Origin of the sequence: Aquimarina sp. BL5, assembly GCF_003443675.1 — a bacterium.
Lineage (GTDB): Bacteria > Bacteroidota > Bacteroidia > Flavobacteriales > Flavobacteriaceae > Aquimarina.
This window is the reverse complement of sequence record NZ_CP031963.1, coordinates 3211344-3269014: the sequence shown is the minus strand read 5'-3', so window position 1 is coordinate 3269014 and position 57671 is coordinate 3211344. Positions and strand designations below refer to the sequence as shown.

Here is a 57671-nt window from a genome sequence, read left to right as displayed (position 1 = left end):
GTTATTCAGGCAAGTAAACGTATTAAAAACGAAACTGAGATTTCTAGCGGTGCTACATCTGTTAGTTTTGCAGCAGTACAATATATTCTAGCAAGAGTACCTTATGTCACTGACAAGAACATATTGCTTTTTGGTACAGGAAAAATCGGTAGAAATACTTGTGAGAACCTCGTAAAGCATACCAAGAATGATCATATTGTTTTAATTAATAGGACAAGAGATAAAGCGGAGAAAGTAGCCGGAAAGTTTAACCTTGTCGTTAAGGATTTTGAAACACTTAAAGAAGAGGTAAACCATTCTGATGTGTTAATTGTGGCAACGGGAGCGCAAAAACCAACAATTTACAAAGACTTAATCAATACAGATAAACCTTTACTTATTTTGGATTTATCCGTACCGAAGAATGTAGATACAAATGTTTCAGAATTACCAAATGTTACTTTAGTACATATGGATCATTTATCCAAGATGACTGATGATACCTTACAAAGGAGAAGAGTACATATCCCAAAAGCAGAAGCTATAATAGATGAGGTTAGATCGGAATTCGATAGCTGGATGGAAACCAGAAAATTTGCACCAACAATAAAGGCACTAAAAAATAAACTGGTTTCTTTTAAAGAAGCAGAAATCAATCTACAACGAAAAAAGATTTCTGATTTTAATGAAGAACAGGCTACAATTATTAGTGATCGCATTATACAAAAAATTACAAATCACTTCGCTAGTCATCTTAAAGATGAAAATACTTCTTCTTCAGAAAGTATAGAACTGATTCAGAAAGTATTCCAAATACAAGATAAATAGTGGAAAATAAAACAATCCGCATTGGTACCCGTGATAGTGAGTTGGCACTTTGGCAAGCTCATACAGTGCAGAATAAATTAGAAGATCTTGGCTTTACTACAATCTTAGTTCCTGTAAAATCTACTGGAGACATTGTTTTGGACAAACCATTATATGAATTAGGAATTACAGGAATTTTTACCAAAACACTTGATGTAGCAATGCTTAATAATGATATTGACATTGCAGTGCATTCTATGAAAGATGTTCCGACGGCTTTACCAAAAGGTATCGTAGAAGCAGCAGTTTTAGAGCGTGCGAATGTACAGGATATTCTTTTGCATAAAGGATTAGATTTCTTAGATAGAGAAGGAACTATTGCTACAGGTAGTTTAAGAAGACAAGCACAATGGTTACATAAATTTCCCAATCATAAAGTTGTTGATTTAAGAGGTAATGTAAATACCCGAATGCAAAAACTAAACGATAGTGATTGGAATGGAGCTATTTTTGCAGCTGCAGGATTAGAAAGAATCAAACTTAAACCGAAAGAATATTTGGACCTGAGTTGGATGACTCCAGCTCCGGCACAAGGAGCTATGCTAGTCGTTGCTAAAGAAAATGACGCTTATTGTTTGAATGCGCTTTCGAATCTTGATCATACAGATTCTAAAATATGCGTGCATATAGAAAGAGAATTTCTTAGAGAGTTAGAAGGTGGTTGTACTGCACCAATAGGAGCTTTAGCAAAAATCAAAGGAGATCAAATTCATTTTACTGGAGTTTTATTCAGTCTAGATGGAAAAGATAAAATAGAGGTTAACAAAATGATAAAGCTTGAGGATAGACAAAACTTTGGGATACAATGTGCTCAGGAAGTTTTAAATAATGGAGGGAAAGAATTGATGAAGAGGATTAAAGCAAGTTTAAAATAATTGAGCTCTAATTCCTCCATATTATCCACAAAAAAACTCTCTACAACTCAAAAAGAGCTGCTACTAAATTCTGGAATCGGATTTGTGGAATATAATGTAATAGAAATTGAATTACTGGATGTTGATTTTAATCAAAATATAGAGAATGCAATTTTTACCAGTAAGAATGCCGTAAAAGCACTTCAGAATTTAGAATTCGAAATTCAGAATTGTTTTTGTGTAGGGGAGAACACCAAAAAACTATTGGAAGGAAATGGACTAAAAGTTTCTGAAATCGCTCAGAATGCTTCTGATTTGGGTGAAATTATCTCAAAAAACTATAAAAAGGAACAATTTTTCTTTTTTTGTGGAAACCTGAGAAGAGATGAATTGCCATCCATTTTGAAAGAAAACAATGTTAAGCTGGATGAAATAGTAGTCTATAGAACACATAAAAAATCTAAAAAATTCGATCGTACATTTAATGGAATATTGTTTTTCAGCCCATCAGCTGTACAAAGCTATGTTTCTAATAATATCATCGATAATAGCATGGTTTTTTGTATTGGAAATACTACTGCTTCTGAAGCCAAAAAATATACAAACAATATTATTGTTGCTAACAAACCAACTGTAGAGAATGTGATCGTTCAGGCAGTTAAATACTTTGATAAACGGATATGATAAAAAACGATTTATTTCTAAGAGCTTTAAAAGGAGAAACTGTTGATCGCCCACCAGTATGGATGATGCGTCAGGCAGGAAGGTATTTGTCAGAATTCATGGCATTAAAGAAAAAGTACGATTTCTTTACCAGATGTAGAACACCTGAGTTAGCATCAGAAATTACAGTGCAACCTATTGATATTATTGGTCCCGATGCTGCTATATTATTCAGCGATATTTTGGTTATTCCACAAGCTATGAATATAGAGGTAGAAATGAAAGATGGGATTGGACCTTGGTTACCAAACCCAATTCGATCACAAGCAGATGTAGATCAGGTTATTATTCCGGATATTGATGAAGAATTAGGATATGTGATGGATGCAATCAAGATGACTAAAGAAAAACTTGACAACAGAGTTCCTTTAATTGGTTTTGCAGGATCGCCTTGGACCATATTATGTTATGCAGTACAAGGACAAGGTTCTAAGAATTTTGATATGGCAAAGGGATTATGTTTTTCGCAACCGCTAGTCGCTCATCAATTATTACAAAAAATAACAGATACCACTATTGCATATTTGAAAAAGAAAGTAGCTGCAGGGGTAAATGCTGTTCAAGTATTCGATAGTTGGGGAGGCATGCTTTCTCCAGTTGATTATCAGGAGTTTTCTTGGAAATACATCCAGCAAATTGTGGATGCATTAAAGGATGAAACTGAGATTATCGTATTTGGTAAAGGATGTTGGTTTGCGCTAAACGAAATGGCAAACTCAGGTGCAGCTGCATTAGGAGTAGATTGGACATGTTCTGCTAGGAATGCTCGATACCTTACTGGAGGAAATATCACATTACAAGGTAATTTTGACCCATCTAGATTGTTATCACCTCCATCGGATATTAAAAAGATGGTAAAACAGATGATTGATGAATTTGGTAAAGATCGATATATAGCTAATTTAGGGCACGGAATTCTGCCAAATATACCTGTCGAGAACGCTAGAGCTTTTGTAGATGCTGTAAAGGAATACAAGGTGTAAGAATGAAGATTAGGAATATTATTAAGCGGTTTAGCATCAGACAGCTATTTAGATTGTCGGGACTATTGCTTCAGAATCCGTGGTATATTATTCCTACTCTAAGAGCTACAAAAAAAACAATGATGATCTGTGATTCTTTATACGGAAAAACACATCATAATAATGGAAAGCCTAATGCATTTAGACATGCTTTATGGAATGTATTGATCTGTCAGAAAACCTATATTCATTCTAAAAGTGAAGAGAAATCCATGGTTTGGGCTCAGAAAATTACTGATTTACACGAAAAATTAGCCCCTAATAAAGCGATAGCAGAGGCGATGGATTTGCATAATAATAGATTGGGAAGATTGTATTTTAAGGACCTGAACAACGCCACAGAAGAAGAAACAGTTGCTTTTTTAAAAGAAAAAGCAATGAATGCTAGTTTGGTAAAAGATATAAAAGGAATAAGGGAGTTTACCAATGATATGGTCTATCTTTTTGATGAAAATAACTAATATTTGGGTAAATTTTGAAACAAAATTCTTAAAAACACTACTTATAAGAAGTTAACCAATTCATAAGATTATGATCAAGAACATCATTAATGGTATTAAAGCATATTTTGGAGGTTTCGCTTTAATTTCTAAACTAGGGTTATGGAAGTATTTTGCGGTTCCGATTCTAATTAGTTTTTTAACCGGAATTCTATTTATGGCTTCGGCCTGGTTTTTATCAGACCCATTAGGAACTATTATAGCCAAAGCGTGGGTTTGGGATTGGGGATCAGAAACATTTGCTGTTATTAGTAAGTATTTTAGTATTCTATTGATACTAGCAATAGGATTAGTGCTGTATAAGCATATTATAATGGCGCTGTCGGCTCCATTTATGAGTCCGGTTTCAGAAAAAGTAGAGGTACATCTTTTGGGAGACCAGCATCAAGATCATCAACATCGCAATACTTCATTTAGAGAACAATTAATGCGTGGTATTCGTATAAACGTAAGAAACCTTTTCAGAGAATTACTTTTTATCATTCCTTTGTTAATTTTAAGCCTTATACCGATAGTTGGAATTATTGCTACTATATTGATATTTGCTATACAAGCATATTATGTAGGTTTTGGGAATATGGATTATACTATGGAACGTCATTTTAAGTATAAAGAAAGTGTTCAGTTTGTAAGAAAGCATAGAGGAACTGCTATTGGTAATGGAATTGTATTTATGTTAGTTTTATTAATTCCTATTATTGGGTTTATTATAGTACTTCCAATATCTGTAGTTGCAGCTTCTACAGAAACGGTTAGAATTCTGAATGAAAAAGGATTGATCGAAGTAAAAGGTTCTGATACGATTTCTAAAATCGAAGCATAAGACATGAAAGAAAAATTTTATCAATACATACAAGATTTACAAGACACGATTACCTCAGGACTGGAAGAGATCGATGGTCAAGCCAAATTTAAAGAAGACATCTGGAAACGCCCTGAAGGTGGTGGTGGCCGCACACGAGTCATCGAAAATGGAGCGGTTTTCGAAAAAGGAGGCGTTAATATCTCTGGGGTTCATGGTAAATTACCAAAGGCGATGCAGAGTTATTTTAATGTAGGAGATGTGGATTTTTTTGCCTGTGGATTATCACTAGTGTTGCATCCTAAAAGCCCAATGGTGCCAACAGTACACGCCAATTGGAGATATTTTGAGATGTATGATAAAGAAGGTGCGGTTGTGGATAGTTGGTTTGGTGGTGGACAGGATCTCACGCCTTACTATTTGTTTGATGAGGATGCGCGACACTTTCATGAAGTATGTAAAGCATCTTGTGATAGACATAATGCTGATTTTTATCCTTTGTATAAAAAGAAATGTGATGAATATTTTTATAATGCCCATCGAGGAGAAGGTCGTGGAGTAGGAGGTTTGTTTTTTGACTATTGTAAGAAAACGGAGGCGATGACTATGCAAAATTGGTATGATTTTGTAACAGAAGTGGGGAATAGTTTTTTACAGGCGTATGTTCCTATTGTAGAGCGAAGAAAAGACAGTAAGTATACTGATATACAAAAAGATTGGCAAGAAATTCGTCGTGGTAGGTATGTAGAGTTTAATTTGGTGCACGATAAAGGAACATTGTTTGGATTAAAAACAAACGGAAGAATTGAGAGTATTCTAATGAGTTTACCGCCACAAGTACAATGGCGCTATGATCATCATCCAGCATCAGGATCTGAAGAAGAACGATTACTAGAAATTTTAAAGAACCCGAAAGAGTGGGTGTAATCCTACCGAAAAACAGATAAAAACCGGGTTATATTCAAATTCAATCGGATTAAATGCATAAAAATCAGGACAAAAGGTTGTTTGTGTGGTTTTTTTTATTAACTTGCGCACACTTATGGGGCTTATTGAATAAATTTTTAACCAATTAACACCCAGAACCCTATGAAAAAAATTTTACTATTGTTAACTGTAATCCTTCTGACTGGATGTCAATACTTCACAGATGGAAAGCAGAAATCCAAGTTTACAAATTTCTCTAAGAAGAACACAATCGAGTTTCGTAAGAATACGATAATGCTTACCAAGGGGTATGAAAAAACAAGTCCTGATCAATTTAAGGTTCGTTTAGATTCTCTAACCGATAGCCCTAAGTTTAAAAAGATTGCTTTAGAGGAATTGAAAAAAATTGAAGATAAAAATGTTGATTTTCAGTTGTTCGTTGATGAGAAAAATGTAGAAAATTATGTATTTATTTATGCATGCGACTTCTATCAATTAGATGAACACAGAGCGGCTACAGTTGTAGAAGCATTAAGTAGACAACTAAAAGATGAAGCAAATACTCAGGAAGTACGTTATAAAAGAATCCACGGAAGATTTTTCTTTACCCCGACTTCTAAAATTGTGAAGTTAAAATACCTTAAAGGGTATAAAATGGAAAAGAAATATCAGGCAGAGTACATTGTTGCCTCTAAAACAGGTGGTATTGGACTACTGATAAGTAATCTTGAGAATGTAGATTTTGAAAATTCTATCAAAAGATTGGCTGTGAAATAATACAGTGTACCAATTATGTTAATTGGGTTTTATATGAAATTGTAAAGGTATTGGTTATATAATCAATACCTTTTTCTTATTCCATAAGGGCTTCACCATTCTATTCTACCTAGATGAGTGGAAATAACAAGAAAAACTACTATTTAGATAACATCTTCGAACTCCTAAGACTATCTCACCAATCGTTATCACGATCTCATTTAGGGATAAGTAACTCTTTTGGATTGTATAAATTCAAAAAAACTAGTTATTAGTGGGTAACATTTTACTAAAATTGACACTAATACATGTACTATAGATTGTTAATGACTAGTTGTAAGGAGAGTTTTCTTACGTAAATAACATTCAATCAGTAATTTGAAGGCTAGTAAAATTGTATAACAGAGGGTGAACTATAAATTACTGATACGAAAAGTGGTTATTTGACGAGAGTTGCTGTCTTTTTGTCGAAAACATACTGTTTATCAGGGGATAATGCCTCTTTTGGACTTGTTTAGAGTGTAATATAAATGTATGTTTGCAGTCCTTTTCAAAAACAATTTTTGTTTTTTTTAAGAAAGAGTTAACTAAATTACCCTCAAAATAAACCTATTTATGGCATTACAAACCACCACACAAATTTTCATTGATGGAAATCAAATTCCCTCCTATGTAAGTTTACAGCTCGATCAGCAAATCGATGCTCATCACGCCCTTAGATTAGTTTGTAGAACCGATGTGATAGAATCATTATCAGATGAATTAGTTGGTGAAAGTAAAGACTATTTAGGTTGTGTTATAACCATCAAGATTAATGCCGCTCACGGATACAATGAGTATAAAGAGTTAGAATTTAAGGGGGTAGTTACCGGACTAGAAGCCATAAAAGCTTTTCATCAGTCTAAAGGAGATTTAATTACGATCCATGCCAATAGCACTAGTATTCTGGCAGAAGATGGCAACCATTATGCATCTTTCTGCGATAAGAGTCTTTCTGAAATTTTGGATAACACCTTTAACGGGTATGACAGATCCAAGTTGGAGCTTACTATCGATCCAACCTATACGGAAAACATACACTATGCTGTGCAACATAATCAGAGTGCGTTTAGTTTTGCCAGTCGATTGGCAGCATACTATAATCAATGGTTCTATGATGATGGAAAAGGACTAGTGTTTGGTAGTCCAGGAGATGAAGAAATTGAGTTACAATACGGTACCGACTTACAGGAGCTTTCGGTATTTATGAAACCTGTAGCTAATGTTTATAACCATAGTACGCGTGATTATCTAACCGATGAACACCACGAGAAAAAAAGTAGTGATATTGATCTCTCTGCAGAGGGATACCATGGTTTTATGAATGGTAAGTCTCAGGAATTGTTTAGTAATGAACGAGAATTAGTACATGCGCCCTTTAATGATTCCGCGCTTAAGGCCAGATTCGATCAGCAAGTAACCGATCACACTCAGGCTAGGGCTTCTAAGCAAGTAGTTGCAAGAGGAATTAGCGATAATCCAGGAGTTAATTTGGGAGAAATCATCAAAGTAGCAGGATTCGGGTCGTATCGTATTATTAAAATTACCCATACCAATACCGAGGGAGGACGTTATAAAAATACATTTGAGGCTATAGATGCCAGTTTACAGGTATATCCTAATGCAGATATGACCAGATACCCTAAAAGTGATATCCAGCTAGCCGTAGTTACCGAAAATGTAGATGAAGAAGGGTTAAGCAGAGTGCGTGTAGAATTTCCATGGCAAAAACCACTTGGTGAGACAACGCCCTGGTTACGCATGATGACGCCCCATGGAGGACAGGATAAAGGATTTCATTTTATCCCTGAGATAGGAGAAGAAGTTATCGTAAATTTTGAAGGAGGTAATGCGGAACGTCCATTTGTGATGGGAACCCTATATCACGGTAACGCCAAACCCGAAGAGTGGAAAACAGACAACAATGATATTAAGGCCATTCGCACGCGTAGCGGTCATACGATAGAGCTTAATGATACCGATGGCGAAGAGAAGATCAATATCTATGATAATGAGGGCAGTATCATTACGTTTGATACACAAGAGAAATCATTAACGATCAACGCTACAGAGACTATAGACATCACTGCAAAAAATATTAATATCACTGCAGAAGAAAATATCAATATCGGAGCTCAAGAAAATGTAGAAATTGCAGCGCAATCAGATCTCTCCGCGTTAGCAGAAGGTAATGTAGTGATTCAATCTACAGGAGACACTAGTGTAAAAAGTAGGGGAGCTGTAGCTGTAGAAGCAACTACAGATGCTACTGTAAAAGGGTTAAACACCATTGTAGAAGGACAAGTAGGAGCAGAAGTTAATGGGACACAGACCAAAGTGACTGGTAAGGCGATTACAGAAGTATCCGGAGCATTATTAAAACTTAATTAATACGATATGCCAGGACCAGCAGCAACTATAGGAAGTATGCATGTGTGCCCGATGGTTAATCCGGGGACACCGCCACCGCCACATGTAGGAGGACCTATATCAGGACCCGGAGTACCTACGGTGTTAATAGGTAATAAACCAGCCGCAGTCATGGGTGATATGTGCATTTGTGCAGGACCGCCTGATACCATTGCACAAGGAGAAGCTACTGTACTTATTGGAGGAAAACCAGCGGCTACTGTAGGCAGTATGACAGCTCACGGTGGATCGATCACGGTAGGAGAACCCACAGTACTTATAGGCACAGGACCAGCAGCTCCTACAGCTGTAATGCCATTACAGGAAATTCCATTTCCTAAGATCAGTCCTATGCTTAAAGTATTGGCATCTGTATCCGGGAGATCTTTAAAAGAAGCACAAGCCAATCAGGAAGAACTTAAGAAAAAGAGCGAAGAACAAAACGGCTATCTATCTGAATTTAATGTGAGTTTTTAATCAAAAATTGCTATGAAGATTACATTTCCCGCAGACTTTCTAGAAGAAAAAAAATTTGATTTCAATAATCAATTTGGCAACTTCTTAATTGGTGATAACAATACTTGGCATGGTGGTATTCATATAGAAGGAAAGGATACTCCCATTAAAGCTATTGCAGATGGAAGAATTATAGCATATCGATTTGAAGAAAAGTATAAAGAACTTGTAAAAAACGAAGGGACAGACACCCAGAGTGTATGTAAGTACTCAAATTGTTTTATGATTATTCAACACGATTTTGAACTCGTAAAACATGTGGTAAACAATAAAGGAAAAGAAAATGAGACTACAGAAAAGAAAACAGAAAATGTAACATTTTATAGTCTCTATAATCATTTATTGCCTATTAATGCCTATAAGCAAAAAAATACACCCAAAAATGTTAAGCTTCCGCCTTTTCTAGCAAAAAAGGAATACCAAACAGGTAAAGACCAAAAAGTAAAAGGTTTAGGAGTCTATCAATTTGAACAGAATGAACAAACTAAAAAATTCAAAAAACTAAAAGATACCGAAGTAGTATTGCCCGTTAATACGGAATTTATTTTGGATGATGACTCCAAGAAAGAAAATACGATTGTCATAAGTTACAAACGTAATGGGAAAACCAAAACAAGTACCTATAAAAAACTAGCCCCATTTAAAGATTTAAATGGGGAGAATTGTACCGATTATTACGCCAATGTAAATAGTGGTATCAGTACAAAACTCACTAAAACAAACTATAAAGCCACTTTCAAAAAAGATACTTCTAAAATCGAGGGGATTCCGGTATATAACAATCCATCTCCCAATGCGCCAATTATAAAAGTATTGGAAAGTAACCAACCCCTGCAAACAGAAGGTACAGAAAAAAATGGATTTATTGCTATCAAAGGGACCAATGAATTTGTAAATCTCAAGCACTTAACTACGGTACATACACTTGATGAGTCTAAATTTAAAAAGAATAAAATTGTAGCTTGTGATATCCCTGTAAAAGCAACACAGCTATTAGGACATACCGGTTTAAAACAAAAAAAAGCTGAAGAAGACTATTATGTGTGCCATCATGAAATATTTATGGCGCCTGATAATGAAGATACGATCAAAAAATTTCTAAACAATACCTTCGATATATATTCCGAAGAAGAAAAACCCCTGGAAAAAAAGCAATACTACAAATTACCAGAAGATGTTACCATTTATAAAGCGCTAAAAGCCCCTAATAACCCAACTATAAAAGCAAAAACTCCTGTAAAAGTAATTGCTAGAAACGATAAGTTCTGTAAAGTAAAAATGCTAGCGACCGTAGAACGTACTGTAGAGAAGGGCGCGCTGTCTGTAAATAAAGAAAAATCAAAAGGGAAAAAAATAGTCTATGACATTGTAAATTTTGACTATATCTCTAAAATATTCGATGGTACTATTTCCAAAAAAGATACGCTTATCTATATGGAAGATGTAAAAAATACGCTGGTAAAAGTTCGGTACGAATCAAAAGAAAAACCGTGGGAGTATGATTTTTGGATTCCGTTTTCGGACTTATCTAAGAATTATGAGTTTACAGTGGAGAGCAATCCCACAAAAGTATATAAGAGTGTTAGAAAAGAAGAAAGTGTTACTAGTTATGTCATCAACGCTATAAAACTTGTTGAAGCTGACAATACCAGAGTTAGTGTATCGAATTTTATTCCCAATGATGAGGTCGATCAGCCTAAGAATGAGATCAAAGAAGTAGGAAGAAAAAATGTTACCAAAAAAACATACCAGGCAGAAAAGGAAAAAGAACTACTTAAGTTTGTTCCGCATCAATTACTAGTAGATGTTGGCGCTACCTATGTTAAAAGTGCCAACTCAAATCAAAAGAAAAGAGGTATCAATACAGGGTATTATCCTGTTACAGCATCTAAGGTAGATAGCTTTACTAAATTGAATACGATCTTCGAAGGAAAATTAAATAAAGCAGCAATGTCTCCTTTATTTTATACACAACCGGGGTTAAAGTGCAATGCCGAAGGAAAATCAGGTACTACCCACAGAAGAGTAACCCACGTCTACAAAGAAACTACAGAAAAAAATATTGTACCCAATATCATACACGAGAATGAACACGTAATACAAGCCATCCTGCCAGTAGAGGTCTATAAAAAATTTGAAATTAGTGAAACCAATTATAAAATCTTGCCAGTTGACAATACAGGAAAAGACCCTAAAGTACATGAGGATGTAGATACGCTGTTTGCTTTTTTTAAAAATAAACTGCCTAATGTATCGGGTTTTGAACTAAAATGGAAAGGTGCCTGTAATGAAAAAGGAGATAAGATAAAAGCTACCAATAAAGATGCTACCCATAGAATCGTAGAATTCAATATAGCAGAGTTTAACGAAAAACAAGAAGTACAAAATCATATATTAGACAGAGGGTATACCCCTAAAGTTAATGACGAAGTTGGTCTGATAAAAGATGTAACAGACATCTGGATGTCAAGGCCAGATAATAAAAAAGATGTAGATTTTACGCTACAAAAACCTACAGTAGTAAAGTTAACTAAAGAAAAAGACATTATTATAGGCGAAGAGCACGGAGACTTTCATTATAGACAAGTAGAGACCCATAACTTGTATCTGGGGAACGACAATGAAAACGCACAAACGGGTTGGGTAAAGATTGAGGAGTTTGAAGATGAGAAATTCTTTAGCCCTTACAATTGGGAGCAATTCGGCTTTAATATCTTAGACGGAGGAGACGAATATATTTACGAAATAAAAGACACGCTAGATTATACAAAAACGAAAAGCGAGTTTATTAAAAAAATATGGGAAAACTTTAATATAGACAACGACCATCTGATCAATGCTGACGAAGTTAGGTTTGCTATGGGAGTTAATGAGGTGCTTTATGAAATGAGTAGAGTGGTTGCTAAACATAAAAGTGAGTGGAGTTATGATTACAATCAAATAAAAGGTGATGTAGAAACGTTTTATAATGCACAAATTAACTTTGCCAAACAAAATAAGCGTGAGCAAGAAGTAATTGATGAAATGGAAAACCAAAAACAAACGTATCTTAGTAGCTTGCAGACACAAGTAACAGATTTAATGTTTTGGAATGATACTGCTGGTAAACCATATCAACCGGACGCTCCCGAACCCAAAAAAGAAAAGAAAAACAACAGAAATATGATGGGGGATGTTTCTGAAGATGATTTAAAAGAATTGGGGATTCCGGTAGCAGTAACTACGGATACTACGGCTACCCTACCTAAACCGGTAGAGACCAAACCAGCAGAAACTAAAAACGATACACCTACGAAACCAGAACGTATTTTTCCTGCATCACCAGAGGTATTTCACTTTCATCCTATGGCTTTTATCAATCAGATGAAGTTGATGTTTGAGCAACATAAGGGGGAGTGTTATTGCAATAGAGATTTTACTACTGAGGAATTTAAAAATATATTTACCAGAATTCGAAAAAGTGAAAAGTTTGGTAATGATATCTTAGATCATAATAATTGTACTATTTCTAGTGAAGACAAAACTTTTGAAAGGTTAACGGAAGAATTAAATAAGACTACAAATAAATACGGAATTAATCAGTGTGTGCAAAAAATGCATTTTATAGCTCAATTGTATTGGGAATCTGCTCGATTTACTACTGGATTAGAGTTTGCATCAGGATCAGGCTATAACCCAGGTCAGCATGGAGATGCCGAAAACATGGGAAACACATTAATTGGTGATGGTCCAAAGTATAAGGGTCGTGGTTTTATGCAATTGACTTGGCGAAATTCTCAAATCAAATATTTAAAATATGCTGCTAAAAATACTGAGGGAGACTTAAAAGGAAAGACTGATATTCAATTAGAATTACGAAGTAATAATTATGAGGAATATATTTCTGATGATCTGGGATATGCGATGGATTCAGCTGGATGGTTCTGGTCTAATTATAAGAAAGCAGGGAATAAACATTCTGAGATAAAAAAGAAGTCATTAAATGAAATAGCACTTTTTGGCGATAAATATATCAATTACATTTCAACTTTAGTGAATGGAGGAGGAAACGGAAAATCGGAACGTAGAAAATACTATAGTCTTTTAAGAAATATTTTCAAGTACGATTTTGTATGTATCAATAATGAAAACAGACAAGATATAGAATCCAGCGATTTGGCCCCTTGGGTTAAGTTTGCTTATCAAGAGTTTGTAGAATATCAAGGTTTAAATGAAACAGAATCACCTTTAAAAGAAAAGATAGTACAATATCACAAACCAGGCAGAAAAAGTGGTGATCATTCAATTTCGTGGTGTGCGTCTTTCGTGAATTGGTGTTTTGTGCAGGCTGGATACCTAAATATAAATTCTGGATCTAATTGGTATGCTTTCGATTGGGCTCCAGAAGGAAACACTAAAGCTTCCGATAAAGAGGTAACAGGACTTACAGGATGGAAAGAAGGCGAAGAATGTGAAGCATTTGTAGGTGCAATAGTAGTATTGAATTATTCACATTGTGCAATTATTGTAGGAAAAAATACTTCTTTAGGAAAATACGTATATATAGGAGGAAATCAAGGTAATGGAACTGTTTCGGGGGAACAACAAATCAAATACGGTACCGTTACAATAGGAAATGAATACGCGATTATGAAACCGATAAAATACAATCCTAAATCTTATGAACTACCCGAAATGAATCAAAATGCAGATGGTAGTTATGCATCAACACATTAATTTTACGATATGAATAAAAGAATCATTAATACAATTTTGTTATTATCCTTATTGTTTGTTAATACAAGCTGTAAAAATCAGGAAACAGACCAATTAAAAAGCTCTTTCGATAAAAAAGAAACGAATAAAGATACTACTAGTAATCCTAATTGTTTCACTAAAAATGATATTGTAAAGCTGAATAATCACTACGGAGAAATAGAAAAGATTTTAAAGCAAGGTGGAAGTTTTGATTTAGGAAACTCTATAGTTTTTTATACGAAAAAGCATAGTGGGCTAATTTTAAGAAAATTGAAAGAGAGTACATGTTCAGCAAGACCTATTGAATTTTCTGGAAAATGTTTAGAAAACATAAGTTTTTATATCGATTATAAAGAAGTTTTTGAAACGGATGATGGTGAGCATCTATCGGAAGAAACATATGAAATAATATTGTCCAAAAAAAATAATAAGTTTTTTTCCAAAGCCTCTTTATAGCTGTGTATTATGAAGTTTAGAACTATATCCTATTTCTTTTTATCTTTTGTTTTTTTGCTTTCTTGTAAATCGCAAACAAAAGAAACAATAAATAGTAATAATCTATATCCAAAGGAAATTCTATTAGAAGAAGGTGAAATTTTTGTTTTTTTAGAAAATAAGATACTTTTGAAATTTAATTGCCCTATGTTTTTAGATAGTAAGTTTAAATATTCTTATAATCTAGATAGTTTGAAAATTCGCGAATATGATTCTCATTATGGAAATTCCATAGATTGGAATTACATTTATAAGGATAGCACTTTATTTTTAACAAATGTGAAGGCTTTCTTTCCATTTAAACAAGACACATTGGGTCGTAATAAATATTGTACTATGGAAAATTTGAATAGGGATATACAAGGTATTGATAGTGATCAGTTATTTGATGAGTTCAATTCAGATAAGTATTGTGAGTTAAGGAAAGACAAATAAAAAAAACGATACCCTGATCCTAATTTAACAGGATGGGAAGAAGGAGAAGAGTGTGAAGCATTTGTTAGTTCCGTTATTGTGCTGAATTATTCACATTGTGCAATTATTGTAGAAAAAAATACTTCTTTAAAAAAATACGTATATATAGGAGAAAATCAAGGTAATGGAACTGTTTCGGGGGGATAACAAATCAAATACGGTACCGTTACAATAGGAAATGAATATGCGATTATGAAACCGATAAAATACAATCCTAAATCTTATGAACTACCCGAAATGAATCAAAGTGCAGATGTTAGTTATGCATCAACACATTAAGCATAAAAAAATAATATTACCCTTATTAGTAATATATTTTTTATTTGGTTGCAAACAACCTAAAAAAGATGTAGTCATAGATGTTTCATCTAACATAAATGATTCTATTCCTAAAAAAACTCAAGTAAAAGATAACAACCCTAAATGTTTTTCAACAAATGATATAGAGAAAATTAGTAATCATTATAAAAAACTAGAGGAAGTAATTAAATCTGGAGTTGAGTATGATTTTACCAACTCTCCCGTTGAATATTCAGATAAAGATATATTATGGTTGAAAAGAACTTTAAAGAGAAGTATTTGCAAAGGGGAAATAAAAAGAGTAAAGGATGATGATGATTCTTGTCCTAAAAGTATTTTATATAATATTGATTGTAGTGAAACTATAGTTATTGATGGTGAAGAGAATTTTTCTGAACAAGATTATTGGGATATACTTGTTAAAAAAAATGGAAAAGTAATTATTTCTAAATCTGGAGGTGCAGGTTAAACAAATTTGAGATGAGATATATACTAATAATTTTCGTATTCCTTTTTCTATCTTGTAAAAATGATAAGTCAGCGGAAAATACTTCTGAAAAAGTAAGCTTATTAATTCAAAAAGAAAAAGTAGAAGATATAGCCTTTAATGAAGATGAATTCAATTTTATTGTTTCATTATCAAATAATACAAGTTATAAGTTTGAAGCCTTAGAGATGCTATTTGATTCATCAACTAGTTTTAAGAAGATAGATTCAGATTCTTTTGAATTCGGTAATGGTGATCATTATGGAAATCATATTGTAATGTTTTTTGATTTTGATATAAACAACAAGACGCTATATTTGAAAAAACTTAAAGCTTTTTTTCCATTTAAACAAGATACATTAGGACGTAATAAATACTGTACAATGGAAAATTTAAATAGGGATATACGTACTATTGATAATGAGAAATTATTTGATGAGTTTAACACAGATAAGTATTGTGAATTAAGGAAAGACAAATAAAAAACGATACCCTGATCCTAATTTAACAGGGTGGGAGGAAGGAGAAGAGTGTGAAGCATTTGTTAGTGCCGTTATTGTGCTGAATTATTCACATTGTGCAATTATCGTAGAAAAAAATACTTCTTTTAAAACAACCCTCATGGTCATATTGCTATGTATAATGGTGAAAATTGGGTATCTCATTTTGTTCAAAAAACTCCTATAGAAAAGCAAAACCAAACTATAAAATATACAGATGGGAGTAAATAGAATATTTAAATTTTTAATCGTATCTATCTTTATAACTTCTTTTTTTTGCTGCAGAGGAGAAGCTAAAAATACTAAAGATGTTATCGTAGATACCACTTCAGTCATTGATGTTAGAAAAGAGAATAATTTCTCGCTTAATAACAGTCAAGTTAATTTAAAACCTAAAGATTTTATTTTTGAGTTTTATACTAAGTATATTAAATATTTAGAAGACCCTTTAAATGAGGAATCAGTAAATTTGAAAATATATCTTACAGAGGATTTAATAAATAAGATAGGAAAAGTTAAGGGGTATAATTATATAATAAATGCCCAAGATTCAACTATAGAATGGTTGAAAACCTTAAAAGTAGAAGATACTGAGAAAAATAGTGTTTACAGTGTTTCTTATGAAAAAGGTTACTATGATAGTGATGATAATATACTTTATGTTACTATTATAGAGAAAGAAAAATTAAAAATATCAAAGATAAGTAGCTTTTTAGATGATCAACTTGTATCTTCAAAAGATAATGACAATGATCAAGATGAAGAATTTACTTATTACGCTTTTGATTACAAAATAAACCCTGGAGATCGCATCAATGAAACAAGTTATATAATAGAATATTTAGAAGAAGAATATATTGTTTTTATAATGATGGGCTATGAAGGAAATTTTGATTTTAAATGTAGACAGGTAAGAACAAATGAAGGAGTGTCACTTTATTATAAAGAATCTATGGATGGAGGAGAAGAATATACAGGAGATAAAAGTAAACCTATAGTTAAAATATATAAGAGGGTTAATAATTTCTATGCTAAAAGCTCACTTATAGAAAACGGAAAAGAAATTAAGTTAAAACAAGTAGAGAGTAGATATTAAAAGCCTTGCCACTCTCAGTATGGATATAACTAGTTTGTTCCTTATATCAGTAAGTATCTATTATAAAAACCCCAAACCTGGGATAACAAAACGTTTGGGATATTGTGTGTTTTCCCCTCTTAGTTCCGATTATGGCTACGAATAGCTTGTGGATAGTTGGATTTAGGGTTGGAGCTATATCTTTTTTGCGTGAAGGATTGTAGTGAAAATCCCGCAGCCTGATCCGCCTGGCGGAGAAGCGTGAGGAATTGTAGCGGAAAGCCTGACCCTCGCGGTCACGCCCAAATCTTTCTTTTGGTGAGGATCATAAAGTCAAACAAAGAATTAGATAAACATTAATGAGTATATTTAATAAAAAAAATGAGAAATTTTTTAGTAGTTCTAATACTCATTTTCATTACTAGCTGCGCACGTAATGTAGAGCCTACTGTGGAGAATATTAATAAGATATTCGCTTCTCAGGATTTTACTTTCGAATTTCATCCAATCGGTGCAACTAAGAAATCCATAAGCTTCAGGGATGATTACCTGGTGTATAAAAGTGATGATCCCACCTTAAGGAGAGAGATTACCTATGATGAGGTACTGTTAATTAATGATTTTATCCAGAAGATTGTTAATGTACATCAGGATGATAAGGATACGGAATCTTCATCCTTCTACGTAGTTAAGAATACCGCTTATAAAACTACTATTATTCCAAAGCAAGAAGGGTATTATTTTGAGGCTTTACTAAGAACGTTGAAGTTAAACAACTAACCTTAGAAGAGAATTAATGTATGGATCTTCAGCAAACAGCTATAACTAGTCTTCCTATTCTTCTATATCTTCCTCAATGGCTTTAAACTGTTTGATTGCAGTATTAGGTTCTATAATGTTATAGCCTTTCCAGAAATCGGGATTGTATTTTGACAAATACGTAGATTCTACATTTTTATTTTCTTTACTACTATTATATTCTGCTTCGGTGATATTTTTAACATCAAAGACGATCACTTCATACTTGTTTTTAGCATAACTAATAACATCTAGGTTAAGGGATAATTGATTTTGTTTGTTTCTTCCCTTAACGTATTTGTTTTTCTCTATAATACTTAATGGACGATCTACACCAAATTTGTTTTCAGTTACTTTTTCGATAAACTTCACCCCATATTTACCATCAGATCCTTTCTGAAAAATAGTAGTTCCGCTATAACCATTTTCTTCAAAACTGACACCTAACAGGTTAAAACTGCGCAGGCGTTTTACATTTTGATAATCTACACGTATCACTGCAAAATCTTCTGTATTTACGTATAAAGTACCTTTAAAATCACCTCTTCTTTTGGGTGTGAATTTGATCACATATACTCCGACATCATCCAATATGGTGTAATCTACCCGTTCAAAAATATATCTGCCTGAATTTTTAATCACATTCAATTTAGTATCTGACTGATACAACATTTCATTAAACAGGTTTTTGAGATTCATTTTTCTCGACTTAAAGAAGAAATTTTCTTTAGGGTTATCAATTCCATCTGCAATATCTTTGGCGTCTTGATTTGCATTAAGAATAGAATCTACCTGTACTTTTTGACTAAAAAGCCCTGATCTTATTTTTAAATAGGAATTAGGTTTTACATTATCTTTAAAGATTTTCTCCATTTTCTTGAAGACTCCTTCTATAGATCCATTATTGTTTTTATCATACAGACGAGCTCCTTTGATTACATTTAGTTTCTGTTTATCCGTATTTCCATAAAAATCACATAAAGCCTCCGCATAAAAAACTGAATTTCTAGGGATTACTCTGGATATACTATCTACCAGTTTTTTGTCAATCTCCTTTATCGTTGATTTCTTAAAATCAATATCCATTTTCTTAATGAAATTAGTATTGGTTTCTCTAAAAAACAACCTGTTTTTAGCAAGGTCAGATCTATAATTATCTTCCATGTTATCATCTACATTATCGATAATATCATCGATATCAAGATTTTTGTTAGAGATAAAAACACTTTTTAATTCTATAGCTTTGGGTTCTATATAGATAATACTATCTGTAATACTTGTTACAGCAACGCCCACCGTAGAATAACCCATAGAGGAAATGTAGATGGAATCTATTTTGGATTTTATATCATCTAGCGTAATGCTAAAACTTCCTTCTTCGTTAGTTACCACCCCTTGATTCTCTCCAATCTGTATGGTAGCATAAGGTATAGGTTGATTAGTTTTTCTATCAACAACCTTAGAGCTAATTTTTTGAGCTTTTATAGAAGAAGATACCATCCCTATACTAAGGATTAGTAACATAATTTTATTCATTTTCATAGCATCAGTAGATTCATAAAATTACACAATAAAAGTATAGATTCCATTATATCTATTACATAGTTACAACGAAAAAGAATACAATTATGGTAATATATTCTTAAAATAAGACGAGATGTTTACTGATTTATAACAAATACATTGAATAAAATCCCTTTTGAACCAAATGATTTGATGACTTTGACTATGTTTTGATAGATTCAGCAGAATTAGCAAAATCCAATTTATATTTTATAATCCTCCTTCAATCGCCGTAAACTGTTTAATCGCGGTATTCGGTTCTATGATGTTATATCCTTTCCAGAAGTCAGGGTCGTATTTAGAGAGGTACTGCGGTTTGATGGTTTTGTTTTCTTTACTACTTTCATACTGACTTTCTGTAATAGGTTTAGAATCGAAAACAACGACTTCATATTTACTGATTTCACCTGCACCAATATCCAGTCCTAACGATAACTCATTTTGTTTACGCCTTCCTTTTACAAACTTGTTTTTCTCGATAATTTTAAGCGGACGATCAAGCCCAAAAACGTTTCCTGTTGTCTTTTCTATATAACGCACACTGTATTTACCATCCGCACCTTTGGCAAAGATCGTTTTACCTTTATACATTGTGTCGTGATAACTAACGCCAAGTAAACCAAAATTCTTAAGGTTTTTTACATTCTTATAATCAACTCTCATAATGGCAAAATCCTGCGTGTTTACATAGATTGTTCCCTTAAAATCGGCCCCTCTTTTAGGTTCGAAATTGATAATATAAACACTACTATCATCTATGGTCGTATAATCTATTAGTTCGAACTTATATCGACTAGATTTTTCCATAAAATTGAGTTTAGAATCTTCCTGAAAAAACATACTAGATAGTAAATCTTGTAGCGATGATTTTCTGTATTTAAGAAAATAGTTTTCTTCATTTTTATTAGGCTTCTCTACTTCGCTTTTTACCTCTGCAGCTTCTTCATTGGCATCAAAAATAGAGTCCATTTGTACTTTAGTACCAAGAATCCAACCTGATTTTATCTTTAGATATGAGTTTGGCTTTACGTTCTTTTTTAAAATTTCTTCCAACTTGTCGGATAGTGCCTCCATAGAACCATCATTACTTTTGTCATAGAGTTCTGCACCTTTAATGATATTTAGTTTTTGCTTGTCAAAATTACCATAGAGATCACATAACGCTTCTGTATAGTAAGCAGATTTTCTTGGGATAATGGATAGCACACTATCTATAAACTTCTTGTTAAACTCTTTGATGGTAGATTTTTTGAATTTTATATTCATTTTATGCAGATCACTAAAGTCTGATTGTCTATAAAAAAGCTTTTTATGTGACAAATCTTTACTGTAGTTTTGATCTACATTCTCTTTTACATTATCAATAATCTCATCGATGCTCAGATTTTTATTAGAGATAAACACACCACTGAGTTCTATAGCTTTTGGTTCTATATAGATAATATTATCGGTAATGGAGTTTAATGTAATACCAACTTTTTCATACCCCATAGAAGAGATGTAGATAGAGTCTATTTTTATAGATCGTTGATCTAATGTAAAACTAAACATCCCTTCTTCATTTGTAATTACACCTCCATTTTCTGCATATTGAATGGTCGCGTAAGGGATAGGTTCGTTTGTTTTTTTATCGACTACTTTAGAACTTATGGTTTGTGCAGATATAGATATGCTTGATAAAAAAGCAATAGATACTACTGTAAGTTTTTTGATATTCATAATTTGATGATTTCGTTTTTTGATATCCGATAGTTATTCATATAGACGTAAATAGATCTATAAAGGTTGCCTGAGTTATATACTATTTAATTTTAATAGAATAGAGGCACTGTACGGAGAAGACGGATGTGAAGGGGAAATGTTACAAAAGGAGAAAACCTTATAATAAACAAATAGTATTCAGGTTTTTAATGTGTTAGATAAAACTTCTATTCAACAATAATGTTATAATATTCATAAAAATCCAATATTTGTGGTAACAGATTACTTCTTTATAACACTAATTTATAGATTGTTATACTTAATAAGATACATATCATTTGTAACTTTGGTTTAAACGTTAGTATTCTATATGCCTATGAAATCAAAAATAATTTTTTTACTCATTTGCACATTATTTATAAGTGGATTCATATCCGCTCAATACGAGATTACTATAGACGCTTATGTCTTGGATCGAGATACTCAGAAAGCTATTCCTTTTGTAAATGTTGGTTTTTTAGACGAAGGTATCGGTACGGTTAGTGATCAGAATGGTCATATCTTTTTACAATATGACGAACAGGAAATAAATAGAAGCAGTGTCTTTCAGCTATCGAGTTTAGGATATAAAACAATGCAATTATCTGTTAAGGAATTGTTCCAACTATTGACAAATAATAATACCATTTTAATGGAGCCGGCTATCTATGAATTAGAAGCGGCTACAGTAACGGCAGAAAAAAGAATGAAAAAGACAGTTGGTAGATCAAGTGTCTCTAATGGTTTTATGGGGTATTGGAAAGATGCCAAGGCGCTAGGTGGTGAGATTGGCACTAGAATTAGAATCAGCCATAAGAATTCTAAACTACTACGACTTAAGTTTAATATAAACGAGAATATTACAGATAGCTTATTAGTACGTGTGAATGTGTATGAACACAAAAGAAGGACTCCGGGTAGAAACATGTTAACCAGTAATATCTATCATACTATTACCAAAGAAAAAGGCGAAGAAGTTATAGACTTAATGGATTATAATATCGTGGTGCATGATGATATTATTGTTAGTTTAGAGTTAGTAAAAGTATATGGAGAAGATATTGAGTTTTCTATTGGAGGATCAGAAGAAGGTATATCTTATCTACGATATATAAGTCAAGGTCATTGGGATGTACACTGGGATATAGGAATGGCATTTAGTTTAGATATATCCTATCCAGCAGAAGAAACACAATTAAGAAAAAGAGAAAATCCAGATGACATTGTGCTTTATTGGGATACTTCTTTTTCTGCAGCAAATCATGATCCGGAATATACATACCAATTTTTAAAAGCGTATTTAAAAAAAATAGAAAACACTACCGTAACACTGATACCTTTTTCTAATACAATTCATAAGCAACAAAAGTTTGTTATAAGAAATGGTAAAAGCAATGAACTTATAGCATCACTTAAGAATATGACTTATAATGGAGCTACTAATTTTTCGTCTCTTTTTAAGGAAGAAAACAAACCTGATCAGTATATGGTAGTTAGTGATGGTCGATCGACTTTTGGGGTATTTCCACAAGTTTATGATGTTCCGGTTTTTTATATGAATCACATGCCCAATTCCGATGATTTGTTACTGCACAAAGCTGCGGTACAAAGTGAAGGATACTATCTTAATCTTACCAAGATCTCTGTGGATCAGGCCTTGTCTAATATAGTATATGAGCTAGAGGATAATACCATATATCAGACCGATAAAACCAAGGAATTGGTGCAAGGTTTGGTCACTTCTGGAGGGAAACCTGTACAAGGGTGTAAAGTTTCTGTAAAAGGGACGTTGATCCAAAGAATTACAGATGCTAATGGATCGTTTTCTATAGATGCTAGTATGGAAGATGTGTTAACATTTGATTTTTTTGGGATGGAATCCAAGGAAATTACGTTGGACGCAACAAAAAATATTAAGGTAGATCTTGTTTCTAATTACACAACTCTAGACGAAGTGATAGTAGAGACTAAAGAAAATAAGGAACAAGATGAAATAGTAAAAGATGTATATGGTAATAATGTGAAGAAGAAATCACTTGGGGTTGCTATGTACACATTAGGAGAAGAAGATTTTCTGCAGTCTGCTATATATTTGTCGGATTTGATAAGAGGTCAATTTCCAGGAGTCCAGGTGTTTGGTTGGGGAGATGAGGCAGTTTATGAAATACGAACAAAGCTTTCGCTTGCTGCTGACAATAGCACACCGCCTTTATTTGTAGTAGATGGTCTACAATTTAACGAGCCACCAACTTTTCTATTCCCTACACAGATAAAATCAATATCTGTACTAACTGGCTTATCAGCGTCTGCTAGGTTTGGTCAAGCCGCAAGAAATGGAGTTTTTATTATCACCACTAAATATGGTGATATCTCAAATAATAAAGAAGAGAAACCAGTTGATCACTTATTGGTGAAAGGAAATGATTATACGACTTCAACTTTTTTACTAGATGTTAACAACAACAGACCTTCTTATTTGGATGGATTGTGGAATAGTACAAGTTATAAAGAGGCAAAAGATATATATTATAGTCTTAGAGAGAAATATCCTATAAACATACCTTTTTATAGTTATAGTGCCTCTTATTTTAGAAGATGGAACACTGAATTTGCTGATCAAGTCTTATCTAATATTTCTGAAATAGGATTCGATAATCCACAAGTGTTATTGGTCTTAGCTTTTAAGTTAGAAGCTATAGAAGAATACCATAACGCAGCGTTTTTATATGAGCGTATACTTGACTTAGCTCCCGATGCGGCGCAATCTCATTTAGATCTTGCACGAATCTACGTTTCGATAGGAAAATATAAACCAGCCTTTGAACTTTATAAAAAAATATTAAGAAATAAGGAATCTGCAATAGACTTTGAAGAAATTGCAGAACAAGCGGAGTCAGAAATTAGGAGATTATTAAACTTTCATAGATCGGAGCTTACTTACAATGATGTGCCTGATGAATTTTTAGCTGTAAAAGGAGTGCCGGTTCGTCTTGTTTTTCAATGGAGTGATCCTCAATCAGAATTTGAACTTCAGTTCGTAAGTCCAGAAAAGAAGTTTTCTAAATGGAAACATGTGTTTAAAGAAAACAAAGAAGAATTATTATCCAGAGTTCAATCTGGTGTTTCATCTAAAGAGTTTATAATTGATAATGCAATGCCTGGTGAATGGATTATAAATGTTCAATCATTCGGTGATGCTTCAGCTTTAAGCCCTGCGTTTATGAAATATACAGTGTATACCAATTATGGTCTGCCTAATGAAACAAAAAAAGTACAATGTATTAACCTCTCTAATCAAAAAGAAAAAGTAACGTTAGATAAAATAATTTTATAAGACTTCAGGTGAAAACATTGTGTTCTAATCATAATTTTGAAATCAAAGATTCTAGAAAATATTTTATGCAGGCCTAAGGTTCCTCAAGAGATGGAGAACTCTGCAGTGTCTTTAGGTTTTAGTGTAGTACGTAATTTATAGAAATACATTCTATTAATAGAATCAGAAACCACAGCTTTTAGTGGAACACCATTAAAAGTCTGAAATAATAAGCCAATTAAGATATTTACAAACGCTAATACTACCGCAACACCTAATAAAGAAATAACCTTAGAGAAGTACAAACTTCCGTTGTTGATAGGTAATGCATCATAAAACACAAAGGTTTTGCTTTTTGAATATTTTGTTATCCAAAGTACTTGATAGTTCTTGTGGATTTCCTTGTGCAAGGATTCTGCCTTCATTAAAAACAGCCATATGCTCGCAAAGATTTGTTACATCATCTACGATATGAGTAGATAAAATTACTACAGCATTTTCGCCTAATTCGCTTAATAGATTATGAAAACGATTACGTTCTAATGGATCTAAACCAGCGGTAGGTTCATCTACGATAATAAGTTTTGGATTTCCTAATAGTGCTTGAGCAATTCCAAAACGCTGTCGCATTCCTCCAGAAAAATCACCTAGATTACGGCTTCTAAACTTATATAAATTTACTTTATTTAATAAATCAGCTACATACCCTTTTCGTTCAGAAGCATTAGTAATCCCTTTTACTTTAGCAATATGATTGAGCATCATCTCTGCAGAAACTTTTGGGTATACCCCAAAATCTTGAGGTAAATATCCTAACACTTTTCGCAGCTCTTCAGGTTGTTTAAAAACGTTAATACCATCAAAATGGATAGACCCTGTATCTGCTAATTGTAGCGTGGCAATAGTTCTCATTAAGGTAGATTTACCAGCCCCGTTAGGACCTAACAAACCAAACATTCCTTTTTCTAAAGTAAGATTGACATTGTCTAATGCCTGTGTTCCGTTAGGATACGTTTTATTGAGATTTTTTATTGTCAGCATATAAAATAAGGTTTAGCAATTTTTATCTTTTAAACCCGATTTATGTAATAGAACTTCGTTAAGAAGCTTTGAGATACCAGAAATACTAGCTTTTTCTTGATTTTAGCATAGCACCGCTACGGTGAAATCAAAAAAAGTAGCGAAGCGATAGTATTTGCAGTAGCTCACAGATGCAATAGATTTTCTATTACATAAAGCGGGTTAAATAGTTAGTAGGTTATGTTAGGCGTTTGTTACATAATTGGTTTAATTTTGTGAAAATGATCCACCCGAAATTACGTTATAAGTTGGTATATTTACGTTTCTTATAAACTACTAGCAAATTAATGCATCAACTACGCAGAAATAGAAGATTACGAACTACAGAATCAATTCGATCTTTAGTCAGAGAACATACAATCACCCCTAATGATTTTTTAGTACCACTCTTTGTTATAGAAGGTAATAATATAAAGCAAGAAATCGCTTCGATGCCTGGATATTACAGATATAGCTTAGACTTATTAAAAGACGAAGTAAAAGAGTTGTGGATGATGGGGTTAAAGGCGGTATTGCTTTTTGTTAAAGTTCCTGATAATCTTAAAGATAATAAAGGGACCGAAGCCTTAAATCCTGATGGATTGATGCAGCGAGCCATAAAAACTGTAAAAAATGTAGCACCAGAAATGTTGGTGATGACTGATGTGGCATTGGATCCATATTCTTCATATGGACACGATGGTATTGTGGAGGATGGATATATTGTTAACGATCCTACTTGCGAGGTTTTAGCAAAGATGTCGTTATCTCACGCTAAAGCGGGAGCAGATTTTGTAGCGCCTAGTGATATGATGGATGGTAGAATTTTGGCAATTAGAGAGCTTCTAGAAACAGAAAACTATAAGAATACAGGTATTATGAGTTATAGTGCCAAGTATGCATCGGCGTTTTATGGACCGTTTAGAGATGCCTTGGATTCTGCACCTGGTTTTGGAGATAAAAAGACCTATCAGATGGATTTTGCTAATCGAGATGAAGCTGTTAAAGAAACACTGAATGATATAGAGGAAGGAGCCGATATTGTTATGGTCAAACCAGGATTAGCTTATCTGGATATTTTGCGCGATATTAGGGAGGCTGTTGATGTTCCTGTAGCGGTGTATCAAGTAAGTGGTGAGTATGCAATGCTTAAAGCAGCAGCAGAAAAAGGATGGTTAGATCATGATACGATTATGATGGAACAACTAATAGCGTTTAAAAGGGCAGGAGCACACATAATTGCTAGCTATTTTGCTAAAGACGTAGTGAAGCTTTTGGGGTAATTAAATGAACTTTTATGGTAAGCAGAGATCGATTATATCAGACTTTTGGAGAATTATTGTATGTTATCGCTATGAGTGATGGTGTTATTAAGAAAGAAGAAGTAAAAACGTTGGAAGAAATTCTAAAGGCGCATCCAAAAGGACAAGAAATTAAATGGTCTTTTGATTATGAAAATGACAATCAAAATGATATTGAAACCTTATATAAAAAGGTCATAGAAGTTTTTTCGGATAATGGACCAGATGAAGAGTATGATTTTATGATTTATGCGTTAACCAAAATAGCCGAAGCAAGTGATGGTATAGGTTCTAAAGAAGAAAAAGTAATTAGTAGTTTTTCTAAAGATCTTTTAGAAAGATTCAAAAAAGACATTGATAATTTATTTAATTGATAAGATCACACACAATGAAAAATATTTTTTTAATACTCTTAAGCATAACATTTATAGCCACTAGTTGTCAATCAGAAAAGAAACCCGAAAAAGAAAAAATTGTAATTGGCTCGAAGAAAAAGTCGTCTCCTGAATTTGATTTAGGAAAAGAATTATTTAAAGGCAAAGGAAACTGTTATTCTTGTCATCGAATGGATAAGAAATCCATAGGTCCAAGTGTTACTGAGATTATGAAAATTTACAAAGAAAAAAATGGTGATATCATAGGTTTTTTAAGACAAAAAAAAGATCCTATTGTTGATCCTGATAACTATGCAGTAATGAAAACCAATTTTGCGCGCTTAGAAAAATTTACCAACGAAGAATTGAAAGCAATAGAATTATATATGAATGAAGCGACTGCTAAGTAATGAAACAAATATTCTTCCTTCTTTTTCTTATTTCATATCCTATAATGTCTCAACAAGTAACCCCTAAATCCGCTTTTTTAGAAAAGTGGATGAATTCTAAAGAGTATTTGCTGGAAATAGCTGAATCTATGCCAGAAAACAAGTATTCATATGCTCCTACAGAACGTGAAATGGATTTTAGAAACCAATTGCTTCATATCTGTGGAAATATGCTATGGCTTAGTACAATTTACTTTTCTGAAGAAATCTTTGATCGTAAAAAACTTTCGGAAAATGCTCCTGATTCTAAGATCGAGGTTATTAAATTACTCGAAAAATCATTTGATCTTGTTTATGAACGTGTGCAGAACGCAAAAGATGAGTCACTAAAAACCGAAGTAGATTTTTTTGCCGGTCCAAAATCCAAACTTCAGATTTTGAATCTGCTTCAGGATCACGTAACGCATCATAGAGGACAACTAATCGTGTATTTAAATCTTAATGAAATCAAACCACCGAAGTATGTGGGTTGGTAGGTAATATTCTTTTCTAAAATCACTACATATTAAGACTATTTTTTTATTATGCGTGAATACTAATTTTGATTATTTATAGTTAAGGTAGTTAAAATGTATTATTCTCAACTAAGCTTATTCTTAATCTAAACATTCACATAATTTTCTTTTAACCTAATACTACTAACTAATGACTAAAAATTTACAATTACTACTAAGTGTAGTAACGATAGTAACATGCTTTCACTTTAACTACGCTCAATGCAATGATGTTACATTAGAATCTATAACGAATCCAGGACTCTATGATGTAGAAACTCTAACAGAATCTGACGGTTTGCCAGATAGTTCGGATTATCGAGAAGTAACAGTCTACTATCCGACAAATGGAACACCACCATATCCTAGTATCGCAATCGTGCCTGGGTTTACGGCAGGTCCGGGGTCGGTAAGAGCCTGGGGGCCTTATTATGCTTCTCACGGGATCATAGCAATAGTCATAGGGACTAATAATAGAAATGCATTTCCGGATGCGAGAGCAACAGCCCTTATAGCAGCGCTTAAGACTTTAGAAAATGAGAATACACGGACTTCTTCCCCGCTTAACGGACAGGTTGATATTGATAAATTTGCGGTAAGTGGTCATTCTATGGGTGGAGGAGGAGCCCAACGAGCGGCTGTTATGAATGCTAACATAAAAGCTGTAGTTGCTTTGTGTCCTTGGTTACCAACATTTAATAGACCATCTCTTGATCATTCGGCTCCGGTACTAATTTTCAGTGGTCAAAATGATTCTACTGCACAACCATCTCAGCATGCAGATGTTCATTATAACACAACTCCAGAGGAAACAGATAAATTATTATATGAAATAAAAAACGGAAATCATTCTGTGGCAAACACTCCAGGAGGAGCACAGGGAAATGTAGGGAAACTAGCTATTTCTTGGCTAAGGTCAAAACTAAATAATAACAGTTGTTATTGCTCTTTAATCAATGATGAATTACTAGATAATCCAGCAACAGCGTCTACATTTGAAACAAATGTTTCTTGCCAAACATTATCAGTTGATGAAATAGACACCAATGCTCAATTAACCACCAGCATATATCCGAATCCTACGAATTCTTATGTTACTATAGAAAGTGATTTTGCTATTTCTAAGAGTTATGAAATATTTTCTCTTTTGGGTGAACATCTAGTGAGTGGAAGGATTACTGCTAAAAAAGAACAAATTGACCTATCAAACCTAAAACCAAATATATATTTATTAAATATTGATAATCAGGTTTTTAAAATATTGAAGACAGAATAAGTTTAAAAGCCAGAATATTATTTAATCCCATAAAACGGAATAAATATTTCTCTAGATTTTGTGGGATTAAATAGTATATAATACATTTTGGAGTTCTTTTTAGATAAAGAATTCTTATCTAGATTAATTCTTTCTTATAATATCTGCATTTTTGATTCTTAGGGTCTACTAATCGTATTCCTACTGAAATTATTTATTACTTTAGCAGAACTAATCTAATATCATGGCATTACTTATTGTATACGGAGTTGTATCCATTTTCTTTTCGTTTTTATGTTCAATTCTGGAAGCAGTTTTACTGAGTATTACTCCTACATTTCTTAACGTTAAGAAAAAAGAAGGAAAAGCATATGCAACCACTTTAGAAAAGCTAAAGAAGGATGTAGACCGACCACTAATTGCTATATTAACGCTTAATACGATTGCACATACAGTAGGAGCTATATTAGTAGGTGTGCAGGCAAAAGTAGCCTATGCGGAAATGTATGGATCTGAAACTCGTACAATTCTCGGGATAGAGATTACCGAAGACCTTATGGTAGGAATTGTATCTTCTATTATGACTATTTTGATATTAGTAGCTTCAGAGATTATTCCTAAAACTATTGGAGCAACCTATTGGAAACAGTTGTCTAATTTTACTTCCAAAGCATTAAATGTTTTGATTTGGCCGCTAAAATGGACAGGTATTCTCTGGATATTACAATTAACGACTAAGTTAATAGGTGGCAAAGGACATCACGGATCTGTGTTAAGTAGGGAAGATTTCACTGCTATGGCTGATATTGCCGAAGAAGAAGGTGTTTTTGAAGAGTCAGAATCTACAGTGATCAGGAATCTATTAAACTTTAAAAAGATTTTCACAAAAGATGTAATGACTCCTAGAACGGTTATTAAGACTGCTTCAGAAGACACTACTATAGAAGAGTTTTTTAATGAGAATCAAAACCTTCGTTTTTCTAGAATACCGGTTTATAAAGATAAAGCGGATAATATAACAGGTCAGGTACTTAAAGATGAAATTTATAAAGAAATGGCTAATCAAAATGGCCACAAGCTTCTTGGAGAAATAAAAAGACCTATCATATTCACTAACAGAAACTTGCCTATTCCGGATTTATTTAATGAATTGATTCAAACTAAAAATCATATTGCACTGGTTGTAGATGAATACGGTTCTGTAAGTGGGTTAGTAACTATGGAAGATGTAATTGAGACCTTATTAGGTTTGGAGATTGTTGACGAAAGTGATACAGAAACAGATATGCAGATTCTAGCTCGTAAAAACTGGGAAGCTAGAGCAAGAAGATTAGGAATTCTAGACGATAAAAAAGAAGAATGATCGAAACCACTTTCATAAAAACTCCTTTAGGTATTGCTTCTATATCAGGAGATGAAAATGGTATTACAAAAATTTCTATCACCGAAGACACAGAAAAAGTTCCTTCTAAAGAGATTCCAGAAATACTTAAGGAGGCAGTAATTCAGTTACAGGACTATTTTAAGGGGGACAGAAGCACTTTTAGCATTAAAATGAATCCATCTGGTACTGATTTTCAGAAAAAGGTATGGCATGAACTTTCTAAAATTCCTTTTGGAAAAACTGTTAGCTACTTAGATATTGCTAAGCAATTAGGAGATCCTAAATGTATACGAGCAGCGGCATCTGCTAATGGTAAAAATCCATTATGGGTTGTAGTGCCTTGCCATCGTGTAATCGGTAGTGATGGTTCACTTACTGGGTATGCAGGAGGTTTATGGCGGAAAAAATGGTTACTAGCACATGAAAATCCAGTAAAACAACAATCCCTTTTTTAATGACTTTTTTTAGATTTTTCTTAATTTGGATTAGTGTTCTTTTTTTTGGGTGCTTTACTGCTACATCTCAGAAAGCACTGGATAAAGAATTAAATAGACCTATAGTATTACAAAAGGAATCTCTTCAAAAACTATTGCGTACAGGGGATAGTTTATTTAAAGCAAAAGATATTGCAAATGCAATAAAAGAATATGATAATGCTTTTGAGTTAATTCAAAATAACTCTGATATTGATAGTGTAAAAGCGATGGCCTATAAAATTGAACGTTTTTTCACAGACTCGACCAGAGAATATCTTAGGGCAATGAATGTGCTTAATTTTTTAAGTGAACATTGTACAAATCGGAATGATCAGAAATGTTTGATGTATGTAAAAAACAGATTAGGAGTATTACATAATAGAATAGGAGAATATATAAAAGCCATGGAGTATTTCGGGGACGCATTAGATTTGGCTTCTAAAGGGAATAATTCGGACTACCAATGGGAAGTCTTATTAAATAGAGGTGTTTTATTCTTAGACATTGGTGATCAAGATCAAGCCAAAATTGATTTCAAAAAAGCCTTAACATACATTGATCCAAAAGATACCAAGAAACGAAAGGGAGCCACCTATTTAAATATATCGGCCTCTTTTAATGATAGACAAGCCGATTCTATACTGTATTATTCCAGATTAGCAGCTGTAGGTTGTGAAAAGAATTCATTGTCGACCAGACACTGTATTATGGTATATAATAATATCGCCTGGGCTTATTATTTAAAAAAGATGCCCAAAGAAGCTTTAGAGGTAATACGAACTAACATAGAATGGGATAATGATAATTTGACCTATAAGGATGGAGATGATTTATATCCGGGGTTAATGCATACGATGGGTGCAATACAATATGAGTTAGGAAACTATAATAAGGCGCTCGAATATTTTTTGATTTCACAAAATAACTTTGAAAAGAAAAATGATATTTCTGATTTAATTACAGTAAAAGAAGATTTGTCAAAGTTGTATGAGACAACAGGAGATTTAAAAGCAAGTGTTAAGGCTTTACGGGATATAAGATTACTCGAATCTAGACAGCTAAAGGTTAAGGTGAGTAAAGAATTAGCCAAAAGTGAAAGTAAAAATTTACTATTGGCAAAAGAAGAAGTTATTTCTGGATTAGAAGAGAAAAATCTAAAAATAGAAAAAGAAGTTAGTAAGACGAAATGGCAAAACTATTTTCTTGGACTATTATTAGTGGTAGCTGTAGTAGTATTGGTATATAGAGGGCATATAAGTCGTATTAAATATTATCAAATAAACGAAAAATTAACCCACTCACGGTTAACTTCATTAAGATCTTCAATGAATCCTCATTTTTTATTCAACAGCTTTAATACCTTACAGAATTATATTTTAAAAAACGATAATATTAGAGCTAACGAATATATGACAGAGCTTTCAGTACTGATTCGAAATGTCTTGAATAGTTCTGATAGTATCTATATTAGTTTTAAAAAAGAATTAGAGATTATTCAGTCATATGTGAATTTGCAAAGAGGAAGATTTCAGGAGGAATTTGAAGCCAGTTTCGATGTAGATCCGTTTCTTTTAGACAGTAATCCAAGAATACCTTCTATGATTTTACAACCGTTTATAGAGAATGCCATAATACATGGTTTTTCACATTCTTCAATTGCAGGACAGTTAAATATAACATTGCAAAAGAAACAAGACATGGTTGTTTGTAAAGTTGTAGACAATGGAATTGGTAGAGAAGCATCCGAACAGCTTAAGAAGAAAGGTACTGAAGTATCGCATTTGTCTATTGCAACAGAAAACACGAATGAAAGATTAGATATTTTAAATAAAATAGTTAATGGACAATCAAATATTGCTATTAATGATTTATACGATACTACTGGTAAATCATTAGGAACAGAAGTAATTATTACATTGCCTATAGTTAAAGAGATCAAGAAATAATGGATCAAACGTTAAAATGTTTTATCATTGATGATGAAAAAAAGGCTAGAGAAAATATTAGCCTTTTACTTAGTACATATTGCCCTCAAGTAGAAATTATAGGTGAGGCAGGTGATAAAAAATCTATACTTGAAGGTTTATCCAGTCTAAATCCTGATGTTGTTTTTCTCGATGTTCAATTAGGGTCTATTACGATTTTTGACATATTAGATGAACTGGAAGAAATTGATTTCAAAATTATTTTTGTTTCAGCCTTTAATCAGTATGCTGTAGATGGATATAAATATAATGCTTTAGGTTATTTACTAAAACCTATTGATCCTAAGCTATTAGTAGAGGTAATAGATAAGGCAAGTCCGTTACAAGAAAAGAATGAGGATAAAGAAGATCCGATAGCAAGTTTTAATCAGCTGTATGCAAAAATTCATGAAGTACCTAAAATCTCTATAACGGATTCTAAAGGCACACATGTTATAAAAATTCCAAGTGTTCTTTATTGTATTAGCAATGGCAACTACACTACTTTTATCAGGAAGAATGAGAAGGAAATTGTTATATCTAAGAACCTAAAATATATTGAATCCAAGTTACAACCTTTTGGTTTTTTTAGGATTCATAGATCATATTTAATCAATTTGGACCACGTAAATACTCTGGTTAAAGAGCAAGGAGGATACGTAGTTATGTCTAATGAGAAATCACTACCAATAGCAAGAGATTCTAAAAAAGAATTATATCAGAAATTGAATGTTATTTAATTTTTTTTAGAATGTTATTTTTTGAACACGATCTATAAATTGTCGGTTCATACATTAAAATCTGCATTTTATACATTCATTCATACCAAAAAAATATTCCTGAAAAGGATTGAGATAAATAACAGCTAAATTTGGAATAGCGATTAATAGTCTTTAGTTTACTTGGATTAGCTTTTAGTGAGACTTTATTTTGTAATACATGCCCTAATTATAGACTTCTGTTTTTAGATGTAACTTATAAAAAAAAGATGTGAAATATTAAACTGATATTTCAGATAAAAAAAACACAAACTCAACAAGCATTCTTATAAGTTATATAGCTACACTATTATAACCTAATCGAATTAAATTATCGTCATAATAATTGTTTATCTTTATTAAAATGCCCGTTTTATCGGGCATTTTTTTTGTTCTAAACAGAGATTTTATTTTCATATCTTAGGGGATTAAAATTCCCAATACTGATGAAAATTATCAAAAAGCTTTTTAAAGGTCTTATAGCTATCCTACTACTTTGTGTGATTTTGCTATATGTTTTTGATTACGATTATATTCTAAAAGGAGTTCGGGTCGTATATATGACTGGACATAAAACTGCATATATAGATGATTACACATATTTTGATAATCATATAGTAGAAAAAGGAGATCAACCAATCCCGTGGGAATTACATACCAATTATAATACTGCTAAACCTACAGAAAGATTGAAAGCTACTAACGATGCAATGGGAACGGTTGCTTTTATGATTATTAAAAATGACAGTATTTGGTATGAGAACTATGCTGAAGGTTATGGTGTAGCATCTAAAACCAACTCTTTTTCTATGGCAAAAAGTATCACAACTGCCTTATTAGGAAAAGCAATTATGGATGGATATATCAAAAGCTTGGATCAACCAATAGGAGATTTTCTACCTAAATTTTCAGAAGGATTAGCAGCTAAAGTCACTGTAGGAGATCTATCATCAATGTCATCTGGATTAAATTGGACAGAACATTATACAAGTCCATTTTCAATCACAGCAAGAGCTTACTATGATCCCGAATTAAGAGAAGTGATGAATAAATTAGAAATTGTGGATGAACCAGGAAAAGAATTTAGATATTTAAGTGGTAATACACAGTTATTGGGCATGGTAGTTGAAAAAGCAACCGGCAAAAGTTTATCGGAATATCTAAGTGAGAGTTTCTGGAAACCCATGGGCATGGAACAGGACGCATTGTGGCAAGTGGATAGTGAAGATAGCGGAATGGAGAAATCGTATTGTTGTATTGCCAGTAATGCTAGAGATTTTGCTCGTTTCGGAGTGCTTTTTAAAAATGACGGAAAGTTTGGCGGGAAACAAATATTGCCAAAAGAATTTACAAAACTAGCTACTCAAAAACGCTTTGAGAATGATGATATGTATGGTTATGGATTTTGGTTATCCGATCACCTTGATAAGGATATATTTGTGATGCGAGGTATTTTAGGGCAATATGTAATTAGTATTCCTCAAGATAATGTGATTATTGTTCGTTTAGGGCATCATCGTGGAGGACCGCAGGGGTCTTTTAGTACAGATTTCTTTATTTATGTAGAGGAGGCTTATAAAATGTTAGAGAATGCTTCATAAGATTAACTTAGAACACATTTTGTTTCTGGACATCGAAACAGTTCCGGAGCAAGAAAGCTTTGACGCCCTAACAGATGAAATGAAATATCTATGGGCTGATAAAACTAAATTTCAGCGTAAGGAAGAGTTTTCTCCAGAAGAATTCTATGAGCGAGCTGGTATTTGGGCAGAGTTTGGAAAGATCGTCTGTATTTCAGTTGGGTATTTTGCTTTTAAAGGAGAAACAAGATCTTTTAGAACTACTTCTTTTTTTGGAGATGAGAAACAATTGCTTATAGATTTCAAAAGCTTGTTAGAAACACATTTTAATAATCCACATCACTTGCTTTGTGCACATAATGGTAAAGAATTTGATTTTCCTTATATCGCAAGAAGAATGATTATTCACAATATTAGTTTGCCTTTTAAATTAAACTTATTTGGCAAAAAACCTTGGGAGGTTCCACATTTAGACACTTTGGATTTATGGAAATTTGGAGATTATAAACACTATACCTCTCTTAAGCTTTTGACGAATATTTTAGGAATCCCTTCTCCAAAAGATGACATTGATGGTAGCCAAGTAAGACAGGTGTATTATGAGGAAAATGATATTGATCGTATTGTGATTTACTGTGAAAAAGATACAGTCGCTGTCGCTCAGATTCTTTTACGCTTGAGGCAAGAGGAACTATTAGACGATGATGAAGTAATTTCTGTATAATTATTCTGTTAGGTAAGAAATTGAATCTTATAAGGTTTTCACATATGTTTTTTAAGGTTCAATAGTCTATATAAGTTTTGTTGTTACTTCACTGATAACCAGATCGTACTGAGTTTTTTAGTATTTCTTTCTAATGTCTAATTGTTTTCAAAAAATATATATAACAAATGATCAAAATTATACTACAGAATGGTTCTTTTTATATTGAAAAACAACTGATTAGTAGTGTAATTGTATTGTAAAAAACCTCTTGTAGTCTTCGTGAAATCAGGACATGCTGCTATTTTATCAAATCTAAATGCCCTTTAATTATCTCCAAAACTGTAAAACTTAACGTATTTACAATTGAAATGATTATTGTAAATTTATAAAACATTAATAAGAAGATCTTTTTATTGAAACAACACCAATATTAATGTTAAAATAAAAGCAAATAACTAATGTTTTTATGTGATTAATGTAAACACAAACAAACTCCAATTTCTTTATGAAAACGCAACTAACTCTTACGGATTTTATTTTATGGAATAAAATAATAATTAATTCGAACCCTCATAGAGCATAAACTTAGTCCATATAGTTTATCATCTATTATTTTAATTACATCACTTATTCTTTTGGATTTCTTGCTTGTTATAAGAAGCAAACTTTAGAAACAAATACACTCTAATAATTGTAGTATTCATCAACAATTTCAAAAAAGAATATTGAGTACCTATTCTTAGCGGTATTAGGAAAATTATTAAGTGATGTAAAATACCTGAAATCTATTTTGATGATTAATCAGAATAATTACTTACTCAATTGAACTTTATTTATTAACACAAACTAAATATTTTAATCATGAAAAATTTGACAAAATTCTTGGTCACAGCATGTATGTGTCTATTCTTTGGTGGGCTATTAGCTCAGCCAACACCACCGAATGGTAAAAAATGGGAAAAAATAGAATCTATGTCTGATGAATTTAACGGTTCTTCTCTTAATGGTTCTAAATGGGCAGTAAATGATCCTCAATGGGAAGGAAGACGACCTGCGAGATTCGAAACATTTTCTGTGTCGGTAGGAGGAGGAGACCTTAAAATTTCAGCTTCTAAAAAATCCAACGCTTTTGGAGGATGGACTCATAATGGTGGTCTGGTAAGATCTAAAACCAGACAGAAATTTGGGTATTATGAGACCAGAATGAAAGCGAATAAAACTTTTATGTCTTCTACTTTTTGGTTGATCAATAAAAGAAACGAATTTACAGGTTGTGATGCCAGAGTAACAGAACTCGATGTAACAGAGAATGTTGGAGCTAATACAGGAGGGAAACCTTGGATCAATCAAAACATGAGAACATTGAATGCTAATACACATAGTAGAAGGACAAGTTGTAATAGCACGCCAACTGGTATAAGAGGAAATAAAGCTGAAATAGGTGAATTCGCATATCAAGGATATCATACTTATGGTGTTTGGTGGAAAAATGAAAAAGAATTATTGTTTTATTTAGATGGTAAATTTGTATTCCAAATTACTCCAGCTGCTGATTTTAGTCTTCCTATGTATTTACGAATGGTAGTGGAGACATATGATTGGAATCCTCCAAAAGCAGGACAAGATGGTATGAATGATTCTCAAGCTAATCGCACTACTTACTATGATTGGGTCCGCTCTTATAAATTGGTTGATGGGAATGGGAATTCAGGCCCAGGTTCTTCCGGTGGAAATGTTACTATTAAAGGACAAAGTAATAATAGATTTATAAGCTCAGAAAATGGGAACAGATCTATGACCGCTAATAAAACAAATGCTGGAAGCTGGGAAAAGTTTACGGTAACTTCTTCAGGAAACGGTACTGTAACTATCAAAGGAAACAACGGCAGATTTGTGAGCTCAGAAAATGGAACAAAAGCAATGAATTGTAATCGTACTGCCGCCCAAGGTTGGGAAAAATTTACACTGGTATCACAAGGTGGAAACGTATATGCAATCAAAGGGAATAATGGTAAATATGTAAGTCATGAGAACGGTGCAAATTCAGGGATTACTTGTAATCGTAGCGCAATAGGAGCCTGGGAGAAATTTATCATTAGCGGGCTTAATAATAGAAGTTTCGATTTAGATACAAAAGAAGTTTCGAAAGAATTGGTAGATATATATCCTAATCCAGCATCAAATATAAGTGATGTATCTGTAGATATTCAATTAGAAAAAGATATCAATACTTCTATAAAAGTTATGGACATTCGTGGAAGAGTTGTTCTTGCTAAAAACCTTGGAATTTTAAAGGCCGGAAATACTTCTATTCCACTAAATGATCTAGGAGATTCACTTAAAACGACAGGTCTATATTTAATAAAAATAAATGTAGGTAATAAGGTGATCAATAAAAAATTGATGGTAAATTAATGTATCCATCACAGGTTTAATGTTTAATCAAAACCAGTTCTACCAATTTTTATATCACACAAATTAGTTTTTAAAAGCGGATTCATAAAATGAATCTGCTTTTTTTAATCGGGTTTGTGTACTAGAAATTTGTAATGAGGTTTGGAGATCTAATAAACACTGCCTTTTTTTGATTTTTGCATAGCACGGCTACCGAGAAATTAAAAAAGGAAGCAAAGTGTCAGTATTTACAGCTGCTTCAAGCTGTAATAGATTTTCTAATGTATAAAGCGAGTTAAAGAGAACCTTCTAAATGGGTTCTCTTTAATAATAAGATTACAATAATTTTTATTGTAATCTGGCTAAAACAGACCTACTTAATAATTTCCCATTCGATTTTGTGGTTTCTTGTTGTACCAACCCTACATCTTTTGCAATCCATTGTTTTACATAAGAAGTTTGTTTCATACCCATGCTCATACTAGTTTCATTGATGTATGTAATGAGATAACAATTAAATGACCCTGCGGAAGTAATAATAGTCTCTTCGGATGCTACTTTTCTGTTTTTGAGGTCTACAGTCATATCTATACTCATAACACCAGCATCAATAGACATAGTTACTTGACCATCTGCTAATTCTTGTCCTATAGAAAGTGAATTGGGAATATCAATACCTTTTCCTTCAATACTATATTCCATATTCTTGTATTGGTTAAATAAGTTAGGAGAAATTATAGATTCTGGATCTAAAGTTGTAGTCCCTCCATCACATGTTATTGTGAATTGAGCTTCGGTAATTTTTTTTTGTTTTTTAGCATCACTTAAATACATACTCATCATAATCTTGGATTCAGATCCTGAAGAATTGATATCCAAAACCTCGTAACTTGTTTTAGAGGTTATTTTATTTTTATGGTTAAAATGATGCATTGTGAGCGTAGTTCCTTCCTTTGAAGGGTAAAATGGACTACAATTGTTTTGGGCGGTAAGCTTACCCAAGACAAAAATTATTAGAATTATAGATAGAGCTCTCATATATAAATTTATTATTAGTGTTTAATCTTCATCAATTGTCCAGATTTCTCCAGATGTTCCAGATGCTATATATCCTCCGAAAAACCAAATTTGATCATCGTATACAAGGCTAGAATGAGAATGGGAGCTCTGAAAAGGAATAAATTCCTCATACCTTGTCCAGTTAATCATATCGGAAGAATGCCATATATCTTTTGTAATTCTTGATGTTTCTGACTGACCATTAATAATCCATACTTTGTTATTGAAAACAGTTGCTGTATATAAATCTCTAGCATTAAAAATAGGAGTAGATGTAGCTACTGATGACCAACTAATCCCATCAGTACTTGACCAGATTTCATTAAAGCGACTAGTTTCGTTTCTGCCGGCTATAACATATAAAGAGCCATTAAAAACAACTGTTTCATGGTTGCCTCTAACCGGGAAAGCGTTTGCATTTTCTTCTACCCAATTGACTCCATCTATCGTAGACCATACAATCATATTGGTTCTTGATGAGGATGGGCCTATAACATACATTTTGTTATTAAATACCGTTGTGGTATGAGCGGACATATTACCAAACGGAGCGGTCATAGTGACATTATACCATGTTGAACCATCGCTAGATCTCCAAATATCAGATAAAAAATCATCTGAGTTGTTTTTTCCACCAATTAGCCACATTTCGTTATTAAATACAGTTAATGTATGACGATATCTTGCTTCGAAAAGATCGCTAGTAACGGATACCCAATTTATTCCATTATCACTTGACCAAACAGCGTTTCCATAAGTGTCATCAGCGGTATATGCATTATCTCCACCTACAGACCATACTTTTCCATCAAATACAACCATGGTGTTTTCTGCAAATCCACCCATTTGATCTTCAGAAGTTTTTAGATCAAATGTTAATGAACTTTCTGAAACATCATCTATTATAATGTCATCATCTTCGGTATCACAGGCGATGTGAATACTAAGTAGAAATGCTAATAAGATTTTTGAGGTTTTCATTTTGTTACGTTTTATAGTTTCCTATTAGTGTCATAATCTTTGAACAGGTAAACATGAAACATAAAAATCGCTCCTTAGAGCGATTTTAAAATAAAAAAGTAAACAGATTTCGGTTGTTAATTTCTTCCTTTTTCGTTTGGATATAGTTTGTATACAGGATCACTTTGCCAAAACTCTTTGGTGTCAATATCCATAATTGTAAGAGGGCCTTTAAAAGCAGCACCAGTATCAATGTTCCAAATACAAGTAGCATTCACAGGTGTAGTTTTGTTAATTCTGGTAACGGGAGTATGACCAATGTAGATTTCATCAAAAAGTAAAAGCCTTTTGGGATAAGTAAGATCTGTTTTTTTAAGTTTTGGGTCTATTGATAAAGCCGTTTCCCATAAGGTTCGATCCCAATAAAATAGTTTACTGAAATATTCTCGATGAGGTCCATGAAGGTTTGTAAAACCTGCATGAAGAAACAGGCGGTTATGGTCATCTATGAAATAGTTAGTGAGATTTTCATAAAACCCCAGATGAATATCAATCTCTTGTTTTGATAATTTATCGTAAGAGTCGATAGTAGCCTGACCTCCATGTTTCATCCATTCTGGATTGTATTTTTTCTCCGTTAACCAAGTGTAACAGAGCTCGTCGTGATTACCTCTAATAAAGATGCAATTATATGTTTTTTGTAATTCTATAAGAAAAGAAACAAGCTGGGCACTATCACTCCACCCATCTACATAATCACCTAAAAAAATTAAGGTATCATCAGTGGTAATTTTTGCTTTTTCAGTTAATTGTTGGAGAGCTTTTAGAGCTCCGTGCATATCTCCAATAACAAGAGTTCTGTTCATCTGCATTTATTTTAATAGGTTTTGAAGATACTATTTTACAAAGTTTTAAGCACGATTACGATGTTGTTAGGTTGTGCTTTTTTACTAAAACCACTTAAAATTTTGATTATCAACTAATTGAATTAGATAAAATTGTTGATTGTATAAATATTTTAAATTTTCCTTAGGGTGTTTTGAAGCTTAAGTGTTTAAGGAAAAGTATTATAAATAAAGAAAGTCAAGATGACTTTATCAAAAACTTACTTAAACATGAAAAATAAATTTTTAGTTCAACTTGTTGTTATTGCGCTAGTAACCTTTGCTTGTAGCAACGATGATGATACGCCAAGATTAATCGAGTCAAATCTCGAAGATGCACTTACCACAATACCTGATGATATTACCAAATTGTTTATAGCTAAAGGTAACGAGAGTGCTAATACAGTAATTATCTATGAACAGGGAGGGCCAGATAAAGAGCTAGATGATGAATATTTTGAACTTAATGGTAGTTTTCCTTCGGATTTTAACAATTTATTCAAGGATTATTACAGAGTATATATGCACCAAGCACTTACTTTTAATAATAGTATATGTACCAATGAAACGTTGAAAAAGGAACAAGCTGATTTAGAAAATAAGGTTAGTGTAGAGATGTTGGATAGAGTTATTAAGAACTTTAAGTCTGAAGGAAAGACTGTATATGTAATGGGGCATTCTTTTGGAGGGTTTTTAGTTACAAAGTATATTGCTGAAAAAGGAAATACTACTGCAGATAAATTTGTGATTATGGCTGCTCGTTTAGAAATGCAACCAGAAGTTCCCGATAATTTTTTGCAAGGAAGACCGTATTACTTTTTAAATGGGACAACACCAAAAGAAGAAGATAGAGCAGAACTTTTAGAAGATTATAATGACATAAAACAATCTTGCCCATCTGTTTTTTCATTTTTAGGAGCAATAGGTAGTGAGCGTTTTTCCTCAAAGATTACAACACAGGATTTATCTAATGTAATTTATGTGTATGCTAAAGATGATTTTCAAACAGGAGTATTGTTAACAACAGAAACAACATTTCTTAATGATAGAATGTCCAAGGTAATAGAGATTAATTCAGGGGGACATGGAGCTATGTTTGATAGTCCATATCCTAAACAAATTTTTGATTTGTTACAACAGTAATAAAAGTTTTCTAATAAATAAGAGGGAGGCATTTCTTCTTCCTCTTATTTATTTTGCGAAGTATAATTCTATTTAATTATACCTTACTTTTCTTAAGATTCGCATACTTTCTTTATATAGAATATAAACCTTTTCATCAGAATAATTCTTTAGATACGGTTTTGCTTCTTCTAATTTATCTTTTGCCTCGTTAAAATCATTGAAATAACATAAAAGATAGGTCACAGGTAGGTTTAATAGATCTTTTTGTTCGTTTTTTGTTAACGACATTTTCTTTTTTAATTTCTCTATTAACGAATTATTACTGTTGTATAAATGAAATAAGGTTTTTCGCTCAAATTGCGGAGGTTCGAACAGTAGCTTACTTTCTATATCGTAACTTACATTGTTTTTAAACTTGATTGTAACCTCTTCTAAAGGGTAATAATCAAATGTGTCTTGTAAGCCAAGTTGCACATATTCTATAATTTTAAATTCTTCATCAGTAATTGAAATGCTAACTTCATCAAATTGTGAGTAAAATAACTTTACCTGTTCATTAATCAATGCAATATCTACTCTTGAGTAATATGTTTCATTCTTTATACGCTTCTCTTTTGCAGACCAACAAACGACAAAATATTCTTTAAAAACTTTGTAATTTGGGTTATAATCTTTTCTAGAATTCATGAAATCAAAAACACCATCTAGCGTCAATTCGATATTGTTTTGCGCATGACTTTCTATAGATTCTACGATTTCAGAATTTACATCTTTGATTTTAATATCAAACACTTTCGGCATACTGATGCTACCATCTCTAAAAAATACTGCGCCTCCATAGTATTTCCAGATATTTTTGCGCAGAGAACACAGCTTTCCTTCTTGAGAACGTATGGAAACCAATCCTACCACCTTATCACTTGGTAAATGAGGAAAGGGGATGTTTTCGTAGGTAACTAAAGGAGGGTTAGAAAGATAAGCATTAACTAGGTTTTGGATTTTACTATCATCAAAAAAGTCTACACCTATAATCTGATTATCTTCATCTTCGACTCCGATAACGATATATGAATTGTTTTTCGGATTAGAATTAGAAAGCGCACATATGTGTTTAAGGAATTTAGCTTTTCCTTCTTTTTCGCCAATATTGAGCTTACGTTTCTTATCATAAAAACTATTCTCGTCATTATGTGCTAAAAGATTTTTTATTAAAAGACGTTTATTAATCATTCCTTTTACAAATAGCAATACATTCTTTTTCCCATATAAACTTAGGAATTTTTATTCGGTATGCAATGTGTTAGTAATAAAGAAATTATGAACTTTTATTTATAATGGTGCTGTTGGCTTGCGCTGTTGGGAAAACCACTAGATCTGCAATATTTACGTGATAAGGTCTAGTGACTACAAAAACGATAATGTCCGCAATATCTTCTGGTCTTAGAGGATCGAAACCATTATAGACGGTATCTGCCTTTTTATCATCACCTTTGAATCGTACATTGCTAAATTCTGTTTCTACCAATCCTGGATGAATTGCTCCTACGCGTATTCCATATTGATTAAGATCTATTTGCATTCCCTTATTAATTGCATCTACTGCGTGTTTACTGGCACAGTATACGTTTCCGTTAGGGTATACTTCTTTGCCGGCTATGGAACCAATATTAATAATATGACCAGATTTTTGTGAAATCATTTTTGGGATTACCGCTTTAGAAACATACAACAATCCTTTTACATTGATATCTAACATAGCATCCCAATCATCTAGGTTTCCTGTCTGGATAGGATCAAGACCGTGAGCATTACCAGCATTATTAACCAATATGTCTATAGAACTAAATTCTTCTGGAAGTTCGCCAATACTGTTAAAAACACCTTCTTTATCCCGAACATCAAAGCAGAGTATATGTACTCTTACTTTTTTACTTAATGCAGTTTGTAATTTTTGGAGACGTTCTTGTCTTCTTCCACAAAGTATAAGATTGATGCCGTGTTTAGCAAATTCATAGGCAGTTGACTTTCCAATTCCACTAGTCGCCCCAGTTATTAGTGCTGTTTTCATTGTCTTGAGGTTAAACGTTTTTTCTTTTAAATATTTTTACTAAAATAAATTCAAATCCAATAGTTAAATACACAAACAAAGGTTGGTATTTTCAATTTCTAAATGTTTCAAAAGCAGAAATAAAGAATATCGCGACTATTACATATGAGAAAAGAGATTACTTTTTCATTTAGTTTTTTGCAACACTTTAAAAAAGCATTCGTCCTTTAGAAACATCATCGCGAAAGCCGATGAAAATCGTTACGTCCGTTTTTATCAGTAAAAAGATCTAAATATACTGTAAAATTTGGGCGTAAGCGTATTTATAAGGCATACATTTAACCTATAATTAACAACGAAAAGAAAAATATTTTAACAATTTGCAATGCTGAAACATGAATGGTAAATTCACGGCTTTAAAAAAAAGAATAGATGGAAGAAAATAGTTCTGTTGATATTGCTTCAATCAATGAGAAAATACAGAGAGAATCTGCATTTGTAGATTTACTTACTTTAGAGATTAATAAGGTAATCGTTGGCCAGAAACATATGGTAGAACGTTTACTGATAGGATTGCTTGGACAAGGGCATATTTTATTAGAAGGTGTTCCCGGACTAGCAAAGACGTTAGCGATTAATACATTGTCTAAGGCTGTTCACGGTAGTTTTAGTCGTATCCAGTTTACGCCAGACTTATTACCTGCAGATGTAACAGGTACATTAATCTTTAATATGAAAGAAAATGATTTTTCTATTAAGAAAGGTCCTATTTTCGCCAATTTCGTATTAGCGGATGAGATCAACCGTGCTCCTGCAAAGGTACAAAGTGCTTTACTTGAAGCCATGCAGGAAAAACAAGTTACTATTGGTGATGAAACGTTTGTTTTAGATAAACCATTTTTGGTAATGGCAACTATGAATCCAGTAGAGCAAGAAGGAACATATCCACTACCGGAGGCACAGGTAGACCGTTTTATGCTAAAAACAGTGATTGATTACCCTAAATTAGAGGATGAACAATTAATCGTTCGTGCAAATCTAAAAGGATCTTTCGAAAAAGTAAATCCGGTAGTTTCTGTGGAACAGATTATTAATGCTCAGAAAGCTGTAAGAGAGGTTTACATGGACGAAAAAATTGAGAAATATATTCTTGATATTATTTTTGCGACTCGTTTCCCTGAAAAATACGGTCTAGAAGAATTGAAACCGTTAATTAATTTTGGTGCTTCTCCAAGGGGAAGTATTAATATGGCCACAGCCGCTAAGTGTTTTGCTTTTATAAAAAGAAGAGGATATGTTATTCCAGAAGATGTTCGTGCTGTAGTACATGACGTATTACGTCATCGTATTGGTATTACATATGAGGCCGAGGCCGAAAATGTAACTTCAGTAGATATAATTAATAAGATTGTAAACGAGATTGAAGTACCATAGTAGATGCTTCGCATGGGTGTAAAGTCATAGGTGTAAGTTGCCAGGCATTACATCTTTGTACTACTAACTTAATACTAACGAGCCAAAAGGCGAGTACATGGATACCAAAGAGTTACTAAAAAAAGTTCGAAAAATTGAGATCAAGACCAGGCGCTTGAGCGATCATATATTTGGAGGAGAATATCACTCTACCTTCAAAGGGCGTGGTATGACCTTTAGCGAAGTTCGTCAATATCAATTCGGAGACGATGTTCGTAATATAGATTGGAATGTCACCGCTCGATATAACGAGCCTTATATCAAAGTTTTTGAAGAGGAACGGGAATTGACAATGATGTTGATGGTGGACGTTTCTGGATCACAATTGTTTGGAACCAAACAGCAGTTCAAAAAAGAAATTATAACAGAGATTGCCGCAACTTTAGCTTTTTCAGCTACGCAGAATAATGATAAAATTGGATTGATCTTATTTACAGATGATATTGAACTTTTTATTCCGCCAAAGAAAGGAAGATCTCACGTGCTTAGGATTATTAGGGAACTTTTAGAACACGAACCGAAAAGTAAAAAAACAAATATTACCGAAGCATTGAAGTTTTTATCTAACGTGATGAAGAAAAAAGCGATAGTTTTTATACTTTCTGATTTCATTACGGATGATTATCAGCAAACGCTTAAGATTGTGGGTGGAAAACACGATGTTACCGGGATTAGAGTCTATGATCGAAGAGAAGAAGAAATTCCGAATTTAGGAATGGTGCAGATGGAAGATGAGGAAACAGGAGAGTTACTATTGGTAAATACGGGTTCTAAGAAAATGAGAGTGAACTATGCTAAGTACTATCAGGAACGCATAGATTATTTTAGAGATAGTTTTACCAGAAGTGGAGCGGGATCATTGAGCAGTCGTGTGGACGAAAGTTATGTAAAAAAGTTGTTAGGATATTTTAAACGAAGAGGATAGGCGACCATTAAGAATGAAGAATTACAAATTACCAATCATAAACGAAAGACACTTTGTTCCCTCTTTGAAGGAGGTTAGAGGAATGTTAATTATATGTTTCTTACTGGTTTTATCGGGAAATATTTCTGCTCAGGTTTCTGCGGGTATTGATTCTACCTCCATTCAGATTGGAGAAGAAATTAGGTATAAAATGCTGGTAGAGGCAGATTCTACTCAAATAGTTATTTTTCCAGAAGGACAGACGTTTTCACCGCTAGAAGTAATAGAATCCTATAAAACTGATACTACTAAGAGTGGTAATAGATTCAGTTTAATTAAGGAGTATGCATTAACGCAATTTGATTCAGGGTCTTACACGATTCCAAGACAGAAAGTGATGATAGGAGATCAAGTTTTTTTCACGGATTCTCTGAAAGTAGAAGTACGAGATGTATTGGTAGATACTACAAAACAAAAGATGTATGAGATCAAGCCATTGGTAGATGTAGATGCTTCTTTTTTTAATTGGAAAAAATATATTTGGTGGATAATCATCCCAATATTATTAATCGGATTGATCGCTTTCTTTCTTTTAAGAAGGAAGAAACGAAAAGAAGCCAAAGAAAATGAATTGCCACCTTATGAGAGAGCAATTTTAGCCCTTCAGCGAATAGATGAATCGCATTTATTAGAGCAAGATTCTCATAAAGAGTACTATTCGCAATTAAGTGATACTGCTCGTAAATATATTGATGAAGAAGTATATGATCATGCGATGGAGAGTACCACAGACGAATTGATTGCTCGTCTTGATGAGGAAATAAAAACTGGAGCTTTAAATCTTGATAAACAAACCATTGAAGAGTTGAAGTCTGTATTAAAAACTGCAGACATGGCCAAGTTTGCTAAATCTAAACCGGATATTGGAACTGCAAAGGCAGACAGAAATGTTATTGAACGTGTAATTAACGAGACTAAAAATGCAATTCCAGAACCAACGGAGGAAGAGTTATTAGCAGATGAAGAATATCGAAAAACAGTAGCAGAGAAAAAATTAAGAAGAAAGATAATATTTGGAAGTTTAGCGGGTATTGGCGTAATAGCAATTACATTAACTATTTTTATTATAGTTAAAGGCTATGACGCTGTAAAAGATTCGCTTCTAGGACATCCAACTAAGGAGTTAGCCGAAACAGAGTGGATTAGTAGTGCTTATGGTTCTCCACCAGTTACCATTTCTACGCCCAAGGTGTTAATTAGGAATAATTTTCAACTTACTGAAGAGCAAAAACAAATTCTTAAAGGAAATGAGACTTTTGTTTATGGAAGCTTAATAGGAAACTTTTATATCACGGTCTCTACAATACAGTATAATCAAAAAACAGAGGTAGATCTTAATAAAGTAGTAGAAGGTGTTGTAGGTAATTTTGAATCTCAGGGAGCTAAGAATATTACGGTTAAAGATGAAGAATACGAAACATTAGCAGGAGCTAAGGGAATAAAAGTCTTCGGAAGTCTAGAAGTAATGAATACAGTAACTAAGAAGGAACAAAAAAGCGACTATTTGATGCTCAATTTTGCAGAAAGTGGAGGTTTTCAGCAGATTATGGTAGTGTATGATAAAGAAGACCGATATGCTAAAGATGTTGCCCAGCGCATTATTAACTCAGTAGAACTTAAAAATGCCAAATAACTATGTTTGAAAATTTCACATTTGAGAATCCACAGTTTTTTTGGTTGTTTTTAATACTGCCATTAGCCATTGCCTACTATATTTGGAAACGAAATAAGCAGCAGGCAGAACTTAAAATTTCTAGTATCAAAGGATTTAAAGTTTCTGGAAGTTGGTTGGCTAAACTTAAGCCATTATTGCTTTTAGCGAGATTAATTGCTTTAGCACTCATAATTACCGCTATGGCTAGACCCAGAACGGTTGATGTTTCAACTAAAACGAAAACAACTAGAGGAATTGATATTGTCATGGCAATTGATGTATCTGCCAGTATGCTTGCCAGAGATTTAAGACCCAACCGTTTAGAGGCTTTAAAAGATGTTGCTGCAGAGTTTATTCAGGGAAGGCCCAATGATAGGATTGGTTTAGTTCTGTATGCTGCAGAAAGTTTTACAAAAACACCAATAACAAGTGATAAAGCGATTGTACTTAGTGCAATGAAAGAAATTGAATATAATAATCTATTAGAAAACGGAACTGCTATCGGTATGGGACTTGCTACCTCTGTGAATAGATTAAAAGATAGTAAAGCAAAAAGTAAAGTGATTATTCTATTAACTGATGGCTCTAATAATTCAGGCTTTATTGATCCTAAAATTGCATCAGAATTAGCAGTAGAATATGGTATCAAAACATATACTATAGGTATTGGAACCAATGGTATGGCACTAGCTCCTGTTGCCGTTAGGCCTAATGGATCATTTCAATATGGAAATGTAAAAGTAGAGATAGATGAGGAACTTTTAAAAGAAATTGCCAAGGTTACCAAAGGAAAATATTTTAGAGCGACTAACAATAAAAAGTTAGAGCAGATATATGAAGAAATAGATAAGCTAGAAAAAACCGATGTGGAGGAATTTAAATTCTATAATTACGAAGAAAAATTCAGGCCATTGGTATTGTTAGCTGGTTTGTTATTATTGGTAGAATTCTTATTAAGATTTACCATATTTAGAAGTTTTATATAATACGTAATAAGACCTTACGGGTTTTTAAAACCTGTGAAGTCTGAGAAAGAATATTTATTTGAAAAAAGGAATCATAATTCAAGGAAGTTCCAGAAGTGATGGAGATACAAATACAGTTGTCTCCTATCTAAAAGATGTGACAGGTTTTGATGTAGTGGATTTGAACCAAAGAGAAATAAACTACTTTGATTATGAGTTTAAAAATGAAGATGATTCTGAAGTAATTTTCAAAAATATTGTTCAGAATTATCAAACAATAGTATTAGCCACACCAGTATATTGGTATACAATGAGTGGAATAATGAAAGTGTTTTTAGATAGAATTTCTGATTATTTGTATAAAGAGAAAGATTTCGGAAGGATGCTGAGAGGAAAAGAGATGGCAATGATAAGTTGTAGTAATGATGATGATAGAGCTGATGAGTTTCATCTTCCCTTTTCTCGAAGTGCAGCATATTTAGGAATGGATTATTTAGGAGATGTTCATGCGTGGATTAAGGGTAAAGAACTTTCTGTAGAAGTAAAAGAGAAAATAGATGCTCTGGCGTTAAAAATAAAAAATTGAAGAAATGTTACACGGAACTGTCATGCTAGGGTGTCACACTGAGTTATCACACTGAGCTTGTCTAAGTGTTCTAAAGCATCACGAATGTGTATTTTAAATTACAGAAGTAAACTGTAGACTAAGAATTAAAAAAAATGTACTTACTAGAAGAAAAAATATATTTTTGGTTGTTATTGGTGATACCAATACTAATCCTATTATTTCTAGGTGTTTTAATTTGGAAAAAAGCGACTCAGAAAAAGTTTGCTGATAAAGAGTTATTGAAAAAACTAAGTCCAAACCAATCAGTTTTTAAATCAGTACTTAAAGTAGTCATTATTAGTTTGGCGTTAGCATGCTTCATTATGGCTTTGGTCAATCCCAAAGTTGGGACTAAATTGGAAACCGTAAAACGAGAAGGTGTAGATGTTGTATTTGCTATTGACGTATCTAAAAGTATGTTAGCAGAAGATATTGCCCCTAATCGATTAGAGAAATCTAAACAATTGGTGACTCAAATTATTAATAATTTGGCAAGTGATCGTGTGGGTATTATAGCATATGCTGCTAGTGCATTTCCGCAATTACCAATTACAACAGATTATGGATCTGCTAAAATGTTTTTGCAATCAATGAATACAGACATGCTCTCTTCGCAGGGAACAGCTATTAATGAAGCTATAGAATTAGCAAAAACATATTATGATGACGAAGAGCAAACCAATCGGGTTATGTTTATTATAAGTGATGGAGAGGATCATGAAGGAAATGTAGAGTCTATGGCAGAAGCTGCTGCAGAAGAAGGTATTAAAATATTTACTATAGGTGTTGGGACTACAAAAGGAGGTCCAATTCCGATTAAGCGTAACGGAATTGTGCAGACGTATAAGAAAAATAGTCAAGGTGAAACTGTAATTACGAAATTAAATACGACAATTTTACAGGAAATTGCCAATCAAGCAAATGGCACATACATTGATGGTACTAGTACCAATGCGGTAGTCGAGAATGTTACGGAGTTATTGCAAGGCATGGACAAGAAAGAATTTGAAGCCAAGCAGTTCGCAGATTTCAAAGATCAATTTCAGTGGTTCTTGGGAGCTGGTTTATTATTATTATTTTTAGATATTTTCTTATTAGAAAGAAAAACATCTTGGGTTAAAAAATTAAATCTGTTTAATGAGCAATAGAATGTTCTCAAACTGAACTGCCGCACGAGACTTGTCAAAGTGTTGTCAATGATTAAAAAAATAAAGACGTTATGAAGAATTTACTAATCATATTGTTGTGTTTCCAATTCGGAATTGGTTTTTCGCAGGAAGAAGAAGATAGAGCAGAAATTATAGCAGAAGCAGACCGACTTACAGCTACAGGTAATGAAGTACTGGTTAAGGATGGTAATTTCCCAAAGGCTGAAGGAGAGTATAGAAAAGCAATTTCTAAGAACCCGGTAGATGCTAAAGCAAAATATAATTTAGCCAATGCATATTATAATACCGAAAAATATGATGAGGCTACACAGCGATATACAGAAGCTGTAAAAATCGCCGAATCCAAAACCGAAAAGCACAAAGCATTCCATAATCAGGGAAATACCTATATGGAACAAAAAAAGTATAAAGAAGCTGTAGAAGCTTATAAAAATGCTTTGCGAAATAATCCTAAAGATGACGAGACTAGATATAATCTGGCATTGGCAAAACAGTTATTAGAAAAACAAAAAAACGAAGATAAAGGAGGCGATAAGGATAATAAGGACGAAAATAAAGATAAAGACAAAAATAAAGATAATAAGGATCAGGAAGGGGAGAATAAAGAAGACAAAAAAGAAGGAGAAGACGATAAGGAGAAAAAAGGAGATGAAGGAGAAGATAAAAAGGATCAAAAAGGAGAAGACGAGAAAGATGAGAAGGGAGATCCAAAAGATGAAGGAAAAGATAAAAAAGAAGATAAAAAAGAGGGTGATGGAAAACCTGAAGAAGAAAAGAAACAGCCTCAGCAAGTTCAGGGGCAGTTATCTCCTCAGCAAGTAAAAAGTTTATTAGAAGCTATGAATAATGAAGAAAAGAAGGTGCAGGATAAGATAAATGCTAAAAAAGCAAAAGGAGCAAAAACAAAAACCGAGAAAGACTGGTAATAAAAAACAGATGAAACTAAAGTTAATTTTTCTAACACTATTTTTAGCAATAACTCAGATGAGTGTGGCTCAAGTTAAGTTTGAAGCTAAGGTGAGTAAGAAAAAACTAGGTATTAATGAAAGATTGCGTGTAGATTTTGAGATGAATCAAGACGGCGATAACTTTACACAACCTAGTTTTAATGGATTTACCGTTGTTGGAGGACCTAATCAATCTATAAGTAATTCTTGGATTAATGGTAAAAGATCATACGCTAAGACATTTAGTTATTTCCTTTCTCCTACCAAGAGAGGAAATTTTACAATTGGACAAGCAACTATAGAAATTGATGGACAGACCTATAAGACATTACCCGTAAAAGTTCAGGTAACTGCAGCGGTTCAAAAACCAAAAGACGGAAACAATGCAGATTATGTGGCTAGTGAGAATTTACACTTAGTCGCGGAAGTTTCTAAATCGAATCCATACCTTAATGAAGCTATTACGGTAATATATAAGCTGTATGTTAGTCCAAGAATACAGATTAGTAACCTAAGAGAGATAGATAATCCAAAATATAGTGATTTTTGGAGTCAAGCTATTAAAATTGGTCAGCTAAAAGTAGAAAGAGGAGAGTTTAAAGGAGAACCTTATAATTTTGTGGTTTGTGGTAAGACTGTACTATACCCACAAAAAACAGGGAAGCTAGAGATTGAACCTCTTACATTATCTATCGCAGTGGATGTGCCCACAAATCGTCGTGATATTTTTGGAGGAAAATTGTACTCTACAGTAAATAAAACAGTAGCTGCAGGGACAAGAACAATCAATGTAAAACCTCTTCCTGAGCAAGGTAAACCGGATGATTTTACAGGAGCTGTTGGATCTTTCGATTTTAAAGTTATTCCAAATAAAACAGAACTTGATGCCACAGAATCATTAGAAACCAAAGTGTCGGTTTCTGGTAGTGGAAATCTAAAACTTTTTGATTTACCAAAATTAAACGTGCCAAATGGATTAGAACAATATGAGCCAGAGCACAATGAGCGGGTTCGAACAAATCTTGCTGGTATGGCAGGAAATATCTCGGATTCTTATACGCTGGTACCACAATTTAAAGGAACATATCCAATCCCTCCAGTTTCATTTTCTTATTTTGATCTAAAAACCGAAACGTATAAGAGGATTACATCAAAAGAAATTGTGATCAATGTAAAGAATGGCCCTGATAGTGGTAGTATAGTTACTAATTCTGAAGCTTCGGGAACTACTAAAAAAATAGTAACCCAAACTGGAAGTCAATTTAGGTTTTTAAAACTTAATGCGAATCTGCAACCAATAGAGAAAAAATACTTCTTTAAATCTACAGGATATTGGATAGCATTGACAGCGCCATTATTAGCAATTCCATTATTCTTATTTTTTGGTAAAAAGAGAGAAGAAAGATTAAGTGATGTGAGTGGTAATAGAGTTAGGAAGGCGGATAAACTAGCAAGAAAATATTTATCAGAAGCTAAAAAGAACTTAGGAAGCCAGAAGGAATTTTATATAGCAATGGAACGGGCTTTGCACAATTATTTAAAAGCAAAGCTCCATATTCAGACTAGTGATATGAGTAAAGATCGTATCCAGCGATTACTGAAAGAGAGAGAAGTAGAGGACACAACTTCGATAGAATTTATTGCTTTATTAGAAAGTTGTGAGTTCGCCAGATATACTCCATCATCAACTTCGGCTATGCAACAGGATTATGATAAAGCATCCAGAGTAATAGCAGCAATTGATAAACAATTATAAATATTGAAAGTAGTGAGGAATTTAGTAGTAATAGTTGTTTTTCTAATGAGTAGTATGATAAGTACAGCTCAGAATAATGATATATTCGAAAAAGCAAATACTTTTTATAATCAAGAACAATATCAGGAAGCCATTGATGCATATAAATCTATTATAGATAGTGGTCATGAATCTGCTGAGTTATATTATAATTTAGGAAATGCTAATTATAAGTTGAGTAATATAGGCTCAAGTATTTATTATTATGAAAAAGCCTTAGAACTGGCTCCTAATGATGAGGATATCAAGAACAATCTTACTTTTGCTAATAATGCTACTATTGATGCAATTGATGTAATACCAGAAGGAGTAATTTCTAGAACTATTAATGGTTTTACAAATATGTTTAGTTTCGATATTTGGGCTTGGATTTCTGTGTTTTGTGTAGTTCTCTTTGTAGTATTATTTATATTGTACTATTCAGCCAGAATATCTTCTAAGAAACGATTGTTTTTTCTGGGATCTTGGGTTTTATTAATTATTGGTTTATTTGGAGTTTTCTTTGCATTTAAACAGTATAACTTTATAGAGAATAATCAATATGCTATTATTTTTGCTCAGGAAAGTACTATAAAAAGTGAACCTAATTTACGTAGTGAAGAAGTATTTGTGCTTCACGAAGGAACAAAGGTCAAAGTAACCGAAACGGTAAATGACTGGAAAAAAATTAAGCTTGCGGATGGAAAAATAGGGTGGATTCCTGGGACAGATCTGAAAGAACTATAGAATTTATTTTCTAAAAACTTGAATCTTACGTTTGGTAGCGTTCATTAAAAATATTCTAATGGGCTATATCTAAATTTTCGCAACCATACTTTACTTCTTATAGCTTACAATGAAATCAGAGCCAAAGCCATAATAATAAGGTAAATCGTTTGTAGTTTTCCTATAAGAAACCTTATTCCCAGCCAAAAAGGAAAGCAATTGAGGTTCTCGTTTTTTCGGAGAAAAAAGAAGCGTAAAAGTTAAATTCTCCTGGTGTTGTGAATTCAATTATTTTTATGTGTTTATAAATAAGGGCTAGGTTAATCAATTTTACAATTCATTTAACAAATTTTGAAAGTATTACTATTATTTTTATAACCCATTAAAAAATTTTATGCGTTCCATAAAAATTAAAATATCTAGATTTTTGATTATCTCAGGTTTTCTTTTGAGCATGGGGAATTATGGTATGCAATTGTTAGATTTTTATCAGGGGGATATTGCCTCTGTTGTGTATTCTATAGATGATACTGAAGAAAAATCTGAGTCCAATGAAAAAGACAGTTCAGAAAAAGAAGACCTAAAAGAGAAAGATAAAATATCGCAAGATTCCTACATTAGAGGTACACGGATGTCTTTTTTAGTTTTGAAAGATTATCCTGAGTTTTATTTTAACAATAACTCAGTATATCTCGAGTATAAGACACCTCCACCAGAGTATTCATAAACTTATCTACTAATTTTTCTATTTATTTCATTGAACAGAAAACAGTCTCTCTGATTTATTTCGAAATCATTCCAAATTTCAACTGCCTGTATGGTGGCTTAACTTAATTATCAAAAATTTATTTATGAGTATATTTAAAAATATAAAAAGTGATCTCCCTGCAAGTGTGGTAGTGTTTTTTGTAGCACTACCACTATGTTTAGGAATCGCGCTGGCAAGTGGTGTTGGTGCTGCTAATTTATTTTCAGGTTTAATTGCTGGTATTATAGGTGGTATTATCGTTGGAATTATTAGTGGTTCTTATATAGGGGTAAGTGGTCCTGCCGCTGGTCTTGCTGCTATTGTAGCAGCGTCTGTAGCTTCTCTTGGTTTTGAGAATTTTCTAGTTGCCGTTGTGTTGGCTGGTGCCATTCAAATAATATTCGGTGTTTTAAGATTAGGTATAATTGGGTACTTTTTTCCTTCATCAGTCATAAAAGGGATGCTTACGGGAATCGGAATTATTATCATTTTAAAACAAATACCATATTTTTTTGGTCTTGACAAAAATCCAGAAGGAGACTTTGCGTTTCTTCAAATAGACGGAGAGAATACGTTTACGGAGCTGCTTAAGGCAATCAATGCTGTAATAAGCGGGAATGTAGATCAAGGAGCTACAATTGTAGCGTTAATTGCAATGGGAATTTTGATATTATGGAGTAACGTTTTAGGGAAAAAGAGCAAAATATTTCAACTTATTCAAGGTCCATTAGTAGCAGTTGTAGTTGGTATTGTTTTTTATTTTTTAACCAAAGGATCAAATTTAGAACTTGTTAATCAACATTTAGTATCAGTACCTGTACCGGATAGCTTTCAAGATTTCATCGGTCAATTTAGTTTCCCTAATTTTTCAGCTATCGGACAATCAGAAGTATGGGTTACTGCATTTACCATAGCTTTAGTGGCAAGTCTTGAAACATTACTTTGTGTAGAAGCCACAGATAAGCTTGATCCTGAAAAAAGAGTCACACCTACCAACCGTGAATTGTTTGCTCAGGGAACTGGTAATATGATTTCGGGTTTTATTGGAGGGCTGCCAATTACACAAGTAATCGTTCGTAGTTCAGCGAATATTCAGTCGGGTGGTAAAACAAAAGCCAGTGCGATAATACATGGTTTTTTGCTACTTATTTCGGTATACTTTATACCACAAGTGCTAAACTATATTCCGTTATCAGTATTAGCAGCAATACTCTTTATAGTTGGATTTAAACTGGCAAAACCATCAACTTTTAAAGCATTATGGCGGGCTGGTTGGAAACAGTTTGTTCCGTTTATAGTAACAGTTCTTATAATCGTATTTAAAGATTTATTATGGGGAATTGGTATTGGACTCATTGTAGGAATCGTGATTGTACTGTTTAAAAGTTTCCAGAATTCACACTTTCTACATAAAGAAAATGAAGACCCTACAGATGGTAAAGTTAAAATGACATTAGCAGAAGAGGTAACCTTTTTTAATAAAGGAGCGATTTTAAAAG

At 33.0% G+C, this 57671-nt stretch carries 50 protein-coding genes and 2 pseudogenes (2 of these 52 cut by a window edge); 43 read left to right on the top strand and 9 right to left on the bottom strand.

The window, feature by feature from the left end; all coding sequences use genetic code 11:
- The 17 genes from hemA to D1818_RS13770 form a co-directional block, all read left to right on the top strand.
- Window positions 1–807 carry the 3' portion of a glutamyl-tRNA reductase gene (gene hemA, locus D1818_RS13850; protein WP_118459598.1) on the top strand. It extends 444 nt beyond the left edge of the window, so only the last 807 of its 1251 coding nucleotides appear in the window; the start codon falls outside the window, past its left edge; it ends in the stop codon at window positions 805–807.
- The gene (hemC, locus tag D1818_RS13845; RefSeq protein WP_118459597.1) at window positions 807–1721 is read left to right on the top strand and encodes a hydroxymethylbilane synthase; all 915 of its coding nucleotides are present in this window, start codon (window positions 807–809) and stop codon (window positions 1719–1721) included. The genes hemA and hemC overlap by 1 nt, the downstream gene beginning before the upstream one ends.
- Window positions 1722–2384: a uroporphyrinogen-III synthase gene (locus D1818_RS13840; RefSeq protein ID WP_118459596.1), complete on the top strand. Its 663-nt coding sequence runs from the start codon at window positions 1722–1724 to the stop codon at window positions 2382–2384.
- On the top strand, window positions 2381–3406 hold the full coding sequence (gene hemE, locus D1818_RS13835) for a uroporphyrinogen decarboxylase (RefSeq protein WP_118459595.1): 1026 nt from the start codon (window positions 2381–2383) through the stop codon (window positions 3404–3406). Before D1818_RS13840 ends, hemE begins: the two co-directional genes overlap by 4 nt.
- A 2-nt stretch (window positions 3407–3408) precedes the next feature.
- The gene (locus D1818_RS13830; protein WP_120752453.1) at window positions 3409–3906 is read left to right on the top strand and encodes a hypothetical protein; all 498 of its coding nucleotides are present in this window, start codon (window positions 3409–3411) and stop codon (window positions 3904–3906) included.
- Window positions 3907–3976: 70 nt separating this feature from the next.
- Window positions 3977–4768 (top strand): EI24 domain-containing protein, encoded by a 792-nt coding sequence (locus D1818_RS13825; RefSeq protein ID WP_118459593.1) that lies wholly within the window; start codon window positions 3977–3979, stop codon window positions 4766–4768.
- Window positions 4769–4771: 3 nt separating this feature from the next.
- The gene (gene hemF / locus D1818_RS13820) at window positions 4772–5674 is read left to right on the top strand and encodes an oxygen-dependent coproporphyrinogen oxidase (protein ID WP_118459592.1); all 903 of its coding nucleotides are present in this window, start codon (window positions 4772–4774) and stop codon (window positions 5672–5674) included.
- Between the two features lie 162 nt (window positions 5675–5836).
- Window positions 5837–6451, top strand: coding sequence for a hypothetical protein (locus D1818_RS13815; RefSeq protein ID WP_118459591.1), 615 nt, complete (start codon window positions 5837–5839; stop codon window positions 6449–6451).
- A 594-nt stretch (window positions 6452–7045) separates the two neighbouring features.
- The gene (locus tag D1818_RS13810; protein WP_118459590.1) at window positions 7046–8860 is read left to right on the top strand and encodes a type VI secretion system Vgr family protein; all 1815 of its coding nucleotides are present in this window, start codon (window positions 7046–7048) and stop codon (window positions 8858–8860) included.
- A gap of 6 nt (window positions 8861–8866) precedes the next feature.
- Window positions 8867–9355 (top strand): PAAR domain-containing protein, encoded by a 489-nt coding sequence (locus D1818_RS25930; RefSeq protein WP_118459589.1) that lies wholly within the window; start codon window positions 8867–8869, stop codon window positions 9353–9355.
- Between the two features lie 12 nt (window positions 9356–9367).
- Window positions 9368–14110, top strand: coding sequence for a hypothetical protein (locus D1818_RS13800; RefSeq protein ID WP_118459588.1), 4743 nt, complete (start codon window positions 9368–9370; stop codon window positions 14108–14110).
- A 9-nt stretch (window positions 14111–14119) separates the two neighbouring features.
- The gene (locus tag D1818_RS13795) at window positions 14120–14587 is read left to right on the top strand and encodes a hypothetical protein (RefSeq protein ID WP_118459587.1); all 468 of its coding nucleotides are present in this window, start codon (window positions 14120–14122) and stop codon (window positions 14585–14587) included.
- Between the two features lie 9 nt (window positions 14588–14596).
- Window positions 14597–15061, top strand: coding sequence for a hypothetical protein (locus D1818_RS13790; RefSeq protein WP_118459586.1), 465 nt, complete (start codon window positions 14597–14599; stop codon window positions 15059–15061).
- A gap of 301 nt (window positions 15062–15362) precedes the next feature.
- Entirely contained in the window at window positions 15363–15869 is a 507-nt protein-coding gene (locus D1818_RS13785) for a hypothetical protein (protein WP_147406142.1), read from the top strand.
- 11 nt (window positions 15870–15880) lie between these two features.
- Entirely contained in the window at window positions 15881–16369 is a 489-nt protein-coding gene (locus D1818_RS13780; RefSeq protein ID WP_118459584.1) for a hypothetical protein, read from the top strand.
- A gap of 235 nt (window positions 16370–16604) precedes the next feature.
- Window positions 16605–17483, top strand: coding sequence for a hypothetical protein (locus D1818_RS13775; protein WP_118459583.1), 879 nt, complete (start codon window positions 16605–16607; stop codon window positions 17481–17483).
- A gap of 360 nt (window positions 17484–17843) precedes the next feature.
- A complete protein-coding gene (locus tag D1818_RS13770) occupies window positions 17844–18242 on the top strand; it encodes a hypothetical protein (protein ID WP_118459582.1) in 399 nt (132 codons plus the stop codon).
- A 54-nt stretch (window positions 18243–18296) separates the two neighbouring features.
- On the opposite strand, the gene D1818_RS13765 is transcribed toward D1818_RS13770, so the two are convergent.
- Window positions 18297–19784, bottom strand: a complete 1488-nt coding sequence (locus D1818_RS13765; RefSeq protein ID WP_240338263.1) for a carboxypeptidase-like regulatory domain-containing protein — start codon at window positions 19782–19784, stop codon at window positions 18297–18299.
- Window positions 19785–20033: 249 nt separating this feature from the next.
- Window positions 20034–21542, bottom strand: a complete 1509-nt coding sequence (locus D1818_RS13760) for a carboxypeptidase-like regulatory domain-containing protein (RefSeq protein WP_118459580.1) — start codon at window positions 21540–21542, stop codon at window positions 20034–20036.
- 358 nt (window positions 21543–21900) lie between these two features.
- Here D1818_RS13760 and D1818_RS13755 point away from each other — a divergent pair, with 358 nt between their 5' ends.
- Window positions 21901–24897 carry a carboxypeptidase-like regulatory domain-containing protein gene (locus D1818_RS13755; protein ID WP_158597014.1) on the top strand — a complete coding sequence of 999 codons (2997 nt, stop codon included), beginning with the start codon at window positions 21901–21903 and terminating at the stop codon, window positions 24895–24897.
- A gap of 83 nt (window positions 24898–24980) precedes the next feature.
- Here D1818_RS13755 and D1818_RS13750 read toward each other — a convergent pair whose 3' ends face one another.
- Entirely contained in the window at window positions 24981–25217 is a 237-nt protein-coding gene (locus D1818_RS13750) for a hypothetical protein (protein WP_118459578.1), read from the bottom strand.
- A 10-nt stretch (window positions 25218–25227) separates the two neighbouring features.
- Window positions 25228–25917: pseudogene (locus tag D1818_RS13745) on the bottom strand (ABC transporter ATP-binding protein); the annotation flags it as partial.
- Window positions 25918–26243: 326 nt separating this feature from the next.
- Here D1818_RS13745 and hemB point away from each other — a divergent pair.
- The 13 genes and pseudogenes from hemB to D1818_RS25920 all read left to right on the top strand — a co-directional run bounded on the left by hemB (window position 26244) and on the right by D1818_RS25920 (window position 39091).
- Window positions 26244–27218, top strand: a complete 975-nt coding sequence (gene hemB, locus D1818_RS13740; RefSeq protein WP_118459576.1) for a porphobilinogen synthase — start codon at window positions 26244–26246, stop codon at window positions 27216–27218.
- A 14-nt stretch (window positions 27219–27232) separates the two neighbouring features.
- Window positions 27233–27610, top strand: a complete 378-nt coding sequence (locus D1818_RS13735) for a TerB family tellurite resistance protein (RefSeq protein ID WP_118459575.1) — start codon at window positions 27233–27235, stop codon at window positions 27608–27610.
- Between the two features lie 14 nt (window positions 27611–27624).
- Window positions 27625–28020 carry a c-type cytochrome gene (locus D1818_RS13730; RefSeq protein WP_118459574.1) on the top strand — a complete coding sequence of 132 codons (396 nt, stop codon included), beginning with the start codon at window positions 27625–27627 and terminating at the stop codon, window positions 28018–28020.
- Window positions 28020–28535 (top strand): DinB family protein, encoded by a 516-nt coding sequence (locus tag D1818_RS13725; RefSeq protein WP_118459573.1) that lies wholly within the window; start codon window positions 28020–28022, stop codon window positions 28533–28535. Before D1818_RS13730 ends, D1818_RS13725 begins: the two co-directional genes overlap by 1 nt.
- A gap of 169 nt (window positions 28536–28704) precedes the next feature.
- The gene (locus D1818_RS13720; RefSeq protein WP_118459572.1) at window positions 28705–29829 is read left to right on the top strand and encodes a T9SS type A sorting domain-containing protein; all 1125 of its coding nucleotides are present in this window, start codon (window positions 28705–28707) and stop codon (window positions 29827–29829) included.
- A gap of 223 nt (window positions 29830–30052) precedes the next feature.
- Window positions 30053–31171, top strand: coding sequence for a CNNM domain-containing protein (locus D1818_RS13715; RefSeq protein ID WP_118459571.1), 1119 nt, complete (start codon window positions 30053–30055; stop codon window positions 31169–31171).
- Complete coding sequence (locus tag D1818_RS13710; RefSeq protein WP_118463728.1) at window positions 31171–31647, top strand: methylated-DNA--[protein]-cysteine S-methyltransferase; 477 nt, start codon at window positions 31171–31173, stop codon at window positions 31645–31647. Before D1818_RS13715 ends, D1818_RS13710 begins: the two co-directional genes overlap by 1 nt.
- Window positions 31647–33614, top strand: a complete 1968-nt coding sequence (locus D1818_RS13705) for a histidine kinase (protein WP_118459570.1) — start codon at window positions 31647–31649, stop codon at window positions 33612–33614. Before D1818_RS13710 ends, D1818_RS13705 begins: the two co-directional genes overlap by 1 nt.
- The gene (locus tag D1818_RS13700; RefSeq protein WP_118459569.1) at window positions 33614–34372 is read left to right on the top strand and encodes a LytTR family DNA-binding domain-containing protein; all 759 of its coding nucleotides are present in this window, start codon (window positions 33614–33616) and stop codon (window positions 34370–34372) included. Before D1818_RS13705 ends, D1818_RS13700 begins: the two co-directional genes overlap by 1 nt.
- A gap of 464 nt (window positions 34373–34836) precedes the next feature.
- On the top strand, window positions 34837–35991 hold the full coding sequence (locus D1818_RS13695) for a serine hydrolase (RefSeq protein WP_118459568.1): 1155 nt from the start codon (window positions 34837–34839) through the stop codon (window positions 35989–35991).
- Window positions 35981–36694, top strand: a complete 714-nt coding sequence (locus D1818_RS13690) for a 3'-5' exonuclease (protein ID WP_118459567.1) — start codon at window positions 35981–35983, stop codon at window positions 36692–36694. Before D1818_RS13695 ends, D1818_RS13690 begins: the two co-directional genes overlap by 11 nt.
- Window positions 36695–37537: 843 nt before the next feature.
- Window positions 37538–38275 (top strand): annotated as a pseudogene (locus D1818_RS25925) (family 16 glycosylhydrolase); the annotation flags it as partial.
- Window positions 38255–39091: a T9SS type A sorting domain-containing protein gene (locus D1818_RS25920; RefSeq protein WP_371682606.1), complete on the top strand. Its 837-nt coding sequence runs from the start codon at window positions 38255–38257 to the stop codon at window positions 39089–39091. The pseudogene D1818_RS25925 and the gene D1818_RS25920, both read left to right, overlap by 21 nt.
- A gap of 327 nt (window positions 39092–39418) precedes the next feature.
- Here the strand turns inward: D1818_RS25920 and D1818_RS13680 are convergent, their stop codons facing one another.
- The 3 genes from D1818_RS13680 to D1818_RS13670 form a co-directional block, all read right to left on the bottom strand.
- Window positions 39419–40108, bottom strand: a complete 690-nt coding sequence (locus D1818_RS13680; RefSeq protein WP_118459565.1) for a hypothetical protein — start codon at window positions 40106–40108, stop codon at window positions 39419–39421.
- Window positions 40109–40129: 21 nt separating this feature from the next.
- A complete protein-coding gene (locus tag D1818_RS13675) occupies window positions 40130–41110 on the bottom strand; it encodes a kelch repeat-containing protein (RefSeq protein WP_118459564.1) in 981 nt (326 codons plus the stop codon).
- 116 nt (window positions 41111–41226) lie between these two features.
- Complete coding sequence (locus D1818_RS13670; protein WP_233558473.1) at window positions 41227–41955, bottom strand: metallophosphoesterase; 729 nt, start codon at window positions 41953–41955, stop codon at window positions 41227–41229.
- Between the two features lie 249 nt (window positions 41956–42204).
- On the opposite strand from D1818_RS13670, the gene D1818_RS13665 reads away from it, so the two are divergent.
- Window positions 42205–43116: a hypothetical protein gene (locus tag D1818_RS13665; RefSeq protein WP_118459562.1), complete on the top strand. Its 912-nt coding sequence runs from the start codon at window positions 42205–42207 to the stop codon at window positions 43114–43116.
- A 72-nt stretch (window positions 43117–43188) separates the two neighbouring features.
- Here D1818_RS13665 and D1818_RS13660 read toward each other — a convergent pair whose 3' ends face one another.
- Entirely contained in the window at window positions 43189–44328 is a 1140-nt protein-coding gene (locus tag D1818_RS13660) for an ATP-binding protein (protein WP_118459561.1), read from the bottom strand.
- Window positions 44329–44413: 85 nt separating this feature from the next.
- Window positions 44414–45166: an SDR family NAD(P)-dependent oxidoreductase gene (locus D1818_RS13655; protein ID WP_118459560.1), complete on the bottom strand. Its 753-nt coding sequence runs from the start codon at window positions 45164–45166 to the stop codon at window positions 44414–44416.
- Window positions 45167–45577: 411 nt separating this feature from the next.
- Between D1818_RS13655 and D1818_RS13650 the strand changes: the two genes are divergently transcribed.
- The 11 genes from D1818_RS13650 to D1818_RS13600 all read left to right on the top strand — a co-directional run.
- A complete protein-coding gene (locus D1818_RS13650) occupies window positions 45578–46579 on the top strand; it encodes a MoxR family ATPase (protein WP_118459559.1) in 1002 nt (333 codons plus the stop codon).
- Window positions 46580–46676: 97 nt separating this feature from the next.
- On the top strand, window positions 46677–47543 hold the full coding sequence (locus D1818_RS13645; protein WP_118459558.1) for a DUF58 domain-containing protein: 867 nt from the start codon (window positions 46677–46679) through the stop codon (window positions 47541–47543).
- 13 nt (window positions 47544–47556) lie between these two features.
- Entirely contained in the window at window positions 47557–49215 is a 1659-nt protein-coding gene (locus tag D1818_RS13640; protein ID WP_118459557.1) for a DUF4381 domain-containing protein, read from the top strand.
- A gap of 2 nt (window positions 49216–49217) precedes the next feature.
- A complete protein-coding gene (locus D1818_RS13635) occupies window positions 49218–50222 on the top strand; it encodes a VWA domain-containing protein (protein WP_118459556.1) in 1005 nt (334 codons plus the stop codon).
- Window positions 50223–50280: 58 nt separating this feature from the next.
- Complete coding sequence (locus tag D1818_RS13630; RefSeq protein WP_118459555.1) at window positions 50281–50787, top strand: flavodoxin family protein; 507 nt, start codon at window positions 50281–50283, stop codon at window positions 50785–50787.
- A gap of 134 nt (window positions 50788–50921) precedes the next feature.
- Window positions 50922–51956, top strand: a complete 1035-nt coding sequence (locus D1818_RS13625; protein ID WP_118459554.1) for a VWA domain-containing protein — start codon at window positions 50922–50924, stop codon at window positions 51954–51956.
- 71 nt (window positions 51957–52027) lie between these two features.
- A complete protein-coding gene (locus tag D1818_RS13620; RefSeq protein WP_118459553.1) occupies window positions 52028–52903 on the top strand; it encodes a tetratricopeptide repeat protein in 876 nt (291 codons plus the stop codon).
- A gap of 10 nt (window positions 52904–52913) precedes the next feature.
- The gene (locus tag D1818_RS13615; protein ID WP_118463725.1) at window positions 52914–54680 is read left to right on the top strand and encodes a BatD family protein; all 1767 of its coding nucleotides are present in this window, start codon (window positions 52914–52916) and stop codon (window positions 54678–54680) included.
- Between the two features lie 12 nt (window positions 54681–54692).
- Window positions 54693–55445, top strand: a complete 753-nt coding sequence (locus D1818_RS13610) for a tetratricopeptide repeat protein (RefSeq protein WP_118463722.1) — start codon at window positions 54693–54695, stop codon at window positions 55443–55445.
- Window positions 55446–55818: 373 nt separating this feature from the next.
- Window positions 55819–56151, top strand: a complete 333-nt coding sequence (locus D1818_RS13605; protein WP_118459552.1) for a hypothetical protein — start codon at window positions 55819–55821, stop codon at window positions 56149–56151.
- 130 nt (window positions 56152–56281) lie between these two features.
- A protein-coding gene (locus tag D1818_RS13600) for a SulP family inorganic anion transporter (RefSeq protein ID WP_118463718.1) crosses the window boundary here: on the top strand, window positions 56282–57671 show its 5' portion. Its footprint extends 212 nt past the window's final position; 1390 of the gene's 1602 nt are visible here — the first part of the coding sequence; the start codon lies at window positions 56282–56284; the stop codon falls past the right edge of the window.

Excerpts from the sequence above, each read along its gene's own strand:
- hemE (WP_118459595.1), top strand. The coding sequence starts at position 2,381 with ATGATAAAAAACGATTTATTTCTAAGAGCTTTAAAAGGAGAAACTGTT.
- D1818_RS13830 (WP_120752453.1), top strand. The coding sequence starts at position 3,409 with ATGAAGATTAGGAATATTATTAAGCGGTTTAGCATCAGACAGCTATTT.
- D1818_RS13825 (WP_118459593.1), top strand. The coding sequence starts at position 3,977 with ATGATCAAGAACATCATTAATGGTATTAAAGCATATTTTGGAGGTTTC.
- hemF (WP_118459592.1), top strand. The coding sequence starts at position 4,772 with ATGAAAGAAAAATTTTATCAATACATACAAGATTTACAAGACACGATT.
- D1818_RS13815 (WP_118459591.1), top strand. The coding sequence starts at position 5,837 with ATGAAAAAAATTTTACTATTGTTAACTGTAATCCTTCTGACTGGATGT.
- D1818_RS13810 (WP_118459590.1), top strand. The coding sequence starts at position 7,046 with ATGGCATTACAAACCACCACACAAATTTTCATTGATGGAAATCAAATT.
- D1818_RS25930 (WP_118459589.1), top strand. The coding sequence starts at position 8,867 with ATGCCAGGACCAGCAGCAACTATAGGAAGTATGCATGTGTGCCCGATG.
- D1818_RS13800 (WP_118459588.1), top strand. The coding sequence starts at position 9,368 with ATGAAGATTACATTTCCCGCAGACTTTCTAGAAGAAAAAAAATTTGAT.
- D1818_RS13795 (WP_118459587.1), top strand. The coding sequence starts at position 14,120 with ATGAATAAAAGAATCATTAATACAATTTTGTTATTATCCTTATTGTTT.
- D1818_RS13790 (WP_118459586.1), top strand. The coding sequence starts at position 14,597 with ATGAAGTTTAGAACTATATCCTATTTCTTTTTATCTTTTGTTTTTTTG.
- D1818_RS13785 (WP_147406142.1), top strand. The coding sequence starts at position 15,363 with ATGCATCAACACATTAAGCATAAAAAAATAATATTACCCTTATTAGTA.
- D1818_RS13780 (WP_118459584.1), top strand. The coding sequence starts at position 15,881 with ATGAGATATATACTAATAATTTTCGTATTCCTTTTTCTATCTTGTAAA.
- D1818_RS13775 (WP_118459583.1), top strand. The coding sequence starts at position 16,605 with ATGGGAGTAAATAGAATATTTAAATTTTTAATCGTATCTATCTTTATA.
- D1818_RS13770 (WP_118459582.1), top strand. The coding sequence starts at position 17,844 with ATGAGAAATTTTTTAGTAGTTCTAATACTCATTTTCATTACTAGCTGC.
- D1818_RS13765 (WP_240338263.1), bottom strand. The coding sequence starts at position 19,784 with ATGTTACTAATCCTTAGTATAGGGATGGTATCTTCTTCTATAAAAGCT.
- D1818_RS13760 (WP_118459580.1), bottom strand. The coding sequence starts at position 21,542 with ATGAATATCAAAAAACTTACAGTAGTATCTATTGCTTTTTTATCAAGC.
- D1818_RS13755 (WP_158597014.1), top strand. The coding sequence starts at position 21,901 with ATGAAATCAAAAATAATTTTTTTACTCATTTGCACATTATTTATAAGT.
- hemB (WP_118459576.1), top strand. The coding sequence starts at position 26,244 with ATGCATCAACTACGCAGAAATAGAAGATTACGAACTACAGAATCAATT.
- D1818_RS13735 (WP_118459575.1), top strand. The coding sequence starts at position 27,233 with ATGGTAAGCAGAGATCGATTATATCAGACTTTTGGAGAATTATTGTAT.
- D1818_RS13730 (WP_118459574.1), top strand. The coding sequence starts at position 27,625 with ATGAAAAATATTTTTTTAATACTCTTAAGCATAACATTTATAGCCACT.
- D1818_RS13725 (WP_118459573.1), top strand. The coding sequence starts at position 28,020 with ATGAAACAAATATTCTTCCTTCTTTTTCTTATTTCATATCCTATAATG.
- D1818_RS13720 (WP_118459572.1), top strand. The coding sequence starts at position 28,705 with ATGACTAAAAATTTACAATTACTACTAAGTGTAGTAACGATAGTAACA.
- D1818_RS13715 (WP_118459571.1), top strand. The coding sequence starts at position 30,053 with ATGGCATTACTTATTGTATACGGAGTTGTATCCATTTTCTTTTCGTTT.
- D1818_RS13705 (WP_118459570.1), top strand. The coding sequence starts at position 31,647 with ATGACTTTTTTTAGATTTTTCTTAATTTGGATTAGTGTTCTTTTTTTT.
- D1818_RS13700 (WP_118459569.1), top strand. The coding sequence starts at position 33,614 with ATGGATCAAACGTTAAAATGTTTTATCATTGATGATGAAAAAAAGGCT.
- D1818_RS13695 (WP_118459568.1), top strand. The coding sequence starts at position 34,837 with ATGAAAATTATCAAAAAGCTTTTTAAAGGTCTTATAGCTATCCTACTA.
- D1818_RS13690 (WP_118459567.1), top strand. The coding sequence starts at position 35,981 with ATGCTTCATAAGATTAACTTAGAACACATTTTGTTTCTGGACATCGAA.
- D1818_RS25920 (WP_371682606.1), top strand. The coding sequence starts at position 38,255 with ATGGTAGTGGAGACATATGATTGGAATCCTCCAAAAGCAGGACAAGAT.
- D1818_RS13680 (WP_118459565.1), bottom strand. The coding sequence starts at position 40,108 with ATGAGAGCTCTATCTATAATTCTAATAATTTTTGTCTTGGGTAAGCTT.
- D1818_RS13675 (WP_118459564.1), bottom strand. The coding sequence starts at position 41,110 with ATGAAAACCTCAAAAATCTTATTAGCATTTCTACTTAGTATTCACATC.
- D1818_RS13670 (WP_233558473.1), bottom strand. The coding sequence starts at position 41,955 with ATGAACAGAACTCTTGTTATTGGAGATATGCACGGAGCTCTAAAAGCT.
- D1818_RS13665 (WP_118459562.1), top strand. The coding sequence starts at position 42,205 with ATGAAAAATAAATTTTTAGTTCAACTTGTTGTTATTGCGCTAGTAACC.
- D1818_RS13660 (WP_118459561.1), bottom strand. The coding sequence starts at position 44,328 with ATGATTAATAAACGTCTTTTAATAAAAAATCTTTTAGCACATAATGAC.
- D1818_RS13655 (WP_118459560.1), bottom strand. The coding sequence starts at position 45,166 with ATGAAAACAGCACTAATAACTGGGGCGACTAGTGGAATTGGAAAGTCA.
- D1818_RS13650 (WP_118459559.1), top strand. The coding sequence starts at position 45,578 with ATGGAAGAAAATAGTTCTGTTGATATTGCTTCAATCAATGAGAAAATA.
- D1818_RS13645 (WP_118459558.1), top strand. The coding sequence starts at position 46,677 with ATGGATACCAAAGAGTTACTAAAAAAAGTTCGAAAAATTGAGATCAAG.
- D1818_RS13640 (WP_118459557.1), top strand. The coding sequence starts at position 47,557 with ATGAAGAATTACAAATTACCAATCATAAACGAAAGACACTTTGTTCCC.
- D1818_RS13635 (WP_118459556.1), top strand. The coding sequence starts at position 49,218 with ATGTTTGAAAATTTCACATTTGAGAATCCACAGTTTTTTTGGTTGTTT.
- D1818_RS13625 (WP_118459554.1), top strand. The coding sequence starts at position 50,922 with ATGTACTTACTAGAAGAAAAAATATATTTTTGGTTGTTATTGGTGATA.
- D1818_RS13620 (WP_118459553.1), top strand. The coding sequence starts at position 52,028 with ATGAAGAATTTACTAATCATATTGTTGTGTTTCCAATTCGGAATTGGT.
- D1818_RS13615 (WP_118463725.1), top strand. The coding sequence starts at position 52,914 with ATGAAACTAAAGTTAATTTTTCTAACACTATTTTTAGCAATAACTCAG.
- D1818_RS13605 (WP_118459552.1), top strand. The coding sequence starts at position 55,819 with ATGCGTTCCATAAAAATTAAAATATCTAGATTTTTGATTATCTCAGGT.